At 63.3% G+C, this 57,671-nt stretch carries 45 protein-coding genes (1 of these 45 running past the window's edge); 12 read left to right on the top strand and 33 right to left on the bottom strand.

Annotation, left to right across the window (positions count from 1 at the left end):
* The 3 genes from htpG to GYA94_RS07565 all read right to left on the bottom strand — a co-directional run.
* A protein-coding gene (gene htpG / locus GYA94_RS07575; protein ID WP_029887686.1) for a molecular chaperone HtpG crosses the window boundary here: on the bottom strand, window positions 1-484 show its 5' portion. 1,421 nt of this gene lie to the left of the window's left edge; 484 of the gene's 1,905 nt are visible here — the first part of the coding sequence; its start codon is at window positions 482-484; its stop codon lies off the left edge, out of view.
* Between the two features lie 69 nt (window positions 485-553).
* Entirely contained in the window at window positions 554-1,036 is a 483-nt protein-coding gene (locus GYA94_RS07570) for a PaaI family thioesterase (RefSeq protein ID WP_161892037.1), read from the bottom strand.
* Entirely contained in the window at window positions 1,033-1,509 is a 477-nt protein-coding gene (locus tag GYA94_RS07565) for a PaaI family thioesterase (protein WP_029887684.1), read from the bottom strand. Before GYA94_RS07565 ends, GYA94_RS07570 begins: the two co-directional genes overlap by 4 nt.
* Before the next feature lie 152 nt (window positions 1,510-1,661).
* Here GYA94_RS07565 and GYA94_RS07560 point away from each other — a divergent pair, with 152 nt between their 5' ends.
* Window positions 1,662-1,925 (top strand): hypothetical protein, encoded by a 264-nt coding sequence (locus GYA94_RS07560; RefSeq protein ID WP_009684700.1) that lies wholly within the window; start codon window positions 1,662-1,664, stop codon window positions 1,923-1,925.
* Window positions 1,926-1,989: 64 nt separating this feature from the next.
* Here GYA94_RS07560 and GYA94_RS07555 read toward each other — a convergent pair whose 3' ends face one another.
* The 11 genes from GYA94_RS07555 to sdhC all read right to left on the bottom strand — a co-directional run bounded on the left by GYA94_RS07555 (window position 1,990) and on the right by sdhC (window position 16,093).
* Window positions 1,990-2,739 carry a DUF599 domain-containing protein gene (locus tag GYA94_RS07555; RefSeq protein WP_009684701.1) on the bottom strand — a complete coding sequence of 250 codons (750 nt, stop codon included), beginning with the start codon at window positions 2,737-2,739 and terminating at the stop codon, window positions 1,990-1,992.
* A 217-nt stretch (window positions 2,740-2,956) separates the two neighbouring features.
* The gene (gene brnQ / locus GYA94_RS07550; protein ID WP_054911494.1) at window positions 2,957-4,270 is read right to left on the bottom strand and encodes a branched-chain amino acid transport system II carrier protein; all 1,314 of its coding nucleotides are present in this window, start codon (window positions 4,268-4,270) and stop codon (window positions 2,957-2,959) included.
* Between the two features lie 482 nt (window positions 4,271-4,752).
* On the bottom strand, window positions 4,753-5,637 hold the full coding sequence (gene sucD / locus GYA94_RS07545) for a succinate--CoA ligase subunit alpha (RefSeq protein ID WP_003254203.1): 885 nt from the start codon (window positions 5,635-5,637) through the stop codon (window positions 4,753-4,755).
* Entirely contained in the window at window positions 5,637-6,803 is a 1,167-nt protein-coding gene (sucC, locus tag GYA94_RS07540; protein ID WP_003254205.1) for an ADP-forming succinate--CoA ligase subunit beta, read from the bottom strand. Before sucC ends, sucD begins: the two co-directional genes overlap by 1 nt.
* A 172-nt stretch (window positions 6,804-6,975) precedes the next feature.
* Complete coding sequence (lpdA, locus tag GYA94_RS07535; RefSeq protein WP_009684703.1) at window positions 6,976-8,412, bottom strand: dihydrolipoyl dehydrogenase; 1,437 nt, start codon at window positions 8,410-8,412, stop codon at window positions 6,976-6,978.
* A gap of 96 nt (window positions 8,413-8,508) precedes the next feature.
* The gene (odhB, locus tag GYA94_RS07530) at window positions 8,509-9,732 is read right to left on the bottom strand and encodes a 2-oxoglutarate dehydrogenase complex dihydrolipoyllysine-residue succinyltransferase (RefSeq protein WP_054881175.1); all 1,224 of its coding nucleotides are present in this window, start codon (window positions 9,730-9,732) and stop codon (window positions 8,509-8,511) included.
* Window positions 9,733-9,774: 42 nt separating this feature from the next.
* The gene (locus tag GYA94_RS07525; RefSeq protein ID WP_029886713.1) at window positions 9,775-12,606 is read right to left on the bottom strand and encodes a 2-oxoglutarate dehydrogenase E1 component; all 2,832 of its coding nucleotides are present in this window, start codon (window positions 12,604-12,606) and stop codon (window positions 9,775-9,777) included.
* Between the two features lie 246 nt (window positions 12,607-12,852).
* Window positions 12,853-13,557: a succinate dehydrogenase iron-sulfur subunit gene (locus tag GYA94_RS07520; RefSeq protein WP_009684708.1), complete on the bottom strand. Its 705-nt coding sequence runs from the start codon at window positions 13,555-13,557 to the stop codon at window positions 12,853-12,855.
* 11 nt (window positions 13,558-13,568) lie between these two features.
* The gene (gene sdhA / locus GYA94_RS07515) at window positions 13,569-15,341 is read right to left on the bottom strand and encodes a succinate dehydrogenase flavoprotein subunit (RefSeq protein WP_009684709.1); all 1,773 of its coding nucleotides are present in this window, start codon (window positions 15,339-15,341) and stop codon (window positions 13,569-13,571) included.
* Between the two features lie 3 nt (window positions 15,342-15,344).
* A complete protein-coding gene (gene sdhD / locus GYA94_RS07510) occupies window positions 15,345-15,713 on the bottom strand; it encodes a succinate dehydrogenase, hydrophobic membrane anchor protein (RefSeq protein WP_008091903.1) in 369 nt (122 codons plus the stop codon).
* Window positions 15,707-16,093: a succinate dehydrogenase, cytochrome b556 subunit gene (sdhC, locus tag GYA94_RS07505; RefSeq protein ID WP_008091902.1), complete on the bottom strand. Its 387-nt coding sequence runs from the start codon at window positions 16,091-16,093 to the stop codon at window positions 15,707-15,709. Before sdhC ends, sdhD begins: the two co-directional genes overlap by 7 nt.
* A 352-nt stretch (window positions 16,094-16,445) precedes the next feature.
* On the opposite strand from sdhC, the gene gltA reads away from it, so the two are divergent.
* Window positions 16,446-17,735: a citrate synthase gene (gltA, locus tag GYA94_RS07500; RefSeq protein WP_029886714.1), complete on the top strand. Its 1,290-nt coding sequence runs from the start codon at window positions 16,446-16,448 to the stop codon at window positions 17,733-17,735.
* 124 nt (window positions 17,736-17,859) lie between these two features.
* Here the strand turns inward: gltA and GYA94_RS07495 are convergent, their stop codons facing one another.
* From GYA94_RS07495 to GYA94_RS07435, 13 genes are all read right to left on the bottom strand, one after another.
* A complete protein-coding gene (locus GYA94_RS07495; RefSeq protein WP_161892036.1) occupies window positions 17,860-19,320 on the bottom strand; it encodes an efflux transporter outer membrane subunit in 1,461 nt (486 codons plus the stop codon).
* A gap of 11 nt (window positions 19,321-19,331) precedes the next feature.
* On the bottom strand, window positions 19,332-21,464 hold the full coding sequence (locus GYA94_RS07490; RefSeq protein ID WP_161892035.1) for a glycosyltransferase family 2 protein: 2,133 nt from the start codon (window positions 21,462-21,464) through the stop codon (window positions 19,332-19,334).
* A 1-nt stretch (window position 21,465) separates the two neighbouring features.
* Window positions 21,466-22,707 carry a hypothetical protein gene (locus GYA94_RS07485; protein WP_161892034.1) on the bottom strand — a complete coding sequence of 414 codons (1,242 nt, stop codon included), beginning with the start codon at window positions 22,705-22,707 and terminating at the stop codon, window positions 21,466-21,468.
* On the bottom strand, window positions 22,704-23,897 hold the full coding sequence (locus GYA94_RS07480; protein ID WP_225785725.1) for an HlyD family secretion protein: 1,194 nt from the start codon (window positions 23,895-23,897) through the stop codon (window positions 22,704-22,706). Before GYA94_RS07480 ends, GYA94_RS07485 begins: the two co-directional genes overlap by 4 nt.
* A 329-nt stretch (window positions 23,898-24,226) precedes the next feature.
* A complete protein-coding gene (locus GYA94_RS07475; protein ID WP_009684717.1) occupies window positions 24,227-24,832 on the bottom strand; it encodes an START domain-containing protein in 606 nt (201 codons plus the stop codon).
* 33 nt (window positions 24,833-24,865) lie between these two features.
* Window positions 24,866-25,120, bottom strand: a complete 255-nt coding sequence (locus tag GYA94_RS07470; RefSeq protein WP_009684718.1) for a YkgJ family cysteine cluster protein — start codon at window positions 25,118-25,120, stop codon at window positions 24,866-24,868.
* Window positions 25,121-25,252: 132 nt separating this feature from the next.
* Window positions 25,253-25,708 (bottom strand): hypothetical protein, encoded by a 456-nt coding sequence (locus GYA94_RS07465; RefSeq protein WP_110676135.1) that lies wholly within the window; start codon window positions 25,706-25,708, stop codon window positions 25,253-25,255.
* A 64-nt stretch (window positions 25,709-25,772) separates the two neighbouring features.
* Window positions 25,773-27,215 (bottom strand): aminotransferase-like domain-containing protein, encoded by a 1,443-nt coding sequence (locus GYA94_RS07460; protein WP_009684720.1) that lies wholly within the window; start codon window positions 27,213-27,215, stop codon window positions 25,773-25,775.
* A 196-nt stretch (window positions 27,216-27,411) separates the two neighbouring features.
* Complete coding sequence (locus GYA94_RS07455; RefSeq protein WP_110676137.1) at window positions 27,412-28,224, bottom strand: OmpA family protein; 813 nt, start codon at window positions 28,222-28,224, stop codon at window positions 27,412-27,414.
* Window positions 28,221-28,574 carry a DUF4398 domain-containing protein gene (locus tag GYA94_RS07450; protein ID WP_029886528.1) on the bottom strand — a complete coding sequence of 118 codons (354 nt, stop codon included), beginning with the start codon at window positions 28,572-28,574 and terminating at the stop codon, window positions 28,221-28,223. Before GYA94_RS07450 ends, GYA94_RS07455 begins: the two co-directional genes overlap by 4 nt.
* A 9-nt stretch (window positions 28,575-28,583) precedes the next feature.
* Window positions 28,584-29,405, bottom strand: a complete 822-nt coding sequence (locus GYA94_RS07445) for a substrate-binding periplasmic protein (protein ID WP_110676139.1) — start codon at window positions 29,403-29,405, stop codon at window positions 28,584-28,586.
* A gap of 95 nt (window positions 29,406-29,500) precedes the next feature.
* Entirely contained in the window at window positions 29,501-30,430 is a 930-nt protein-coding gene (locus GYA94_RS07440) for an electron transfer flavoprotein subunit alpha/FixB family protein (RefSeq protein WP_054904872.1), read from the bottom strand.
* Window positions 30,431-31,180, bottom strand: a complete 750-nt coding sequence (locus tag GYA94_RS07435) for an electron transfer flavoprotein subunit beta/FixA family protein (protein ID WP_161892033.1) — start codon at window positions 31,178-31,180, stop codon at window positions 30,431-30,433.
* Between the two features lie 532 nt (window positions 31,181-31,712).
* Between GYA94_RS07435 and GYA94_RS07430 the strand changes: the two genes are divergently transcribed.
* The gene (locus GYA94_RS07430; RefSeq protein ID WP_080709229.1) at window positions 31,713-33,395 is read left to right on the top strand and encodes an electron transfer flavoprotein-ubiquinone oxidoreductase; all 1,683 of its coding nucleotides are present in this window, start codon (window positions 31,713-31,715) and stop codon (window positions 33,393-33,395) included.
* 57 nt (window positions 33,396-33,452) lie between these two features.
* Here the strand turns inward: GYA94_RS07430 and GYA94_RS07425 are convergent, their stop codons facing one another.
* The 3 genes from GYA94_RS07425 to GYA94_RS07415 form a co-directional block, all read right to left on the bottom strand.
* Complete coding sequence (locus GYA94_RS07425; RefSeq protein ID WP_110676143.1) at window positions 33,453-34,778, bottom strand: MFS transporter; 1,326 nt, start codon at window positions 34,776-34,778, stop codon at window positions 33,453-33,455.
* A gap of 72 nt (window positions 34,779-34,850) precedes the next feature.
* On the bottom strand, window positions 34,851-35,330 hold the full coding sequence (locus GYA94_RS07420; protein WP_110676145.1) for a histidine kinase: 480 nt from the start codon (window positions 35,328-35,330) through the stop codon (window positions 34,851-34,853).
* 167 nt (window positions 35,331-35,497) lie between these two features.
* A complete protein-coding gene (locus GYA94_RS07415) occupies window positions 35,498-35,974 on the bottom strand; it encodes a sigma-70 family RNA polymerase sigma factor (protein ID WP_054904869.1) in 477 nt (158 codons plus the stop codon).
* A gap of 228 nt (window positions 35,975-36,202) precedes the next feature.
* Here GYA94_RS07415 and GYA94_RS07410 point away from each other — a divergent pair, with 228 nt between their 5' ends.
* From GYA94_RS07410 to GYA94_RS07400, 3 genes are read left to right on the top strand one after another with little or no spacing between them, the layout of a single operon-like run.
* Window positions 36,203-37,381: an efflux RND transporter periplasmic adaptor subunit gene (locus tag GYA94_RS07410; protein WP_161892032.1), complete on the top strand. Its 1,179-nt coding sequence runs from the start codon at window positions 36,203-36,205 to the stop codon at window positions 37,379-37,381.
* On the top strand, window positions 37,382-39,346 hold the full coding sequence (locus GYA94_RS07405; RefSeq protein ID WP_161892031.1) for a MacB family efflux pump subunit: 1,965 nt from the start codon (window positions 37,382-37,384) through the stop codon (window positions 39,344-39,346).
* Between the two features lie 3 nt (window positions 39,347-39,349).
* Window positions 39,350-40,753 (top strand): efflux transporter outer membrane subunit, encoded by a 1,404-nt coding sequence (locus GYA94_RS07400; protein ID WP_161892030.1) that lies wholly within the window; start codon window positions 39,350-39,352, stop codon window positions 40,751-40,753.
* Between the two features lie 23 nt (window positions 40,754-40,776).
* On the opposite strand, the gene pvdP is transcribed toward GYA94_RS07400, so the two are convergent.
* Window positions 40,777-42,405: a pyoverdine maturation tyrosinase PvdP gene (gene pvdP / locus GYA94_RS07395; RefSeq protein WP_161892029.1), complete on the bottom strand. Its 1,629-nt coding sequence runs from the start codon at window positions 42,403-42,405 to the stop codon at window positions 40,777-40,779.
* Between the two features lie 220 nt (window positions 42,406-42,625).
* Here pvdP and pvdM point away from each other — a divergent pair, with 220 nt between their 5' ends.
* From pvdM to GYA94_RS07365, 6 genes are all read left to right on the top strand, one after another.
* On the top strand, window positions 42,626-43,972 hold the full coding sequence (gene pvdM / locus GYA94_RS07390; protein WP_054904864.1) for a pyoverdine-tailoring dipeptidase-like protein PvdM: 1,347 nt from the start codon (window positions 42,626-42,628) through the stop codon (window positions 43,970-43,972).
* Window positions 43,973-43,987: 15 nt separating this feature from the next.
* Window positions 43,988-45,259, top strand: coding sequence for a pyoverdine-tailoring periplasmic protein PvdN (pvdN, locus tag GYA94_RS07385; RefSeq protein ID WP_054904863.1), 1,272 nt, complete (start codon window positions 43,988-43,990; stop codon window positions 45,257-45,259).
* Between the two features lie 14 nt (window positions 45,260-45,273).
* Window positions 45,274-46,134 carry a dihydropyoverdine dehydrogenase gene (pvdO, locus tag GYA94_RS07380; protein WP_110676157.1) on the top strand — a complete coding sequence of 287 codons (861 nt, stop codon included), beginning with the start codon at window positions 45,274-45,276 and terminating at the stop codon, window positions 46,132-46,134.
* Between the two features lie 116 nt (window positions 46,135-46,250).
* On the top strand, window positions 46,251-47,585 hold the full coding sequence (locus GYA94_RS07375) for a lysine N(6)-hydroxylase/L-ornithine N(5)-oxygenase family protein (RefSeq protein WP_054904861.1): 1,335 nt from the start codon (window positions 46,251-46,253) through the stop codon (window positions 47,583-47,585).
* Between the two features lie 16 nt (window positions 47,586-47,601).
* A complete protein-coding gene (locus GYA94_RS07370) occupies window positions 47,602-49,251 on the top strand; it encodes a cyclic peptide export ABC transporter (RefSeq protein ID WP_110676159.1) in 1,650 nt (549 codons plus the stop codon).
* A 242-nt stretch (window positions 49,252-49,493) separates the two neighbouring features.
* Window positions 49,494-51,920 carry a TonB-dependent siderophore receptor gene (locus GYA94_RS07365; protein WP_110676161.1) on the top strand — a complete coding sequence of 809 codons (2,427 nt, stop codon included), beginning with the start codon at window positions 49,494-49,496 and terminating at the stop codon, window positions 51,918-51,920.
* Between the two features lie 87 nt (window positions 51,921-52,007).
* On the opposite strand, the gene GYA94_RS07360 is transcribed toward GYA94_RS07365, so the two are convergent.
* Both GYA94_RS07360 and GYA94_RS07355 read right to left on the bottom strand, forming a co-directional pair.
* Window positions 52,008-52,961, bottom strand: coding sequence for an alpha/beta hydrolase (locus GYA94_RS07360; RefSeq protein WP_110676163.1), 954 nt, complete (start codon window positions 52,959-52,961; stop codon window positions 52,008-52,010).
* Between the two features lie 55 nt (window positions 52,962-53,016).
* A partial coding sequence (locus GYA94_RS07355) for a non-ribosomal peptide synthetase (RefSeq protein WP_161892028.1) occupies window positions 53,017-57,671 on the bottom strand: 4,655 nt, incomplete at its 5' end.

The following is a 57,671-nucleotide window of genomic DNA, read 5'->3' as shown; positions in this document are numbered from 1 at the left end:
CGCCACGGGACGACCAATGCACGCCTTCGGCAGCCGGCTGGCCGGCGCGACGGCTGTACACGTCAACCTTGTCGGCAACGATGAACGCGGAATAGAAGCCCACGCCGAACTGGCCGATCAGGTGCGAGTCCTTCTTCTGGTCACCGGTGAGGTTCTTCATGAAGTCGGCAGTGCCGGACTTGGCGATGGTGCCCAGGTGGGTGATGACGTCTTCGCGGCTCATGCCGATACCGTTGTCCTCGAGGGTCACGGTACCCGCCTCCTTGTCGAAGCTCAGGCGAATCTTCAGGTCGGCGTCGCCTTCCAGCAACTCTGGCTTGGCCAGCGCCTCGAAGCGCAGCTTGTCGGCGGCGTCGGAGGCGTTGGAGATCAGTTCACGCAGGAAGATCTCCTTGTTCGAATACAAGGAATGGATCATGAGGTGCAGCAGTTGCTTTACCTCGGTCTGGAAGCCAAGCGTTTCTTTTTGAGTCTCCACACTCATGGTCTTCAAAACTCCGATCTGATTGCAATGGCGCCTGGCGGGCGGTACAGCCTGCTTTAACGGCGGATGTCATGCAGATGGGGGCTGCCCGGATGATTTCAAGGGCTTTTGCGGTTCGATCTTGAAATGCGCGCGGGCCGTGGCAATCGGCGACTGGCGGTCGCCCTGCCAGGCGGTAATGGCCACGTTGGTCACCCGTCGCCCCTGGCGCCACAATTGGCACTGGGCGTAGGTATCGCGCAACAGCCCGGCGCGCAGGTAGTCGATGGAGAAATCGATGATCTTCGGAATGCTGGCGCTGTCGCTGTAGATCAGCAGGTACAGCGCTGCCGACAGCTCCATGAAGCCGGCAATCACCCCGCCATGGATAGCGGGCAAGAGGGGGTTGCCGACAGTGTCCGGATTGGCCGGCAGGCGGAACAGCAGGTCATCCCCCTCGCGCTCGCATTCGATGCCGATCAACCCCGCGTAAGGAATCAATGCCAGCAAGGGGCGGTAGTCACCTTGCGCGTGTGCTGCGTTGAGTTGCTGGCGAATGGCAGGCGGAATCATGACCCGCCCTCCTTCAGGCTGCTGCCGAAGCGGATGCCGCCCTTGACCTGCGGGCCCAACCGCATGAACGTACCCACCACCTGGCAGATCGGCCGCTCGGGGTCGTCCTGGTAGGCGCTGCCACGGGTGAAGATCACGTCGCGGGTCACCCGGTAACACTGGGCATGCCCATGGATGTCCTTGCCCGGTACCGACGGGTGCATGTAGTCGATGCGCAGATCCAGGGTCGGGCATACCTCGAAGTGCGGCAGTACGCATAGCGTGGCCATGCCGCAGGTGGTGTCCATCAGCGTTGTCAGCGCTCCACCGTGTACGGCACCGGTTTGCGGGTTGCCGACAATGGCCGGCGACCAGGGCAGGACCAGCGTCATGCCAGTTTCATCAGCCTGTGCCACACGCATCTGCAACAACTGGCAGTGTTTCAATGCCGAAAGAAAACGCTCGGCCATGGACATCAAGGTCGCATCACTCATAGGCTGTTACCACGTCCCTTCCAAACGGCATAGGTGGGTTCAAAAGTCCATGTAGAACGGGGCGTTATATATCTGAAACCTTCGTTGAACTTATTCCAAGTGGCTGCACTCGAAGGAACAAGTCACTTATCACACCAAGGAGAAACACCCCCATGCGTAAACCATTTGCTTTTGCTCTGATGCTGGCTGCTGCCATGGGCCTGGCTGCTTGCGATAAAGCGAGCGAAGACAAAGCCCAAGATGCGCAGGAACATGCCGAGCAAGCCCAGGAAAAGATGGGCGAAGCTCAGGATAAAATGAACGACGCCGCCAAGGAAAACGCCGAAGCTGCCAAAGATCAGGCTGAAGCCGAGCAAAAGGCTGCCGAAGAAGCCGCCCCGGCTACTCCGGCGCCGGCAGAACCTGCCAAGCAGTAATCAGCCCGATAAAAAAACCCGACGTTGTCGGGTTTTTTTTGCGTTGAATTCACGGTTAATCGTTTCAGTTCACTGCTACACCACCCTCTTTCAATGGCTCGCTGCTGACACTATCCGTGGGGGTAAAGACCATCACCTCCAGCACATCGGAATGGAACTCCCGACGGTACAAGATCAATACAACACCCACACTCATGCCCATGAACAACCACGGGCTGATGAACCAGCTCAACATGGCCATGCCGAAGTAATAGGAACGTAAACCAAGGTTGAACTGGTTGGCCGCCAGCGACAACACCCGTGCTGCCCGCGAGGCGAACGCCTTGCGTTCCAGTTCGTTGACCTGCCGTTCGCCAATCATCGGTGCCGAGCCAACCAGTACGGCAGCAAAGTTGTATTGGCGCATGCACCAGCTGAAAGTGAAGAAGGCGTACACGAAGACCATGGCCAGGCACAACAACTTGATCTCCGACATGCCCTGCGAAGTCTGCTGCACCAGCGGCAGGTCGGCCAGCAGCGACAGCGCCCTGTCGGAGGCCCCCAGCACGGTGAGGATACCGGCCAGGATGATCAAGGTGCTGGAGGCGAAGAACGACGCGTTGCGCTCCAGGTTGCCGATCACGCTGGCATCGGCAATACGGTTATCGCGCAGCAACATGCGCCGCATCCAGTCTTCACGGTACAGGTGCAGCACGCTGGCCAGGCACGCGGTGTCGCGCCCTTTCCAGATCGCATACCGGGTATAGCCACCCCAGCACAGGGCGAACCAGGCGACGGCCAGCAGGTTGTTAAGGTTGCTTTGGATGAAATTCATGCAGGATTCCCGAAAAGGCCAGGTGCCTGAAGGATAGGGACCGGGTTTCGACGCTGGCAAGCGGCAAAAGGCACACATTCCTGCTGAAATTCGTACTGCCGGTGTGGGCCAGAAAAAAGCCCCGCATCGTTGCCGATACGGGGCTCTGCAGCTTGCACCTTGGGCGGGCACCCTTCGGCTTGTGGCCGGTGCCGCCCCCAAGGCTTGGCCCGGCGCGTCAGGCCAGCGCTTCGCGCGGCTTGCCCAGCATGCGGTCGCAGGCGACTGCGCCCATCAGGGTCACCACCGATGGCACCAGCCAGGCCATGCCGGCATCGCTCAACGGCAGGTGCGCCATGAAGTCCGGGAGCATATGGGCAAGGCTGCTGCCCTTGATCGCATCGACCATACCGAACACCAGCGACACCAGCATGACCGGCGCCAGGATACGGGTCGGCGAATGCCACAGGTCTTTCACGAAACTCAAGCCGACTACCACGATGCAGGGCGGGTAGATGGCGGTAAGTACCGGGATCGAGAACATGATCAACTTGGTCAGGCCAAGGTTGGAAATCAACAGCGAGAAGCCAGCCAGGATCACCACCAGGGCGCGGTACGACAGCGGCAGGATCTGGCTGAAGTACTCGGCGCATGCGCAGGTCAGGCCCACCGCAGTCACCAGGCAGGCCAGCGCGATCAACACCGCAAGGAAGCCGCTGCCCAACGAACCGAAGGTGTGCTGTACGTAGGCATGCAGAACGGCCGCGCCATTGGTGGCATCCGCCGCGATATCGTGGCTGGTGGCGCCCAGACGGAACAGGCTGATGTAGACCAGGGCCAGGCCGACACCGGCGATCAGGCCGGCGATGATGGCATAACGGGTAATCAGCTTCGGCGACTCGACACCGCGCGAGCGGATGGCGTTGACGATGACGATACCGAACACCAGGGCCCCCAGGGTATCCATGGTCAGGTAGCCATCGGAGAAGCCTTTGGAGAAGGCCGCTGCCGCATAAGCCGGCTGCGCGTCACCCATGCCCCCTGCCGGCAGGGCAAAGGCGGCAATGCCCAGTACGGCCAGGGCGATGATCTTCAACGGCGCCAGGAAGCGGCCCACGGTATCGAGCAACTTGCCGGGGTACATCGACACGGCCAGCACCACAGCGAAATACACCAGGCTGTAGATGAACAGCGCCAGCGGGCTTTCCCCGGTCAGCGGAGCAACACCCACTTCGAACGAAACGGTCGCCGTACGCGGGGTAGCGAACAGTGGGCCGACCGACAGGTAGCAGACAGCCGCCAGCAAGCCGCCGAAGAATTTGCCGATCGGGCTGCTCAGGGCATCCATGCCACCACCGACCTTGGCCAGGGCGACCACGGTGATGACCGGCAGGCCTACGGCCGTGACCAGGAAGCCCAGCGCCGCCATCCACACATGGGGGCCGGACTGCAGGCCGACGATAGGCGGGAAGATGATGTTGCCTGCACCCACAAAAAGCGCAAACGTCATAAAGCCAAGCGCCAGGATATCCTGGCCTTTGAGAACTTTCATTTTAAGGTAGTACCACACTGCTGAAATCGGGATTCGAGAGGGGATTTCCCTTTGGATGAGGGGAAATGCTGCCCGGCTTGATAGGCCAGACCCGTTTAGCGTGTCGTTCCCTTTTGGGGTACGGGCACAGAGTGAGCGCGTAATGTAACCGTTTTGTCAGTCAAACGCACTGGAACAGTGCTGCTTGTCCGATGTGCGTACATGTTTGTCGTCTGTGCGACCGAAGACAGAGGGAATTATCCTCGGTTTAAACGCCGTGTCTGTGTGAAAATTCCTATCAAACCCATCGAAAAATCTACAGTGCCTGTTCTGGCCTCTTCGCGGGCTTGCCCGCTCCCACAGGGCTCACCACAGGTTCTGAATGTGGTGATCCCTGTGGGAGCGGGCAAGCCCGCGAAGAGGCCAGAACAGGAATACAGAACCCCACAAACGACAAAGGCCACCCGAAGGTGGCCTCTGTGCGCGTGGGGGGTGTAGCGGTATTACTTCTTGGCTTCCCAACCGGTCAGCTCGGCCAGGGCCTTGCCGATGTCGGCCAGGGAACGCACGGTTTTCACACCCGCGTCCTGCAGCGCAGCAAACTTCTCGTCTGCAGTGCCTTTGCCGCCAGAAATGATGGCGCCAGCGTGGCCCATGCGCTTGCCCGCAGGTGCGGTAACACCAGCGATGTAGGAAACGACAGGCTTGGTCACGTGGGCCTTGATGTAGGCCGCTGCTTCTTCTTCAGCCGAACCGCCGATCTCGCCGATCATGACGATCGCTTCGGTCTTCGGGTCTTCCTGGAACAGCTTCAGGATATCGATGAAGTTGGAGCCCGGGATCGGGTCACCACCGATACCGACACAGGTCGACTGGCCGAAGCCGGCGTCGGTGGTCTGCTTCACAGCTTCGTAGGTCAGGGTGCCGGAGCGCGACACGATACCGACCTTGCCTGGCAGGTGGATGTGGCCAGGCATGATGCCGATCTTGCACTCGCCCGGGGTGATGACACCTGGGCAGTTAGGGCCGATCAGGGTCACGCCCAGCTCGTCGCACTTGACCTTGGCATCCAGCATGTCCAGGGTTGGAATGCCTTCGGTGATGCAGACGATCAGCTTGATGCCGCCGAAGGCTGCTTCCAGGATCGAGTCCTTGCAGAAAGGAGCCGGTACGTAGATGACCGAAGCATCAGCGCCGGTAGCTTCCACGGCTTCCTTGACGGTGTTGAACACCGGCAGGCCCAGGTGGGTGGTGCCACCCTTGCCTGGGGTTACGCCGCCGACCATCTTGGTGCCGTAGGCGATGGCCTGTTCGGAGTGGAAAGTACCCTGCGAGCCGGTGAAGCCCTGGCAGATGACTTTGGTGTCTTTATTGATCAGGACGCTCATTACTTGCCCTCCGCAGCTTTGACAACTTGTTGAGCAGCGTCGGTCAGGCTGGTTGCCGCAATGATGTTCAAACCGCTTTCTGCCAGTACTTTAGCGCCCAGTTCGGCGTTGTTGCCCTCAAGGCGAACGACGACCGGAACCTTGACGCCGACTTCTTTCACTGCACCGATGATGCCTTCGGCAATCATGTCGCAGCGAACGATGCCGCCGAAGATGTTGACCAGAACGGCCGCGACATTGCTGTCGGACAGAATGATCTTGAACGCTTCGGTAACGCGCTCTTTGGTAGCACCGCCGCCAACGTCGAGGAAGTTGGCCGGCTTGCCGCCGTGCAGGTTGACGATGTCCATGGTACCCATGGCCAGGCCGGCACCGTTGACCATGCAGCCGATGTTGCCTTCGAGGGCAACGTAGTTCAGTTCGAACTTGGCAGCGTGGGCTTCACGGGCGTCGTCCTGCGACGGGTCGTGGAAGGTTTTCAGCTTAGGCTGACGGTACATGGCGTTGGCGTCGATGTTGATCTTGGCATCGAGGCAGTGCAGGTCGCCATCGGCCTTGATCACCAGCGGGTTCACTTCCAGCAGCGCCAGGTCGTGATCCTTGAACAGCTTGGCCAGGCCTACGAAGATCTTGGCGAACTGTTGAACTTGCTTGCCTTCCAGGCCCAGCTGGAATGCCAGCTCGCGACCCTGGAACGGCTGTGCGCCGACCAGTGGGTCGATGGTGGCCTTGAGGATTTTCTCAGGCGTTTCATGAGCGACTTTCTCGATGTCCACGCCACCTTCGGTGGAGGCCATGAACACGATGCGGCGGCTCGAACGATCGACTACAGCGCCCAGGTACAGCTCTTTGGCGATGTCAGTGCAGGATTCGACCAGAATCTTGGAGACGGGTTGACCGTTGGCATCGGTCTGGTAGGTAACCAGATTCTTGCCCAACCACTGTGCAGCGAACGCCTTGGCGTCTTCCTTGCTGCGAACCAGCTTGACGCCGCCCGCTTTACCGCGACCACCCGCGTGAACCTGGGCTTTGACTACCCACTCGTTCCCGCCGATCTTGTCGCAGGCTTCTGCAGCTTGCTCAGGGGTATCGACTGCGAAACCCTTGGAAACTGGCAGGCCGTACTCAGCGAACAGCTGCTTACCCTGATACTCGTGAAGATTCATGCTTTTTACCGTCTTCGTTAGGTACTGCGCTTCGGCGCTGCGCCATTACTGGCGCCGCGCCACCTGTGACCGTTGACCCCGGGTTATCCCATGTGATCCGGTCCGGCGGACGTTCCGCGGTGAGTCATGCACGCAAGACTCACGACGGGCTGCCCGCCGTGGTTTCTTATGATTAACGCTTCTTACGGTTGGCCACGTGAATGGCGCCGCCATTCACAGCCAGCGCTGCTTCATGCAGCGCTTCGGACAGGGTTGGATGGCTGAAGACCATCATGCCCAGGTCCTCGGCACTGGTGCCGAATTCCATTGCGATTGCGCCCTGCTGCACCAGTTCGGCAGCCGATGGGCCAATCACGTGTACACCCAGCACGCGGTCGGTCTTGGCGTCGGCGATGACCTTGACGAAACCACCGGTGTCGTTGGCCGCCATCGCACGGCCGCTGGCCGCGAACGGGAAGGTGCCTACGTTAACCTCAACACCCTCGGCCTTCAAGGATTGTTCGGTCTTGCCGACCCACGCGATTTCCGGGTGGGTGTAGATCACCGAAGGGATCAGGTCGTAGTTCATCTGGGCCTTGTGGCCCTTGATGCGCTCAACCACCATGATGCCCTCTTCCGAGGCCTTGTGCGCCAGCATCAGGCCACGCACCACGTCACCGATGGCATAGACGCCCGGCACGCTGGTCGCGCAGTGGTCGTCGACGTAGATGTAGCCACGCTCGTCGATGGTCACGCCGCTGTCGGAAGCCAGCAGGTCGGTGGTCACCGGACGGCGGCCGACCGCAACGATCAGCTTGTCGAAGGTGATCTTCTGCTCGCCTTCGGCGTTGGTGTAGGTGACTTCGACTTCGTCGCCGTTGACTTTCGAGCCGGTCACGCGCGCGCCCAGCTTGATGTCCAGGCCTTGTTTGGTCAGGGTCTTCTGGGCTTCTTTCGACACGGCAGTGTCGGCAGCCATCAGGAAGGTGTCCAGGGCTTCCAGCACGGTGACTTCAGCGCCCAGGCGAGCCCATACCGAGCCCAGCTCCAGGCCGATGACGCCAGCACCGATCACACCCAGGCGCTTGGGTACGGCCTGGAATTCCAGGGCGCCGGTGGAGTCGACGATGACGTTCTGGTCGACAGGCGCTGGCGGAATGTCGATGGGGCGCGAGCCGGAGGCCAGGATCACGTTCTCGGCTTCGATCACTTCGGTGGTGCCGTCAGCCTTGGTGACTTCGACCTTCTTGCCCGCCAGCAGCTTGCCGTGGCCCTGGATCGAAGTAACACCGTTGGCCTTGAACAGGGTGGCCACGCCACCGGTCAGGTTCTTGACGATGCCAGCCTTGCGGCCAACCATCGCGGCAACGTCCATCTTCACTTCACCGGTGGAGATGCCATGCACGTTGAAGCTTTCTTTGGCTTCCTTGTACTTCCAGGAGCTGTCCAGCAGGGCCTTGGAAGGAATGCAACCGACGTTCAGGCAGGTGCCGCCCAGGGCCAGCTTGCCCTCGGCGTCGGTGTACTTCTCGATACAGGCAGTCTTCAGACCGAGTTGTGCGGCCTTGATGGCAGCGACATAACCGCCAGGACCTGCACCGATTACCACTACGTCGAATTTCTGGGTCATAAAAGATTCCTTTTGAGCTTCAAGCAGCAAGCTGCAAGCTGCGAGACAGACAGGCTTCGACTTGAAGCTTGCCGCTCGCAGCTTACAGCCGCGCGATTAGATGTCCAGCAGCAGGCGAGACGGATCTTCCAGCAGGTTCTTGATGGTGACCAGGAAGGTTACCGCTTCCTTGCCATCGATCAGGCGGTGATCGTAGGACAGCGCCAGGTACATCATCGGGCGAATCACCACTTGGCCATTAACGGCCATCGGGCGCTGGATGATGTTGTGCATGCCGAGGATCGCGGCCTGCGGCGGGTTGACGATCGGGGTCGACATCATCGAACCGAAAGTACCGCCGTTGGTGATGGTGAAGGTGCCACCGGTCATCTCTTCGATCGACAGCTTGCCGTCACGGGCCTTCTTGCCGAAGGTGGCGATGCCGTTTTCGATTTCGGCCAGGCTCATCGATTCGGCGTTACGCAGTACCGGTACCACCAGGCCACGGTCGCTGGACACCGCGACGCCGACGTCGGCATAGCCGTGGTAGACGATGTCGTTGCCGTCGATCGAGGCGTTGACCGCCGGGAAGCGCTTCAGCGCCTCGGTGGCAGCCTTGACGAAGAACGACATGAAGCCCAGGCGCACGCCGTTGTGGGTCTTCTCGAACAGGTCCTTGTACTTCGAACGCAGGGCCATGACTTCGGTCATGTCCACTTCGTTGAAGGTGGTCAGCATGGCCATGCTCGACTGGGCTTCTACCAGGCGCTCGGCGATCTTGGCACGCAGGCGGGTCATCGGGACGCGCTTCTCGGTGCGGTCGCCAGCAGCGGTGACCACCGGGGCAGCAGCAGCGGCAGCAGGCTTGGCAGCCGGCGCAGCGGCAGGTGCCGACTTCTTGTTGGCAACCGCTGCAACCACGTCTTCCTTGGTGACGCGACCACCTTTGCCGGTACCGGCAACGCTGGCCAGGTCGATGCCGTTTTCTTCGGCCAGCTTGCGCGCAGCCGGGGCGGCGACCGGGTCGTCTTCACCAGCATCGGCAGCTGCCGCAGCGGGTGCAGCGGCAGGTGCAGCGGCGGCGGCAGGTGCGGCAGCAGCGCCGCCTTCAACGATCGAACCCAGCACCTCGTCGGACAGGACGGTGTCGCCCTCGCCCTTGACGATGTCGCCCAGCACGCCGTCAGCGGTAGCCAGCACTTCCAGGACGACCTTGTCGGTCTCGATGTCGACGATCAGCTCGTCACGCTTGACGGCTTCGCCCGGCTTCTTGTGCCAGGTGGCAACGGTGCCATCGGCAACCGATTCCGGGAAGGTTGGGGCTTTGATCTCGATAGCCATTATCTGTATTTCCTTAAATTCGGTTTCAGGTGCGCGAAGGCGTTAGACAGTGAAGGCGTCTTGCAGCAGTTTTTCCTGCTGTTCGGCGTGCTTCGAAGCGTAACCACAAGCTGGCGCGGCGGAAGCGTCGCGGCCGGCGTATTCCAGGACCAGCGCCTTGTTGTGGCGGCCCAGGATACGGCGCATGTGGTGCTGGCTGCTGTACCAGGCACCCTGGTTCATCGGCTCTTCCTGACACCACACGGCATGCTTGAGGTTGGTGTACGGCGCCAGGATTTCGACCAGGTCGTCCTCCGGGAACGGATACAGCTGCTCGATACGCACGATGGCGATGTCTTCGCGGCCCTCGGCACGGCGTTTCTCCAGCAGGTCGTAGTAGACCTTGCCGCCGCACAGGACCAGGCGTTCGACCTTGGCCGGATCGAGGTTGTCGATTTCCGGGATCACGGTCTGGAACGAGCCTTCTGCCAGGTCTTCCAGGGTCGAAACGGCCAGCTTGTGACGCAGCAGCGACTTCGGTGTCAGCACGATCAGCGGCTTGCGCAGCGGGCGAATGACCTGACGACGCAGCAGGTGGTAGATCTGCGCCGGCGTGGTTGGCACGCAGACCTGGATGTTGTGCTCGGCACACAGCTGCAGGTAACGCTCCAGGCGCGCGGAGGAGTGCTCCGGGCCCTGCCCTTCATAGCCGTGCGGCAGCAGCATGGTCAGGCCGCACAGGCGACCCCACTTGTGCTCGCCGCTGGTGATGAACTGGTCGATGACCACTTGCGCACCGTTGGCGAAGTCGCCGAACTGGGCTTCCCAGATCACCAGCGCGTTCGGCGTGGTGGTCGAGTAGCCATATTCGAAGGCCAGCACGGCTTCTTCCGACAGGAAGGAGTCGTACAGCTCGAACATCGGCTGGCCCGGGAACAGGTTCTTCAGCGGTACATAGGTGCCGGCATCCTTCTGGTTGTGCAGCACTGCATGGCGGTGCGAGAAGGTGCCACGGCCGATGTCCTGGCCGGTCATGCGGATCGGGTGACCTTCGAACTGCAGGGTGGCGTAGGCCATGGTCTCTGCATAACCCCAGTTGATCGGCAGGCCACCGGCCTGCATCTTCTGGCGGTCTTCGTAGATCTTCGCCACCTGGCGCTGGACGACGAAGCCTTCCGGGATTTCCAGCAGCTTGGCCGACAGGTCCTGCAAGGTCTTGAGGTCGAAGCGGGTGTCGTGACGCGCAGTCCAGGCATGGCCCAGGTAGGGGCGCCAGTCGACGAACAGCTCGCGGTTCGGCTCCTTGACCAGGCTTTTCACCACGTGCAGGCCGTTGTCCAGCGCGTTGCGGTACTCGTCGATCTTCGCCTGGGCACGCTCGGCATCGATACGGCCAGCCTGGATCAGCGACTCGGCGTACAGCTCGCGGGTGGTACGCTGCTTGGTGATCTGCTGGTACATCAGCGGCTGGGTGCCGCTCGGCTCGTCGGCCTCGTTGTGGCCGCGACGGCGGTAGCAGACCAGGTCGATGACCACGTCACGCTTGAACTGCATGCGGTAGTCGATGGCCAGCTGGGTGACAAACAGCACTGCTTCCGGGTCATCGCCGTTCACATGCAGGATCGGCGCCTGGATCATCTTGGCCACGTCGGTGGCGTACTCGGTGGAGCGCGCGTCCAGCGGGTTGCTGATGGTGAAACCAACCTGGTTGTTGATCACGATGTGCACGGTGCCGCCGGTCTTGAAACCGCGGGTCTGCGACATCTGGAAGGTTTCCATGACCACACCCTGGCCGGCGAATGCAGCGTCGCCGTGGATCGAGATCGGCAGCACCTTGTCGCCAACGGTGTCGTTGCGGCGGTCCTGACGGGCGCGCACCGAACCCTCGACCACCGGCGAAACGATTTCCAGGTGGGACGGGTTGAACGCCATGGCCAGGTGCACTTCGCCACCGGAGGTCATCACGTTCGAGGAGAAGCCCTGGTGATATTTCACGTCACCGGAGCCCAGCTCGTTCATCTTCTTGCCTTCGAACTCGTCGAACAGCTCGCGCGGGCTCTTGCCGAAGGTGTTCACCAGCACGTTCAGACGGCCACGGTGGGCCATGCCGATGACCACTTCCTTGGTGCCGTAGGAGCCGGAACGCTGGATCATTTCGTCCAGCATCGGGATCAGGCTCTCGCCACCTTCCAGGCCGAAGCGCTTGGTGCCTGGGTACTTGGTGCCCAGGTATTTTTCCAGGCCTTCACCGGCGGTAACGCGCTCGAGCAGGTGGGCCTGCACGTCAGCGGAGTATTCCGGACGGCCGCGCACGCTTTCCAGGCGCTGCTGGAACCAGCTGCGCTGCTCGGAATCGACGATGTGGGTGAACTCGGCGCCAATGGTGCGACAATATGTCTTCTGGAGTGCATCCAGGATGTCGCGTAGGCTCGCCTCCTCTTTGCCGATGAACAGGTCGCCGGCACGGAAGGTCGTATCAAGATCGGCATTGGTCAAGCCGTAGTGATTGATCGACAGGTCTACGGGCGCAGGGCGCTGCCACAACCCCAACGGGTCGAGCTTGGCAGCCTGATGGCCGCGCATACGATAGGCCTGGATCAGTCGCAGAACTTCAACCTGCTTCTTCTCGTGTTCACTGCTCACGCTCCCGGCAGATACCGGTTGGGCGCGGCGCTGGTTCTTTGCCAGCAGTACGAAATGGTCGCGGATTGTCGAGTGCGATACATCAGTAGCGGTGCTGCCGTCGGCTGGCAACTTCTGGAAGTAAGTGCGCCACTCTTCTGGCACAGCGTTAGGGTCGTGCAGGTAGAGCTCGTAGAGCTCTTCCACATATGCAGCGTTACCACCTGAAAGGTGGGCGCTATCCCACATGCGCTGCATCACGCTTTCTTGCATGCTTGGTCACCCTCGATTAGGGGACTGATCGGCGAGAGCCGAAGCAAACCTGGAAAAGTCCGAAAACAGCGACTGAACCACGCCACCTGGATCCTGCTGATTTTCCGGGTACCAGCCCGGAAAGCCCCTGCTGGTCTCATATCTTCATAGGTAATGAGCGCGGGCTTTTTGGGCCCTTGCTCGGGTTTTACCTCAGTGCGGGCTCACCGCCCGCACCTCGGCTTACTGCAGGTACAACACTGTGTATCAGGTGCCGCTTTGCAGCAGCATGTTACGTACGTGGCCGATTGCCTTGGTCGGGTTGAGACCTTTCGGGCAAACGTTCACGCAGTTCATGATCCCGCGGCAGCGGAATACGCTGAACGGGTCATCCAGGGACGCCAGGCGCTCCTGAGTCTTGGTGTCGCGGCTGTCGGCCAGGAAACGGTAGGCCTGCAGCAGCGCGGCCGGGCCCAGGAACTTGTCCGGGTTCCACCAGAACGACGGGCAGGAAGTCGAGCAGCAAGCGCACAGGATGCACTCGTACAGGCCGTCCAGCTTTTCGCGGTCTTCCGGCGACTGCAGGCGCTCGATGGCCGGGGCCGGCGTGTCGTTCTGCAGGAACGGCTTCACCTTCTCGTACTGCTTGTAGAAGATGCTCATGTCGACCACCAGGTCACGAATGACCGGCAGGCCTGGCAGAGGGCGCAGAACCAGCTTGTTGCCCTTGACCACCGCCGACAGCGGGGTGATGCAGGCCAGGCCGTTCTTGCCGTTCATGTTCATGCCGTCGGAACCGCACACGCCTTCACGGCAGGAACGACGGTACGAGAAACCTTCGTCCTTTTCCTTGATCAGGGCCAGTACGTCCAGCACCATCAAGTCCTTGCCGCCGGTATCGACGTCGAACGACTCCATTTTTGGCGCCGAATCGGTATCCGGGTTGTAACGATAAACTTCGACTTTCAACATAGCAGCCACCCTTAGTAAGTCCGGACTTTTGGTTCGAAGGCTGGAACAGTCTTCGGCGCAAAGTTGACGCCACGCTTGGCAACGCGCTTCTCACCCGGGTAGTACAGGGTGTGGCACAGCCAGTTTTCGTCGTCACGGTCTTCGAAGTCTTCACGGGCGTGAGCGCCACGGGACTCTTTACGGGCTTCGGCCGCGATGGCGGTAGCTTCGGCGACTTCCAGCAGGTTCTGCAGCTCCAGCGCTTCGATACGCGCGGTGTTGAAGGCCTGGGACTTGTCGTTGATCTTGACGTTGGCGATGCGCTCACGCAGGCCGGCCAGTTGCTCGATACCCTTCTGCATGTATTCGCCGGTACGGAACACACCGAAGTAGTTCTGCATGCAGCTCTGCAGCTCGCGCTTCAGGCTGGCTACGTCTTCACCGGAAGTACGCTCGTTGAGCTTGTTCAGGCGGTTCAGGGCAACATCGATATCGGTGTCGCTGGCGTCGAGGTGCTCGATACCGTCGCTCAGTGCCTTCTCCAGGTGCAGGCCGGCAGCACGGCCGAATACCACCAGGTCGAGCAGCGAGTTGCCGCCCAGGCGGTTGGCACCGTGTACCGATACGCACGCAACTTCACCTACGGCGAACAGGCCAGGGATGATGTGATCCTTGCCTTCTTCGTCCATGGTGATGGCCTGGCCATGAATGTTGGTGGCAACACCACCCATCATGTAGTGGCAGGTCGGAACCACCGGCACCGGCGCGACAACCGGGTCGACGTGGGCGAAGGTCTTGGACAGTTCGCAGATACCTGGCAGGCGGCTGTGCAGCACTTCTTCGCCCAGGTGGTCCAGTTTCAGCAGCACGTGGTCCTTGTTCGGGCCCACGCCGTTGCCGGCGATGATTTCCTTGACCATGGAACGGGCGACCACGTCGCGGCCGGCCAGGTCTTTGGCGTTCGGCGCGTAACGCTCCATGAAGCGCTCGCCGTGGGCGTTGATCAGGTAGCCACCCTCACCACGGCAACCTTCGGTGACCAGTACACCGGCGCCGGCGATGCCGGTCGGGTGGAACTGCCACATTTCGATGTCCTGCACCGGAACGCCTGCACGCAGGGCCATGCCGATACCGTCACCGGTGTTGATCAGGGCGTTGGTGGTGGAGGCGTAGATACGACCGGCACCGCCAGTGGCCAACACGGTAGCCTTGGACTTGATGTACATGGTTTCGCCGGTTTCGATGCAGATCGCGATCACACCAACGAAAGCGCCTTCCTTGTTTTTCACCAGGTCAACGGCGTAGTACTCGTTGAGGAAGGTGGTGCCGGCCTTCAGGTTACCCTGGTACAGGGTGTGCAGCAGCGCATGACCGGTACGGTCGGACGCCGCGCAGGTACGGGCGGCCTGGCCACCTTTACCAAAGTCCTTGGACTGGCCACCGAACGGGCGCTGGTAGATACGGCCGGTTTCGGTACGCGAGAACGGCAGGCCCATGTGGTCCAGCTCGAATACGGCAGCCGGGCCTTCCTGACACATGTATTCGATAGCGTCCTGGTCACCGATGTAGTCGGAACCCTTGACGGTATCGTACATGTGCCAGCGCCAGTCGTCGTTCGGGTCGGCCGAAGCGATGGCGCAGGTGATGCCACCCTGGGCGGATACAGTGTGCGAACGGGTCGGGAAGACCTTGGTGACTACGGCAGTCTTGTGGCCGCCTTGAGCCAGTTGCAGCGCAGCGCGCATGCCGGCGCCGCCGCCACCGATGATGATGGCGTCGAAAGAAATGGTTGGAATGCTAGCCATGAATCAGATACCCCAGAGAATCTGCACACCCCAGACGAAGTAAGCGAACATCGCAACGCCGCATACCGCCTGGAACAGGAAACGAATCGCAGTTGCCGACTTGCCGAACGACATAGGCGTCAGGTAGTCGGTAGCAATGGTCCACATGCCGACCCAGGCGTGAGCGCCGAGGGCAACGAGGGCCAGCAAGCTGAAGATTCGCATCGCGTTGTTGGAGAACAGACCATGCCACTGGGTGTAGTCGATGCCTGGGTGGGCGACCACGTAGCCGATCAGGAAGATGAAATAAGCCGCGAGAACGACCGCAGATACGCGCTGCGCCATCCAGTCATAGAGGCCCGAACGCGACAGGTTCGTGACATTGGTTACCATACCCAAACTCCCACCAGAACGATCAGCACCACGGAGATGACGATCACGATTTTCGAGCCCAGCTTGCCGCCTTCCAGCGTCTCGCCGATGCCCATGTCCATGATCAGGTGACGAACACCTGCCACGAGGTGATAAAGCAGGGCAGACAACAGCCCCCAGGTCACGAACTTGGCCAGCGGGCTGGTCAGACACGCCTTCACCTCGCCGAAGCCTTCCTCGGAACCCAGCGATTTGCCCAGTGCATAAAGCATGATGGCAAGGCCGATGAACAGGATGACGCCGGAGATACGGTGCAGGATGGACGTGTACGCAGTGACAGGGAGCTTGATGGTCCTTAGGTCTAGGTTTACAGGTCGTTGGCTTTTCACGGCTTTTTTCACACTGAAGAGCCCCTAGCGAATCAGGGCAAAGTTGTTGGTAAGTGTACTGGTCAGGTACCCACCACCCAGGGAACGGCGACCCCCAGCAGTTCGGGCTTGCAAGCCCCTGGCGGTCGGGTGCCGAGTATAGACAGTTAGGCTGCTTATGACAACGTGACGGGGTAGCCCAAATAGCGCATTGCCTTTAATGAACAAAAGGCGTAAATGGGCGAGAATTTCGGGAAAAATCAGGCTTGAATGCCTGATTCAACAAGCCTTTAGGCAAATTGACATCTGAATTTATCCCTCTATAGTGGTGCGGGCCCTGCGTGGGGGGTCTGTCTGATGATTTCAAGCATTAATAGGAGGCCACATGGCTGACAAAAAAGCGCAGTTGGTCATCGAGGGCGCTGCCCCCGTCGAGCTGCCCATTTTAACCGGCACCGTTGGTCCTGATGTAATCGACGTCCGCGGGTTAGGGGCCACTGGTCACTTCACCTTCGACCCTGGTTTCATGGCGACCGCCTCGTGCGAGTCGAAGATCACCTACATTGACGGCGACAAAGGGATCCTGCTGCACCGCGGCTACCCGATCGAACAGCTCGCCGAGCAATCCGACTACCTCGAAACCTGCTACCTGCTGCTCAACGGCGAACTGCCGAATGCCGAGCAGAAGGCGCAGTTCGTCAGCACCGTGAAAAACCACACCATGGTTCACGAGCAGCTGAAGTCGTTCTTCAACGGTTTCCGCCGCGATGCCCACCCGATGGCGGTCATGTGCGGTGTGGTCGGCGCCCTGTCGGCGTTCTACCACGACTCCCTGGATATCAATAACCCGCAACACCGCGAAATCTCCGCGGTGCGCCTGGTCGCCAAGATGCCGACCCTGGCGGCGATGGTTTACAAGTACTCCATGGGCCAGCCGATGATGTACCCGCGCAACGACCTGTCGTACGCGGAAAACTTCCTGCACATGATGTTCAACACCCCGTGCGAGATCAAACCGATCAGCCCGGTACTGGCCAAGGCAATGGACCGGATCTTCATCCTCCATGCCGACCATGAGCAGAACGCCTCCACCTCCACCGTGCGCCTGGCCGGCTCGTCGGGTGCCAACCCGTTCGCCTGTATCGCCGCGGGCATCGCTGCCCTGTGGGGCCCGGCGCACGGCGGTGCGAACGAAGCCGTACTGACCATGCTCGATGAAATCGGCGATGTCTCGAACATCGACACCTTCATCGCCAAGGCCAAGGACAAGAACGACCCGTTCAAGCTGATGGGCTTCGGTCACCGCGTCTACAAGAACCGTGACCCGCGCGCCACCGTGATGAAACAGACCTGCGATGAAGTACTGCGCGAGCTGGGCATCAAGAACGACCCGCAGCTGGAACTGGCCATGCGCCTGGAAGAGATCGCACTGACCGATCCGTACTTCATCGAGCGCTCGCTGTACCCGAACGTCGACTTCTACTCGGGGATCATCCTCAAGGCGATCGGCATTCCAACCAGCATGTTCACCGTGATCTTCGCCCTGGCACGTACCGTGGGCTGGATCTCGCACTGGAAAGAAATGCTCTCCAGCCCGTACAAGATCGGCCGTCCGCGCCAGCTGTACACCGGCGAGCAGAAGCGCGACATCGTTGCCCTTGGCGACCGCAAGTAAGGCTTGATCGGGTAACGCTTAAGCCCCCCGGCCAGCCCTTGGGCCGCGCGCACGCCTGGTGTCGCGCGACCCAAGGGCTGGCTCATGCCCTCCCCCGGCGATACGCATCAGCCACCCAGGCCAACTAGCGTGCGACTTGCGCAGCACTGCCCACGATTGCCGCCGGCCCCGGTGACCAGCCACCCCCGAGCGCCTTGAACAGGTTCACCTGGTTGATCTCGCGCGCCAGCTCCAGCTCCAGCCAACGCTGCTGCGCACCGAACAGCGAGCGCTGGGCGTCCATGGTCGAGAAGTAGCTGTCCAGACCTGCCTCGAAACGCAGCCGCGACTGCCGGTAGGCTTGCTCATAGTCCTCGACCAGCTGCCGCTGGGCCGCAACCTGCGGCAGCATCTCCTGCCGCGCATTCAACGCATTGGCCGCTTCACGGAAGGCGTTGAGCACGGTCTGCTCGTAAGCAGCCACACGCTGGTCGTATTGGGCCCAAGTGGCATCCACCCCTGCCCTGCGCTGGCCGGCATCGAGCAATGTCAGCGAACCGAGCGCCGCCAGGTTCCAGAACTGAGCCGGGCTTGTCAGCAGCCGCGAAAAGTCCCCACTCAGGCTACCCAGCGCGCCTGTCAACGAAAAGCTGGGGAAATAGGCGGCCCGCGCACTGCCGATTTCTGCATTGGCAGCGCGCAGCTGAGCCTGCGCCGCCCGGATATCGGGCCGCCGCTCAAGCAGGCTTGAAGGCACCCCGGCGGGTACATCGGCTGTCGCCATCTGCGCCCCAAGCTGGCCCTCCGGCAACAGCCCGGCCGGTACCGTTTGCCCTAACAGCACCCGCAACGCATTGAGGTTCTGCGCCACTTGCATCCGGTAGGTACTGACTTGCACGGCAGCAGTGTTGGTGATGGCATCGGCTTGGTGGACATCGATGCGTGCGGTCGAACCCAGGTTGAAACTGGAACGCAGCAATTGCCCGTAATGCTGCTGGGATTCGAATGTGCGCTCTGCCAGCCCAAGCAAGCTCTGATTGGCCTTGAGCGTCAGCCAGGTCCCGGCTACTTCGCCGATCAAGGCCATGCGTGCAGCCTGGTAGTCGGCCAGCGTGGCATGAAAGCGCGCCTCGGCCGCATGGGCCTGGCTTCGCGCCCGGCCGAAGAAGTCCAGCTCATAGGCCGTGAACCCCACGGTGGCCTGGAAGGTGTTGGCCACACTGCCGGCACTGGAGCCGCCCCCGGGGGTTTGCTCCAGCGCCGGCAACTTTGCGCGCCCGGCATAGGTGTCGACGCCCAGGCTGGGGTACAGCGCTGCCGCGGCGCCCTGATAGCCTGCCCTGGCCTGCGCCACGCTGGCTGCGGCTTGCTGCAAGTCACGGTTGTCGACAAGGGCCAACTCGATCAACCGGCGCAAGCGGCTGTCACTGACGAACGCTCGCCAATCCGGGTCGAAAGCGTTTCGCGGATCACAGCAGCCCGCCTCGACGCTATCCGGCCAGCCGGTGTCCATGGGGGACGCCGGTGTCTCGTAGGCAGGCTCGAGCGAACAGCCGGCCAAAGACAGTTGAGCGGCCAACATCACACACTGCAGGGGTCTAGTCATGGGCCCTTCCCTCACCAAACGCTGTTCATCAAGGCACGCAGTTGAGCCAGCACGCCGAGAGGGCCGCTGGAAGCCTGCAGGGCGGCCGGCTGGGCGCTGCGGCGCTTCACAGCCACCCGCGCGCTGGCGATGGGCGCCTGCCGCGGCCGGCGCACCAGCCGCAGGCGCCAGTCGCCTTCGCCCAGCAGCGCCCGGCGCAGCAAGGTGAAGAACGCAGTGGCGGGTTGCGCCGTGCTGGCCACATTGGGATTGGCCTGGCTGAACAGCCTGGTGATCAGCGCGCGCCGCTGCGCCTCATGCACCGCCACGAAGCGCAGCCCCAGCCGTTGGCTGCCATCCCGGCGTACCACCTCTGCCCCCAGCCAGCCCACCTTGTCCACCCATACCTGGCCACGCCTGCCGCACGGCACCTCGCCGGCCATGGCGCCTTCGAACGCCGCCCCGCTGATCGAGATATCGACCAGTTGCCCACCCAGCGTACCGGTGCCCAGGCGCAGCTGGGTGGGCCGAGCAAACGGAAAGCGCTCCTCACCGTGTAGCCGTGGCCGATCAACGCAGGCCACCAGTGTCGCCAGGTTGTACAGCAGCACCAGCACCGTCCAGCTCAGGTTGAACACCATATTGCCGTCCAGTCGGCTGGCAGTGCTGATCGCCGTGATTGCGCCGACCTGCGCCAACACACTCAAGGCCAGGAAAAACCCGAACAGCTTCCAGTGCACCTGGGTCTGGGAACGGTCCAGGCCTTTGGCCGTCACCTTGAAAGGCCGCCCGAACGGGCGAATCGCAGCACTGATCAGGGTCGCGGTCACCGCCAATGCGCAAACGATCTGCGTCACCTCGGTGAAGATCGGCAGTGAACGCCGCCCGGTCACCCAGGTGCTGTAACCCCAATAGGCGATCAGCGCCGGCATGCCGAAGGCCAGAAACGCTGCCGGCGTTGCATAGAAACCGGCAATGCCGAAATACCAATACAGCACCGGCGACACCAGCATCATCAGGATGAAGGGCTTGGAGCACCAATGCAGCAGGCCGTGCAGGTAATGCAGGCGATCGTTCAGGCCATAGCCACGACCGAACAGCGGCCCCTGGCGCAGCAAGGCCACCTGGATCGTCCCCAGGCACCAGCGGCCGCGCTGGTTGATGTACTCGGTCAGGCCCTCGGCAGACAGCCCGATGGACAAACGCTCGTTCAGCCAGCGGGTGATGTAGCCCATCTGCATCAGGCGGTAGGACGTGTAGATGTCCTCACAGACCGACCCCGTGGGAAAACCACCCATGCGCTCGACCAGATCACGCCGCACCACGAACGACGTGCCCACGCAGAACGCTGCATTCCAGGCATCCTTGGCAGGCTGGAACACATCGAAGAATACCCGTTGCTCATCCACCCAGCTGTTTGCCGACCCCAGGTTATGCTGGATAGGGTCCGGGTTGTAGTAGAACTGCGGGGTCTGCACCAACCCGACCTCAGGGTCCTGGAACAGCCCCAAGGTCCGCAGCAGAATCGGCCGCTGCGGGGCGAAGTCTGCATCCAGCACCAGTATGTACGGCGCGTTGGTACTGGCTGCCGACTGGCGCAGGCCGTTGTTCAGGTTGCCCGCCTTGGCGTGCAGGTTGTCATCGCGCCGCGTGTAACGCACCCCCATGCTCGCGCAGTAGTCACGCAGCCAGTCCCGCCGCGTGTCATCCAGCACCCACAGGGTGAAGTTGGGGTAGTCCATGGCCTGCGCGGCAATGATGGTCTTCTCCAGAACCTCGAGCCCTTCGTTGTAGGTGCAGATGAACACATCGACCGCCGGCGCCTCGGCCCCCATCGCGCGCAAGCGCTGCTCGCCAGCGTCCGCGGCGTGGCGGTGATCGCTGCGCCGGCACATCACCACGATCGAAAACAAGGTGTAGGCAATGCCCAACAACTCGAAGAACAGGAAGCCATAAGCCCATACCGTGGCGAACCCCGCGCGGCTGTCAGGCAAGGTGTCGGCGAAGCGCCAGGCCACGTACCTGACCAGCAGTGCCGCGGTCAGCGCGCCGAACAGCAGGCGCGCCAGCCATTGCTCGCGGTGGGCCATGCAACTCAGCAGGACCACGATGGCCAGCGTCCACAGGTTGATTTGCAGCAGTTGTGTCGAGTCCAGTGCTTGCATGTCAGTGGGCCTTGTAATCGCCAGTGAAAGGGTTGACGCCGGTGGCAGCGATCGCCGCCCATGCCGTGGCGCCCAAATGGGGCAGGTGGAAGTACAGGAAATCGTCATGGGTCGAGTCCGGCCCCACGCTCAGCCCCGTGCTGACCTGTGCCTCCGGGGTGGCGTACAGCCAGCCATCGCCAGCCTGTTGCGCCAGCAACAACGGCCACAATGGCTGCGCCAGGGGCGCCTGGCCGCGAAGGCTGGCAACGGCCGCCACCTGCGCCGTGCCTTCGGTCCAGATACCGTCAGGGTCTTGCTTGAAGCCATAGCCCTGAGCGAAACCATGGGCCCGCTCCACGAACGTCAGTGCCTGCAGCCACTGCTGCGGTGCGTCGGCAATGGCAATCAGCGGCCAGATCTGCGCATCCAGGCCCGACTGCTGCGTCTGCGGTGTTCGGCCATCGGGCAAGGTACCGATCAGGAACCGACCTTGGCCGGCATCCCAGTGGGCCTCGACGAAGCCGCGGGCGATGCGCGCCTGCCGGCCAGCTTCGCTATCGTTGTCCAGCCGCGCCAACGAGGCCCAGGCTGCCGCCAGATCGACGTTATGCTCAGTGGACTTCCAGGTTTGCACCTGCGGGGCAGCGGCGAACCCGTAAATGCCCCCGTTGAAGCCTGCCGGTGGCCCCTTGTCGAAGGTGGTGCGCCGGGCCCAGTCGAGCACCTTTCTGCTCGCCTGCAAATAACGCGCTTCACCGCTGTGCCGATAAGCCTCCAGCAACGCCAGCGCTGCCCACGCCTGATTACCGGTCGCACTGCCCACCTGGTACGCATCCTGGCTCCATGCAGCACGCTCATCGCTCCAGTAGCCCGGCAGCCGCACAGGTGCGGCCTGCAGCGGGCCAGCGGCGTAAGCATTGCGCACCCGGCCATCACGGTACTCAGGGTCGTGATCGATGGCATAGGCCAAAGCGTCGGCAATTTGTCGGGCAGCTGGCGCATTGCCGCAGGCAAACAAGGCGATGCTGGCCAACGCGTTGTCGTAGGTGAATGCCACGCCTTGCAGCACGCCTGGCACGGCAGGCTGCCCCGGCTGCTGCGGATAGCTGGCCAGCAGCAACGGCCCTTGGCCTTGAGCCGCCACCGCCTGCCCGATGCCTGCGCAGGTCATGTGCTGCAGGCGGGCCCGAGGCTCCAGGGCCATGGCCTGGCTGCCCAGCACCAGCCCGAGCACCCCCGCAAAAAGCACCCAGCCGTTCATCGCGATACCGTCGCGGTCACCCAGTTGCCAGGGTTGCAGGTCAACAGGCGCTCATCGGCCGGCAAGTTGTTGTCGAACGTACCGACCACATAGACCGAGTTCTGCTCGGCATAAGGAAACGGCACACTGTAATTGCTGCTTTGTACATCGGTCGGGCTTGACAGCAACTGCACGACTTTGGCTTTCAGCGGTTGCGCGACACCGCGGATTGATACTTGCAGTTCGCTATCCCGGTCGATCCGGCTGGCCATTCGCTCCGGGAATACCGCGATAACATAACTTTGACTGCAATTGGTAGCGCGCAATAGCGTTGCACCCGCCCGTACTTGCGTGCCTTGTGGGGCGATCAACTCTTGCACGGTGCCGGATGCATACGCCACCACATTATATGCCGCCATCATCTGCACCCGGTTTTGCTCACTTTCTATCAACTGGTCGAGGTGGGAAAGTTCTTCTTCGAGGGTTACCCGGTTGCGCTCCAGATTATCCAGGCTAAGTTTCAGCGTGGTCATCTGCGACTTGAGGTCGAACATGCGCAATTGCTCGGGGTCCAGGTACACCTGGTCCTTGGCCGCGTTAAGATCACCATCGTTGATGTGCACCCGCGAGCGAATGGTCTCGGCATCGGCCTGCAACGAGGCCAGTTGCGCCCGGGAACTGGCCACGACGGCCTCGCTCACCGCGCCCTGGCGAAACAGCTCAAGGTTACGTGCCAGTGTTTCCCGGGCATCGGCCAGGCGTGCGCCAGCCGCCCCGCTCTCAGCCTTCAGGGCCTTCTGCGCGTAGCGCTTGCGCACCTCATAGGCATCCTGGTACTGCTGGCTGGTGATCTCCAGTGCGTTGTAGTACTTGCGGTCGTGTTCGGCCTGGCTGGCCATGGCCGCCAATTGCTGCTGCAAGGTGAGCCGGCGTGTCTGCAAGCCCAGCAGCGTTTCCTGTTCCGCCCGGGGGTTCTCGATGGTTGCGATATCCTGGCCCGTGGTGAACGTGGTGCCTGGCTGAATATTCAAGGTACGCACCACGCCATCGATGGGCGTGGTCAGCAGAATGACCGGTGCGTTGAGAATGGCCCGGGTTGCCGATGACGACAATAACGGCATGAACAATGTCGAAAACAGCAACCAGCCCATGAAAGCCAATACACCGTACCCGGCGATCCGGGGCAATAACGAAAGTCGATTAGCATGCACGATGATATCTCCCACACACGCGGCGGATGAAAATCAATAGGCAAGTGCTCGCCCTTGCACAGACCGAGGACAAAACGGCCCGCAAGCGCAGAGGTACAAGTGGGTAAGGCGTAGGTCTTGAAGTTATAAAGCAGAAGAAAAACGCAGCACGTTTTTTATAGTTGGCGTGAGCACGAGAGGGGGCAGGAAATGGCTCACTGAGTTTGAATCTAAGCCCAAAAATTTATGCTGTCAAACTTCCAGTAACGCTCAAATAATGGCGTTCTTTTATTGACGCCGGTGCCACCTGTAGCACCATCACCTGAAGGCGCTACAGGCAGTGCGAGGCCTCAGTTTTTCTCAGCCCGTTCACGCAGCTGTTTGAGGGTATTGAACGGCGAATCCACCACGAACTTGTTGGCGACCATCGCCGGCACGCTGCCACCCGGCTCGGTATGCACCTGGTAGGTCACTTCGGTGGTGTCGCCCTTGGGCACCAGCTTCCAGAACCCTTCGACTTTAGCCACCCGCACGAAGCCCTTCTCTTCCGGCAGGTAGGTCGGCTCTTCTTTCAGGTTGCGGGTGACGCTGCCATCAGCCTCCTTGACAGTGGTGATATGCAGCACCGAATCGCGCGGCGTCACCGGCCATGGCGTATTGAACTGGGTGTAGGTCCAGCTCTGGTTACCTTCATGCTTGAGCAGCTTCTGCGATTTGCATTCGTGAATCCATGCACATGCCCCGGCCGCGTCTTCCTGCAGTGCCTCGACCTTGGCCAGCGGCGCCTTGATCACGGTCACCCCGCGATAGGCCTTGTACTTGGAGCCAGCGACTTCGCTGAGGGACACCTTGATGCCCTCCTCGTCCTTGGCCACTTGCCAGTTTTCGGCCCAGGCCGCCGGCGAAAGCAGAACACCCACGCCACACAGCAGTGCAATACGCTTTAACGATCTCATCATGTTTATCCTTGTTGTCGAAGATCCAGCCTTTCACGCCGCCGTCATCTGCTCCCACCAGCCAAGAATCCTGATCGCTTCGTCACGGTCACTGCCACACACCTCGACATCTGCCTTGAACCCGCCACACACTGCTGGCCGCTCAGGCTTGCCGAACAGGTCGCAGAGGTTGGCCGCCGTCAGGTGCAGGCAGCGCTCGCCAGCTGGCTTGCCATTGGGCATGCGCGGCATGGCAGAGGTGATGGACGGGGCAATGCAGCAGGCACCGCAGCCCTCACGGCAGTTCATGGCGATTCACCAAACTCAGGACTCCCTGAAACAAGTAACGGGACGAACGCCCCTGGATAGTACCCGCCCAAACAGGTGTTTGAAATTGCTGGCACGATGAAAAATGACATGACCCGGCAGTCAGTTTGCCCCTTACTGCCGGTACTCGAAATCGATAGCCGCACCTTCCACTTCACGGCGGCTGTCATTGCGCAGTTGCAGCTGCATTTCATTGTTGATCAAGCGGCCATTGAGCTGGAACGGGCTGTCGTCGGCTTCCGGCTTGTCCCGGAACATAGGGGGCAGCAGCGGTTTGCGGCGCTGGATCGGCGAAGGCGAACCTACGTCCGGCTCAAGGTTGTCGACCAGGTCGGTGGGCAGGCTCAGGTCCAGCTTTGCCTTGGGCAAGGGCTTGGCAACTGCCTTGCTTGGCGGTTGCGCTTTCTTGACAGGGGCTTTGCGGGTCACCGGCTTCTGCGCAGGCTTGGCGGCGTTTTTTTTCTGTGCCTGCTGGGCCTGCGCCGGCTGCGCAGCGAAGGCCAGGCCCGCGGCGGCGCAGCACGGGGCCGCAAGGCACAGAATCAGAACAAAACGACGTAATGCATTCATGGCAAATGGACAGACCCGCTGTAAAGGCTCGTATGCTCCCTGTTCCGCGGGCTGCTGGCAACCCTCACAAAAGTGTGAGCGCAGGCTCGCGGCACAGCTGCTGTGCCAGCAAGCCCAAGGTCATGACCGCCCGCTCTGCCTCCTTGTTCCACGGAATACCGCAGTTGAGGCGGATGCAGTGGTTGAACTGTTCCGTGTTACTGAATATCAACCCCGGAGCAATACTGATGCCCTGCTCCAACGCACGCACATGCAGCTCTTGCGTATTCACCCGCCCAGGCAGGCTCACCCAGAGGATGAACCCCCCGGTAGGCCGGGTCATCTGGGTACCTTCGGGGAAGTGCTGCTGCACCGCCAGCTGGTAGGCACTGAGGTTCTTGCGGTACTCCTGGCGGATATAGCGCAGCTGCCGGTCGTAGCCGCCATTCTCCAGGTACGCTGCCACGCCCATCTGGGTCACGCTGCAGGCTGAATGGGTGGTGAAAGTTTGCAGGCGCTGTATCTCGTCTTGGTAACGCCCGGCGATCATCCAGCCAACCCTCACCCCGGGAGACAAGGTTTTGGAGAAGCTCGAACAGTAGATCACCCGGTCCAGCCGATCGAAGGCTTTCAGTGCCTTGCTCTTGCCCTGCTCGAACATCAATTCGCCATAGATGTCGTCCTCGATGATCTGGATATCGAAGTCCGACGCCAGGCGCAGCAGCTGCTTTTGCCGCTCTTCCGGCACCGTACCGCCCAGCGGATTGCTCAGCCGCGCAGTCAACACCAAGGCCTTGATCGACCACTGGTTTGCCGCCAGTTGCAAGGCTTCGAGGCTGATCCCCGTGGACGGGTCGCTGGGGATCTCGATCACTTTCAAACCCAGCAGGTCCGCCAGTTGCAGCAAGCCGTAATAGGTCGGCGACTCGGCGGCGATCAGGTCCCCGGGGCGGGTCAGCACCCGTAACGACATCTGCAGGGCATCGACACAGCCGTGGGTCACGATCACCTCACGCGGGTCGACGATCACACCGGCATCGCGCATGCGAATGGCAATTTGCCGGCGCAGCGGCTCGAACCCTGGGCTGAACATGTAGCTGAAGGCGCGCGGGCTGTGGAAGCGTGTCACCTTGGCGATTTGCTGGTGCAGCGCGCGCACGGGCAGATAATCCACATGCGGCACGGCAGCGCCGAACGGGAACACACCGTCGCGGCGGGCCTCGGTCAATACCTGCTGGATGATGCTGGCACGTGTGACCAGGCCTGGGCGCTCGACCCTGGCGATATCCGGGGTCGGGGCGGTCAGGGCCGGGGTCTGGTGCACATAGTAGCCGGACTGCGGCCGCGCACGGATCAGGCCCTGGTCTTCGAGGTTGGCGTAGGCCTGCAGCACCGTGGCATGGCTGACGTTGAGCTGCGCGCTCATCTTGCGTACGGAGGGTACCCGCTCGCCTGGCTGGTAGACGCCGCGACGAATGTCATCGGCCAGTTGCTGGGCGATACGCTGGTACAGCAGCAGGTTGGTCATGGCGGGATCTCGACGCGCGGACGGGCTCGTTGTTCTTGTGCGACTCACTGACAGTAGAGGATACCGTAACAGTCAAGAAGTGTACCGGGACAGATGGTGGGGCCGCCACTGCATCTTCAGCGCCTGTGAGATCCAGCGCCGCGCGGGCAGCGCGCGATCTGATCGGCGCCGACCGCACCGAGCCGAACACACTCGTTCAACGCGCCGGCGCGAGCCTGCCCTTGTCGTCGGAAAACACAATCTCGACCCGGCGGTTCTGCGCCCTGCCCCGCTCCGAGGCATTGGCCTCGATCGGGTACTGGTCGCCGTAGCCTTCAACCTGCAGGCGCTTTTCGTCGACACCAAGGTCCACCAACATGTCGGCAACGGACTGAGCCCGGTCGTGCGACAGCTTGAGGTTTTCTTCAGGCGTGCCCGTGCTGTCGGTATAGCCCTCGATGCGTACCACGCGGTGTGGGTTGAGCTGCAGGAACTGCACCAGCTTGAGCACGGTTCGGCTGGCGGTGTTTTTCAGGTTGGCACTGCCGGTGTCGAACAGCACGTCACCCAAGGTCATCACCAGGCCGCGGTCGGCTTGCTCCGAGGCCAGCGCGGCAATTTGCGCCTCGACCCATTTGCCTTGCTGCTGAACGCTGGCCAGCTTGGCCTCGCGCAAAGCCAGCTGCAAACGCTGGCGCTCCAGGTCCAGCTTGACCTGGCGCTCCTGGTTCAGCGCCAGCTTGGCATGCTCACCGGCAATTTCGCTGTAGCGCTGGCTGAGGTAAGCGTAATGGCGCACATCGGAGCCGGTGCCGATGTAGCTGGACAAGCGCTCGGCGCGCGCCAGCGACTCGCCTGCGCGAATCACGTCACGCGGCGCGCTGCGCAACACGTCGGAATCGTCCTTGACCTTCTGGAAGGCGGCGCTGGCTTGCTCAAGCGCCGCGCTGCTACGCTGGCTGGCGCAACCCTGCAGGCCTGCCGCCAGGGCCAGCACTGCCAGTACGGCGAAGGGTGCGTGACGGTTCATGGCTGCACCTCCAGCTGCTTGCGCAGGCGCTGCACCCGCGACTGCAACAACTGCAACTGCTCTTCACTTTTCTGGTTCAGCACCTGGGCCTCGGCAAAACGCGCGTCCAGTTCCGCCTGCTCGGCGCGCATGCGCGCATCGCGGTAGTCTTCGGTCAGCATGTTGGTCCTGGCCCGCGCCAGCTTGTCTTCGGCCAGTTTCAGCGATTCGACCTGGTCGGTTGCACCGACGGCCCTGGCCTGCTCCAGCGCCTGTTCGGAAATACGCATCTGCTCGTTAGGGGCCGGGTCATTGGCGCAGCCCGCCAGGCCGAGCACGGCCAGGGCAAGGATCAGTGGTTGGGTTCTCACGCAATCTTCCTAGTGTTTGGGGGCGTCCGCCGGCACCTGCAACTGCGCTTTCCAGCGCTCGACATTGCGTTGCAGTACCGTTTCGGATGCACCGGAGATCGGCAATTCTGTCAGTTTTTTCGCCAATTGCCCACGCAACCAACTGTCATTGCACGCGGAATTGTGCGACAGCGCCAAGTACAAGCCTGGGCGGTCGACCGGCAAACCCCGCGCAATCAGGTCATTGCTCATGCCCAGGCTCTGGGCCATGGCCATACCGGCATAACGGCCAGCCAGCACGTAATCCACCTGGCCGAGCACCAGTTTCTGGAACGCTTGAGTAAGATTCTGCGCAGGCACCAGCTTCAGTTGCGCCTTGGCGAACGCAGTAAAGGCCGGCGTCAGGCGCGCCCGCTCGGACAGACTACCCTGGTAGCGGGCCAGGTCGGCCGGGCCATCGAAGGTCAGTTGCGCATCGTGCCGCGTCCACACCAGGTACTCGTTCAACTGCAACGGGGGGTGGATATAGTCCAGCGCAGTCAGTTGCTCCACCTGCATCGGCGTGTCGATCAGCAGGTCCATGCGGCCGCTGCGAACCTCTTGCAGTGCCTGTTCGCGACGCCCGGCACTGAGCACCTCCACCTTCACCCCCAGCTCGCCAGCCACCTGACGCAGCAGGTCGACGTTGGCACCGATCAGGTGCTGCGGGTCTTTCGGGTCCTGCCACGAATAGGGCGGCGCATCAGGGCTGCCGGTTGCTACCAGGCGTTCGCACTTGCCTGCCGCCATGGCCGGTGGCGCAACCAAGACCGCCATGCATGCCAGCACCCTGCCTGCTTTACGCAGCACCATTGCTCACTCCTTGTATCGCGATTGGCCCGTAACCGGCCATAAAAAAACCCGGCCCCTGTAACGGGGCCGGGTTCTTTATAAGTGAAGCAGGCGGATCAGACCAGCTTTTCCAGCTCTGGCACCGCTTCGAACAGGTCCGCGACCAGCCCGTAGTCAGCCACCTGGAAGATCGGCGCTTCTTCGTCCTTGTTGATCGCAACGATCACCTTGGAGTCCTTCATGCCGGCCAGGTGCTGGATCGCACCGGAAATGCCCACGGCGATGTACAGCTGCGGCGCGACGATCTTGCCGGTCTGGCCGACCTGCATGTCGTTGGGCACGAAGCCGGCGTCGACGGCGGCGCGCGAGGCACCCACAGCAGCACCGAGCTTGTCGGCCAGGCTGTACAGGTGGCTGAAGTTGTCACCGTTACCCATGCCACGGCCGCCGGAAACGACGATTTTGGCGGCGGTCAACTCTGGGCGGTCGGACTTGGCCAACTCTTCGCCAACGAACGCCGAGATACCGGCATCGTGCGCGGCACCGACCGCCTCGATGGCAGCCGAACCGCCTTCGGCGGCCACGGCGTCAAAGCCGGTGGTACGCACGGTGATCACCTTGATGGCCGCGCTCGATTGCACGGTGGCAATGGCGTTACCGGCGTAGATCGGGCGCTTGAAGGTGTCGGCGGACTCGACCGAGATGATCTCGGAGATCTGGTCGACGTCCAGCAGCGCAGCAACCCGCGGCAGGACGTTCTTGCCATTGGTGGTGGCCGGGGCCAGCACGTGGCTGTAACCCTTGGCCAGCTCGACGATCAGCGGCGCCACGTTCTCAGGCAGCACGTGGGCATAAGCTGCGTTATCGGCAACCAGGACCTTGGCCACGCCAGCGATCTTGGCAGCGGATTCGGCAACGCCACCAATGTTCTGGCCAGCGACCAGTACATGCACATCGCCACCGATCTTGGCAGCAGCGGCAACGGTGTTCAGGGTGGCCGGGGCTACGGCACCGTTTTCGTATTCAGCGACAACCAGGATAGTCATTTAGATTACCTTCGCTTCGTTCTTCAGCTTCTCGACCAGTTCGGCCACCGACTTGACCTTGATACCCGCGCTGCGGGCAGCCGGGGCTTCAACTTTCACGGTTTTGTTGGTGGAGGCGAGGGAAACGCCCAGCGCGTCTGGCGCAAGGGTTTCCAGCGGCTTTTTCTTGGCCTTCATGATGTTCGGCAGCGACGCGTAGCGTGGCTCGTTCAGGCGCAGGTCGGTGGTGACGATCGCAGGCAGGTTCAGGGCAACCGTCTGCAGGCCACCGTCGATTTCACGGGTGACATTCAGCTTGTCGCCAGCCACTTCCACCTTGGAGGCGAAGGTGCCCTGGGCGTAGCCGGTCAGCGCAGCCAGCATCTGGCCGGTCTGGTTGTTGTCGCTGTCGATGGCTTGTTTGCCGAGGATGATCAGCTGTGGCTGCTCCTTGTCGACAACGGCCTTGAGCGCCTTGGCCACGGCCAGGGAGTTCAGTTCATCAGCGGCTTCGACCAGGATGGCGCGGTCGGCGCCAAGGGCCAGGGCGGTGCGCAGTTGTTCCTGGGCAGTGGTCGGGCCGACCGAAACGACCACGATCTCGCTGGCAATGCCCTTCTCTTTCAGGCGTACGGCTTCTTCCACGGCGATTTCGCAGAAGGGGTTCATGGACATCTTGACGTTAGCAAGGTCGACGCCGGAGTTGTCCGCTTTGACGCGAACCTTGACGTTGTAGTCGACCACTCGTTTGACAGCTACAAGAACCTTCATGGATTCCTCGTTACTCTCCGGTGAATAGATAGTCGCCTGGGGCAAAGCCCTGCGATGCGCGTGGGTACAAGGGCACCTCTAAAAACGTACCGGGAAGCGGCATCTTCACAGTGACCGAACAGTCTTGTTCGGACCATTGCGACAAATACTCACGGGTCATTTCCTGTCGTGGCGTGTAAACTCCACTACAAACCGGCCTAAGCCCGCAAAACCCTGCTCCACACCTGGTCTTTAGAGGTGTACCTGCGCCCGGCTGCAAGCCTACGGCGAACGTAAAACCGCTCGTATCTTGACCGTAACACCCAATCCGGTCAATACGGCAAATCGGTCACCCTCCAGCCGCACTCCTGTGATTTTACTGGCCTGCGGCAAATTCAAACAAACGTTTGTATTGGACCCGCCAAGTGGTGTAGATATAATGCGCGGCCAAGACAAAACGGTGTAGTCCGTCAGTTGCGCAGCTACAGTTTCGCTCCCGTGACGAGCCACTGCGCGCATGCACCCATAAGACCCAGCAACAGCACGAGCCTTGATGAGTAGGAGAGAACCTGTGGAACGCGAATACATGGAATTCGACGTGGTCATCGTCGGCGCCGGCCCGGCGGGCCTGTCCGCCGCCTGCCGCCTGAAGCAGAAGGCCGCCGAAACCGGTAGCGAAATCAGCGTCTGCGTGGTGGAAAAAGGCTCCGAAGTCGGTGCTCACATCCTCTCCGGTGCGGTGTTCGAGCCCCGCGCGCTGAACGAGCTGTTCCCCGACTGGAAGGCACTGGGCGCGCCACTGAACACCGAAGTGAAGCGCGACGATATCTACGTGCTCAAAGACGCCGGCAGCTCGACCAAAGTGCCCGACCTGTTCGTGCCCAAAACCATGCACAACCAAGGCAACTACATCATTTCGCTGGGCAACCTGTGCCGCTGGCTGGCCCAGCAGGCCGAGAACCTGGGCGTGGAAATCTACCCCGGCTTCGCCGCCCAGGAAGCCTTGTTCGATGAAAACGGCGTGGTCCGCGGCATTGTCACCGGCGACCTGGGTGTCGACCGCGAAGGCAAGCCAAAGGACGGCCTGTATACCCCCGGCATGGAACTGCGCGCCAAGTACACCCTGTTCGCCGAAGGCTGCCGTGGCCATATCGGCAAGCAGCTGATCAAGCGCTTCAACCTCGACAGCGAAGCCGACGTGCAGCACTACGGCATCGGCCTGAAGGAAATCTGGGAAATCGACCCGGCCAAGCACGAGCAAGGCCTGGTGGTGCATACCGCTGGCTGGCCGCTGGATGTGATGGCCAAGGACAACACCGGTGGCTCGTTCCTTTACCACCTGGAAAACAACCAGGTGGTAGTCGGCCTGATCGTCGACCTGTCCTATGCCAACCCGTACCTGTCGCCCTTCGACGAATTCCAGCGCCTGAAGCACCACCCGGTGATGAGCCAATACCTCGAAGGTGGCAAGCGTATCAGCTACGGCGCCCGCGCCATCTGCAAGGGCGGCCTGAACTCCCTGCCGAAGATGGTCTTCAACGGCGGCGCGCTGATCGGGTGCGACCTCGGCACCCTGAACTTCTCGAAGATCAAGGGCAGCCATACCGCGATGAAGTCCGGCATGCTGGCCGCCGAAGCAGTGGCTGACGCCCTGGCTGCCGGGCGTGAAGGTGGCGACCTGCTCGACGGCTACGTCAGCGCGTTCAAGGCCAGCTGGCTGTACGAAGAGCTGTTCGCCAGCCGCAACTTCGGCCCGGCACTGCACAAGTTCGGCCCGCTGCTGGGGGGGGCTTTCAACTATGTCGACCAGAACTGGTTTGGCGGCAAGCTGCCGTTTACCCTGCACGACACCAAGCCGGACTACGCCTGCCTGAAGCTGGCGGCCGACTCGCAGAAAATCGACTACCCGAAACCGGACGGCAAGCTCAGCTTCGACAAGCTCAGCTCGGTATTCCTCTCCAGCACCAACCATGAAGAGGAACAACCCTGCCACCTGAAGCTGACCGACCCGAGCATCCCGATCGCCAGCAACCTGCCGCTGTACGACGAGCCCGCCCAGCGTTACTGCCCGGCCGGCGTGTACGAAGTGGTCACCCAGGAAGACGGCAACAAGCGCTTCCAGATCAACGCGCAGAACTGCGTGCACTGCAAGACCTGCGACATCAAGGACCCGGCCCAGAACATCACCTGGGTCACCCCTGAAGGCGCTGGCGGGCCGAACTACCCGAACATGTAAGCCCACCCTTGCAGCAAGAAAAAGCCCCCTGGCCTCGCGGCCCGGGGGCTTTTTCGTTCATTTGTCGACGCACATGATCGGCATGGGCTCCGCCGCGAACGCGGAAGGTTCGCGGCGGCCAAAGCAGCGGGCAGTCAGCAGCCCCACCGCGCCCATGACCAGACAGAAGCCAACGCACACCCATGGGCTCCACGGCATCAAGGCTATCAACGCCAGGGGCGTAGTGCTGGCCCACAAGGCGTAGGCCACGTTGTAGGTGAAGGAAATACCCGATACCCGGATCTGTGCCGGAAACAGCCCGACCATGACCGACGGCACCACACCCACCACCCCACAGCAGAGCCCGGCCAACGCGTAAGCCAGCCACGTCATGCCCCACTGCCCCACCAGGCTCGCATACAACGCAGCGATGCCCAGCGGCAGCAGCGCGCTGTAGATCATCAACGCCCGCCAGGCGCCCAGGCGGTCGACCAGCAGGCCGGCAAGCACACAACCGATGTTGAGAAAGACGATGCCTACGCTGCTCAGCGCGAACGTGTGCGCGGCGGACATGCCGAAGCGCTGCTGCATGACCGTCGGCGTAATCACCACCAGCACCACCACCGCCGAGGTCAGCACGCAGGTCAGCAGCGCAGCCGGAATCAACGCCCCACGATGCGCGCCCAGCACCTGGCGCAACGGGAATTTCACCGGCTGCTCCTTGCGCTCGCGCAGGGCCAGAAATACCGGCGTTTCACTCAGCCAACGGCGCAACCACACCCCGATCACGCCAAACACGCCCCCGAGCAAGAACGGGTAACGCCAGGCGTAGTCGAGAATTTCCTCGGCGCTGAAAGCCTGAGCCAACAGCGTCGCGGTCAGTGCTCCCAGCAAATAGCCAAAGGTCAACCCGGCCTGCAGGAAACCCAGGGCATACCCCCGCCGCCCCGGCGGTGCGTGTTCGGCAACGAATGTCCAGGCACTGGGTACCTCGCCGCCCACCGCAGCCCCCTGCAATATGCGCAACGCCAGCAAGATCAGCGGCGCGGCGTAACCAATCTCGGCATAGGTCGGCATTACCCCGATCAGCAGGCACGGCAGCGCCATCATCAAAATGCTCAGGCTGAACACCCGCTTGCGGCCCAGGTGGTCGGCGAAGTGAGCCATGACGATGCCACCCAGCGGCCGCGCCAGGTAACCGGTGACGAAAATCCCGAAGCTTTGCAGCAGGCGCAACCACTCCGGCATTTCCGGCGGGAAGAACAGCTGGCTGAGGGTCAGCGCGAAGAACACGAAAATGATGAAATCGTAGATTTCCAGCGCGCCGCCCAGCGCCGCCAGGCCCAGGGTCCGGTGGTCGCCGCGGCTGAACCGGGGCGGGCGAGCGGTATCGATGGCAGTCATGGCAGGGTCCGCAGATCGGCAAAGGGCAAGAGCATAACAAATGCCTGCCCGGTTGCCCTGCGCTATGCGCCGTCAGCGGTTGAACACCGTGTGCGCAAAATTGGCCCGCAGCCGTGGCCTGGCTCTGTTGCCGGCCAGGGTATCCGGCAGCGGCAACTGGCCGACCAGCACCGGGGTGTCGATGATCGCCATGAATGTTTCCAGTGCCTCGATATCGGGGGCCTGGGGCAGGCTCAAGCTTACCGCCTGGCGCTCGGCCGCGGGCACTGCGGGCACTTTCAACTGGCTGGAGTGGTAAAGCAGCGCGTGCTGGATCTGCGTGCTGACGCGACAGAACCGCGCCAGGTCGACCCCAGCGTGGCTGGCCAGCTCGATATTGCCCAGCAACAGGTTGAAGGGCTGCAAGGCGCACTGCACCAGGCGCTGCAGCTCTTCAAAGCTCTCCACCGGGGCAATCCGGTAATAGCCCAGGCCGTTGAGCAACCGCTCCAACTGCAAGCGCTGGCACGGGTGGGCGTCGGCGATGAGGATGCGCAGGGTCTTGTTTGCCATGGTCGGACCTGGGCAGTAGGTAATGGGAGCGTTCCACGACCATACTGCGCCGCTAACGGCTATTGCCAGGGCCCTGCCTGGCAGTGGTCTTCTTTGAGAGAAGTCGGGAAAACCGCATAAATCAAGTGACTGGCTGACAGAATTTGCATTTTCCTTGAGCCCGGCAATCAGCACTCCCACTCGCGCATGCGCACCCGGCAATGCTTCATGGCGTTGACGATGTGCTTTTCCACCAGGCTGCGCGAGATGCCCAGGTGCTCGGCGATTTGCTGATGAGACAAGCCTTCGAGCTTGCGCAGCAGGAAGCACTCGCGGCAGACCTTGCTCAACTCATCCAGCGCACGTTGCATCAGCGCCAGGCGCTGGTCGTGCTGCATGTCGTGCGCCGGCGCCGGGGTATGCCAGCGCTCGTCGCTATCGAGCACCTCCAGCGGCTCCGCCTGGCGCACCCGGTGGCGGCGGTGGCGGTCGACCACCAGGTTGAGCGCGGTACGATAAAGGAAGGCACGCGGGTGCTCGATGCGCTCGGCGTGGGTGCGTTCCAGCACCCGCAGATAAGCATCGTGCGCCACGTCCTCGGCGGCCTGACGATTGCCCAGGCGCGCGGAAAGGAAACCCACCAGTTCGCGATAGTAATGTTCCACGACGTTACCTGAGACCGCCCTGCCAGTTTTTGCCGGAACCCCTCCAGACACCAACGCGGGACCGAGTGATATCAAGTTGCGATCTTACAAATTATAATTATTCTCAGCAACAAAGGATCCTGCCCGAGACAAAGGCTAAATCCGCCCGGCTGACCTTCGTCTATCTGGGACCTCAGTGCGCGCCGCAATCGGGCTGCGCGTGGCCATCACTCCTGGCTGGAAGCCTGCATGACACGTTCAACCAACACCCGCCGTCGCGCCCTGCTCGTAGGCCTGGGCCTGCTGGGCCTGGGCAGCCTGGTGGCCTGGAAAGCCCTGCCCTTCGGGGCTCAGCCAGTCAGCACGGTCGCGGTCACCCGTGCCGATATCGAAAGCAGCGTCACAGCACTGGGTACCCTGCAACCACGGCGTTATGTGGATGTTGGCGCACAGGCGTCCGGGCAGATCCACAAGCTGCACGTCGAGGTCGGCGACACTGTGCGCAAAGGCCAGCTGCTGGTCGAAATCGACCCCTCCACCCAGCAGGCCCGGCTGGATGCCGGGCGCTATTCGATCGACAACCTCAAGGCTCAGCTGGCAGAGCAGCGCGCGCAGTACCAACTGGCCCAGCAACAGCTCAAGCGCCAGCGCGACCTGGCCGCCGCCGGCGCCACCCGTGACGAAGACGTGCAAACGGCTGACGCCCAGCTGAAGGTCACCCAGGCCCGCATCGACATGTTTCAGGCGCAAATCCGCCAGGCCCAGGCCAACCTGCGCAGCGATGAAGCCGAGCTGGGCTACACCCGAATCTACGCACCGATGGACGGCACGGTGGTGGCAGTCGATGCCCGCGAAGGGCAAACCCTCAATGCCCAGCAACAAACCCCGTTGATCCTGCGCATAGCCAAGCTCTCGCCAATGACCGTGTGGGCGCAGGTGTCCGAAGCCGACATCGGCAAGGTCAAGCCCGGCATGACCGCCTACTTCACCACCCTGGCCGGCGGCAAGCGCCGCTGGACCAGCACCGTGCGGCAGATCCTGCCGATCCCGCCCAAGCCGCTGGACCAGGCCAGCCAGGGCGGTGGCAGCCCCGCCAGTGCCATCGCCGGCACCACCGGCGCCCAAGTGGTGCAATACACCGTGCTGCTCGATGTGGAAAACCCCGATGGCGCCCTGATGGCCGAGATGACCACCCAGGTGTTCTTCGTCGCCGGCCAGGCCAGCCAAGTGCTCACGGCGCCACTGGCAGCCCTGGATGGTGCCGGCGACGAAGGCGTGCGCCTGGCCCAGGTGGTCACCCGCGACGGCAAGATCGAACAGCGCAAGGTGCGCACCGGCCTGAGCGATCGCTTGCGCGTGCAGATACTCGACGGCCTTGCCGAAGGCGAGCAACTGGTCATCGGCGCCCCAGCCGCCAGCGGAGGTTGAATGACAGCGCCCTTGATCGAACTCACTGACATCCGCAAGCACTACGGCGGCATCGACTCGCCGAAGGTGGAAGTGCTACGCGGCATCAGCCTGAGCATCCACTCCGGCGAGTTCGTCGCCATCGTCGGTGCCTCCGGCTCGGGCAAGTCGACCCTGATGAACATACTTGGCTGCCTCGATCGCCCTACCACCGGCAGCTTCCGCTTCGCCGGCAAGGATGTTGCCGAGCTGGACAGTGACGAACTGGCCTGGCTGCGGCGCGAAGCCTTCGGCTTCGTATTCCAGGGCTACCACCTGATCCCCTCCGGCTCGGCCCAGGAAAACGTCGAGATGCCGGCCATTTATGCCGGTACCCCGGCCGCCGAGCGCCATGCCCGCGCTTCGGCCCTGCTCGAACGCCTCGGCCTGGCCAGCCGCACGGGCAACCGCCCGCACCAGTTGTCTGGCGGCCAGCAGCAGCGGGTGTCGATCGCCCGCGCCTTGATGAACGGCGGCCACATCATCCTCGCCGACGAACCCACCGGCGCCCTGGACAGCCACAGCGGCGCCGAAGTCATGGCCCTGCTAGACGAACTGGCCAGCCAGGGCCATGTGATCATCCTCATCACCCACGACCGTGAAGTGGCGGCCCGGGCGCGACGGGTGATCGAAATTCGCGACGGCCTGGTGATCAGCGACTCGGCGGCCGACCGGCCCCTCGACGCGGCGCACCCAGGCCTGCAGGCCGACGACCTGCGCCAGCGCCTGGACCGCGGCGCCACCTTGCGCGGGGCCTGGAAGGGCGAGTTGCTCGAGGCCCTGCAAGCGGCCTGGCGGGTCATGTGGATCAACCGCTTCCGCACCGCCCTGACCCTGCTCGGCATCGTCATCGGCGTGGCCTCGGTGGTAGTGATGCTGGCTGTCGGCGAAGGCAGCAAGCGCCAGGTCATGGCCCAGATGGCTGCGTTCGGCTCGAACATCCTCTACCTCAGTGGCCGCCACGCCACGCTGCGCGAACCGGCCGGCATCGTCACGCTGGACGATGTCGCCGCCATCGCCCAGTTACCCCAGGTCCAGCGCATCATGCCGGTGATCGGCGACCAGTTGACCGTGCGCCACGGCAACAACAACCAGCAGTTCTATGTCGGCGGCAATAACACCCAGTTCTCCGAGATCCTCAACTGGCCAGTGGTCGAAGGCAACTTCTTCACCGAAGCTGACGAACGGGCTGCCGCCGCCGTCGCGGTGATCGGCCAGAAGGTCCGGGACAAGCTCATGGAGCCTGGCAGCGATCCGCTGGGCCAGTACCTGCTGATCGGCAACGTGCCCTTCCAGGTGGTCGGCCTGCTCGCCGGCAAAGGTGCCAGCTCCGGCGACCAGGACAGCGACGAGCGCATCGTGGTGCCCTACTCCGCCGCGTCCGTACGCCTGTTCGGCAAGCAAGACCCGGAATACGTGATCATCGCCGCAGCCGATTCGAGCCGGGTGAGCGAAACCGAGCGGGCAATCGCCCACCTGATGCGCCAGCGCCACCAGGACAAGCAGGACTTCGAACTGACCAACGACGCCGCGCTGATCCAGGCCGAGGCGCGCACGCAGAACAGCCTGTCGCTGATGCTCGGTGCCATCGCCGCCATTTCCCTGCTGGTCGGCGGTATCGGCGTGATGAACATCATGCTCATGACCGTGCGCGAACGTACCCGCGAGATTGGTATCCGCATGGCCACCGGCGCCCGCCAGCGCGATATCCTGCGTCAGTTCCTCAGCGAGGCGGTGATGCTATCGATGGTCGGCGGGGTGACGGGTATCGTGCTGGCACTGTGCATCGGTGGCGGCCTGATGCTCGCCGACATCGCCGTGGCATTCGCCCTGCCCGCCATTCTCGGCGCCTTCACCTGCGCCGTCATCACCGGCGTGGTGTTCGGTTTCATGCCGGCCCGCAAGGCTGCGCGCCTTGATCCGGTCAAAGCCCTTACCAGCGTATAGCCCATGACATTGCCAAGCCGCATCAGCCTGTTGACCCTCAGCCTGGCCCTGGCCGCCTGCAGCACACCGCCCGCCCCCGAGGCCGGCATTACCGAGCCGCCAACCTGGCAATCCCGAGCCGACGCCTCCAGCCAGGCCCTGCCGGATGCTCACTGGTGGCAAGCCTTCTCCAGCGGCGAACTGGACCGCCTGGTCGAACGCGCCCGGCACAACAGCCACGACCTGGCCGCCGCCGCGGCACGGGTGCGCCAGGCCCAGGCGCTGGCTGTGATCGCCGGCGCTGCGCGGCTGCCGGAGCTGACGCTCGGAGTGGACGGCAGCCGCCAGCGCCTGTTGCGCGGCGACGGCAACGACCAACTCGACGCCAGCAGCAGCGAGCGCACCAGCACCTCATTCGGCACGCGCTTGAGCGCCAGCTACGAGGTCGATTTCTGGGGTGGCATCCGCGCCGCCCGCGACAGCGCTCTGCATGGCCTGGACGCCAGCCGCTTCGATCGCCAGACGGTGGAGCTGACGCTGACCAGCGCCGTCGCCGATAGCTACCTGCAGGGCCTGGCGCTGCAGGAGCAGCTGCGCATCGCCCGGCTGAACCTCAAAAACGCCCGGGACGTGCTTGGCCTGGTCGAGGCACGCCAGCGTTCTGGCTCGACCACGCGACTGGAGCTGGCGCAGCAACGCAGCCTGGTGGCGGCCCAGGAGCGCCAGGTACCCCTGCTGGAGCAGCAATGGCAGAACAACCGGATAACCCTTGCCACCTTGCTCGGTGATCCGGTGCAGGCATTACCGAACACCAACGAATCGATCGCTACCCTGCGCTGGCCGGCGATCGGCAGCGGGGTGCCCAGCGACCTGCTCGGCCGACGCCCCGACATTGCCGCCGCCGAGGCCCGGCTGGCCGCCGCCAGCGCCAACGTACAAGTGGCCAGGGCCGCCATGCTGCCCAAGCTGACCCTGGGAGCAGACCTGGGTAGCGGGGCACGGACCTTCGCCGATATCCTCGACAGCCCCTTCTATACCCTCACTGCCGGCATTGCCACACCCATCTTCAACAACGGCCGCCTGCGCGCCGAGCGCGAACTGGCCAGTGCCGAACAGGAAGAGCTGCTGCACGATTACCGCGCCGCAATCCTGGCAGGTTTCGCCGACGTGGAAAAAGCGCTCAATGCGATCCATGGCGTAGACCGCCAGCGGCAATGGCAGGACCAGGAGGTACAGGAAGCACGCACCGCCTTCGCCCTGGCACAGCAGCGCTACAGCGCCGGCGCCGAAACGCTGCTGACGGTGCTGGAAACCCAGCGCACGCTGTATGTTGCCCAGGACCAGCAGGCGCAACTGTACCTGGCTCGACTGCAGGGCAGCGTGGCGTTGTACAAGGCTCTGGGAGGTGGCTGGCAGGTCGAGCGCTGATGCATTCCCTGTGGGGCGCGGTGTCAGCGCTTCGCCAGTTTCAGGTTGCGTGCGTACCAGGGCCGCTGCGGCACCTTCGGCCGCAAGCTGGCAAACAGGTCGTCATCGGCGAAGATGATACGCAGCGCCAGCTTCATGGTCTCTGGGTCCATCTCCACACTGCGCCCCGGCCGCAGCCCCGGCACAGTCGAACAGCCATGGGTATCGGGCCCCAGCCATGGGTCGGATACCTCTACCCAGCGCCCAGGCGCGAACCACGGCACACCGTTGACCTCGGCGCGCCGCACCTGGCCGGGATGCACACGCTCGTGGGCGCGGAACCAGTCTTCTATGCGGTCATCGATCCAGCCATGGAAGTGCCAGAACACCGGGTTTACATGGGATGAAAACGGGTCGCCAAGGAAGTCGTTTTCCGCCTCGAACCAGCGTGCGGCAAAGTCCTCCGGCTGGCGCGCGAACGGCACCGGCAAGCCGCTGGACGGGTCGCGCGGCACCGAGGCCCAGCGCATGTGCAACCAATCGTGCAGGCCCAGTTCCATCTCCGAACCGAACTGCGCAAGGGTGAGCGTACTCAGGTAATGCGGGTCGGTGTACCTCGACTCCCAGACCTGGAAGTTACCGTGGAAAGTATCCGGCGTCTTGATATCGCGCACCCACTGGGTATACGCCGCATCGTCCGCAGCCAGCCAGGTGGGTGGCAAGGCCGTACCGTCATGGTTGTCGAAATAGTTGGCAAAGCCGACCCGGTCGCGTTCGAGCTCTGGCTGCGGCAGCGGGAACCGCGCCCACGACGGCAGGTCCTGAATGACCCGGGCAGCACGCAGCATGTGCCGGTGCATGAAGAAAAAGTCCTCGCCCGAGCCATTGCGATCCTTGTGCCGGCCACGGGCGTCACGCTCACGGTCGCGCGGCCCGGGCTGCCAGCCCAAGCCGCGCAGGGCCGCCTGCTTGTCCTTGTCGAGGTTGTGCCACTTGTCACGCGAGGCATGCCACAATTGGTGGAACAGGCGGTGCTCCGGCGCAATCAGCCAGGCCAGCAAGGCCGGGGACAGAGGCGTGCGCTCGCGAGCCTCGGGGAAACTGCGCTTGAGCGCAACAAAAGTGTTGTCCTGCACGGGTAGGGTCAACGAACGCCCCAGCGCAGCGATGCGCCCGTTCAGGGTGGCCTGCCCGGCATTGCCGAACTCACCCCAGACTTCGTCGAGTACCACCGTGCATTGGTAGTCAGCATGCCCTTCCCCCGGCGCGGTAGAAAACAGCCGCCAACGCAAGGTCCTGTTCGCATCGGTCAGCAGGTCACCGACTACCCGATAACGCGGCGCCTCGGCACCCCGCAGGCGCTCGGGCGTGTCCAGGTAACCACGCAGGCCGCGGCCACTTGGGGCGACATCGAGAAACATTTCCAGTTCACCCTCAGGCAGGCCGGGCAGCCCGGCATCTTTCCCTTGCAGTGTAAAACGCCAGATCCCGCGCAAGGTGTCGCCCAATTGCTGCAGCGCCGCATCGGCCAGTTCCACCACCGCCTCACCGGGGGTTTCCGGAAACTGCTCGTCGAACCGCTGGCGCTGCACATGCTGCGCATACATCGCGCCGGGCACCGCCACGCCTGCCAATGCCACACCGGCGATGAACCCGCGTCGAGAAATCGTCATTGCAACTACCTGAGCATTCATTGCGGCCGTGGAGCACGGCCCGTCCAAGGCTAAAACGTTGCATCTTCGGCGAAATTTAATGCCAGGCCTGGCTCGGCCTGGTTCGAAGCCGGCGATAAATTTGCCCGGCGGTCGCTCGTTCACCTGATACCCAAGCCCTGCCCAAGCAGCACGTTGTGCGTCGGCAGGCCGCCCCGATCAACCGTGCAACGAGATGGCAATGACCAAGACCCGTTCCCGCAAGGCCCTTTACATTGGCCTACCCCTGGCCCTGGTGGCCGCCCTGGGGGGTGTCGCCGGCTATTTCTTCTGGCAACAGCAGCACGCCGGCTATCCGCTGAAAATCGTGCAACAGGCCAACGACCTGCACGAGCACATGCTGTCGTTCGACAGCCATGTCACCGTGCCCCTCGAACTGGGCAGCGCCGGCCAGGAAATCGACAAGGACGGCCCGGGCCAGTTCGACCTGGTCAAGGCCAACCGGGGCCGCCTGTCCGGTGCGGCGCTGACCATCTTCGGCTGGCCGGAAATCTGGAACGGCCCAAACGCCCCGCACCGCCCTACCCCCGGTTTCGTCGATGCCGCCCGGCAGGAACAGGAAGCCCGCTACAAGATCATCAGCGGGATGGTCCGTGACTTCCCCAACCAGGTCGGCATCGCCTACACCCCCGACGACTTCCGCCGGCTCAATGGCGAAGGCAAGTTCGCCATCTTCATCAGCATGCTCAACGCCTACCCACTGGGCCACGACCTGTCGCAGCTGGACTTGTGGGCTGCGCGCGGCGTGCGCATGTTCGGCTTCAGCTACACGGGCAACAACGACTGGGCCGACTCCTCGCGCCCACTGCCGTTCTTCAACGACACCGCCGACGCCCTCGGTGGCCTGTCGCCGCTGGGTGAGCAGGCGGTCAAGCGCCTCAACGATCTGGGCGTGATCATCGACGTATCGCAGATGTCCACCCTGGCGCTTGAAGATGTCGCCCGCCTTAGCCGCGCGCCCATGGTGGCCTCGCACTCCGCGCCCCGGGCGCTGGTAGACATCCCGCGCAACCTCTCCGACAAGGAGATGCAGTTGATCAAGGACAGCGGCGGTGTCATCCAGGTGGTCGGCTTCGGCCAGTACCTCAAGCCCCTGAGCAAGCCGGTGATTGAAAAACTCGACGCCCTGCGCGCGCGCTTCGACCTGCAACCCCTGCAGGGCCTGGCCAACGCGCTGATGCCGGGCGATGCGGTGATCGCCATCTGGCCCGAAGCGCGTTTCGGCGAATACGCCAGCGCGCTGTACAGCACGCTGGAAGAAGAGCCCAAGGCTACCCTCGCGCAGTACGTCGACGCCATCGACTATACGGTGAAGAAAGTCGGCATCGACCATGTCGGCATCAGCTCTGACTTCAACGATGGCGGCGGCCTGGACGGCTGGAATGACGTCAGCGAAATCCGCAACGTCACCGCCGAACTGCTGACCCGAGGCTACAGCGAAACGGACATCGCGAAGCTCTGGGCAGGCAACTTCCTGCGCGTCTGGGAACAGGTGCAGAAAGCTGCCCGCCCCGTCGCCAATCGCTGAACAAGGCCGACACCCATGAGTAACCGCCGCACTTTCCTCAAACAGGCCGGGCTGCTGGCCGCAAGCCTGCCACTGTTACCCCAGGCCCTGGCCCAGCCCGCCAAGCCGTTGGCCGGCCCCGACAAGTGGCGCAACCTGCGCGAGCTGTTTCCACTCGACCCGCAGATTGCGCATTTCGCCAACTTCCTGGTCACCGCCCATCCGCGCCCGGTACAGGAAGCCATCGACCGCCACCGCGCCGACCTGGATCGCAACCCAGCTGCGCTGATGGATTGGGAAAGCCAGTACGAATGGCAGCGCGAAGATGAAGTACGCGAGTGGGCCGCGCGCTACCTGGAGGTCGGCCCGCGCCAGATCGCCCTGACCGGCAGCACCACCGAAGGCCTGGCGATGATCTATGGCGGCCTCAAAGTCGGCGCCGGGCAGGAGGTGCTGATTACCGAGCACGAACACTATTGCGCGCAGAAGGCGCTGGAGTTCCGCAACCAGCGCCAGGGCACCGCGGTGCGCCAGATCCGACTGTTCGACGACCCATGGACGGTCTCCACCGACCAGGTACTGAGCACCCTCGACAAGGCCATCAAGCCCAACACCCGGGTGCTGGGCATGACCTGGGTGCACTCTGGCAGCGGCGTCAAGCTGCCGGTGGGCGAGATCGGTGAACTGGTGCGCCGGCACAACCGCGAGCGCAGCGAAGCCGAGCGCATCCTGTACGTGGTCGACGGCGTGCATGGCTTCGGCGTGGAGAACGCCCGCTTCGCCGACTTCAACTGCGACTACTTCATCGCCGGTACGCACAAGTGGATGTTCGGCCCGCGCGGCACCGGGATCATCTGCGCTGCCTCCACCGGCATGCAGCACCTGGTGCCCAGCGTCGCCACCTTCTCCCGCGATGAGGACTTCGCCACCATCATGACCCCGGGCGGCTACCACGCCTTCGAGCACCGCTGGGCCACAAGCGAGGCCTTCAAGCTGCACCTGCAACTGGGCAAGGCCGAGGTGCAGCAGCGCATACACCAGCTCAACAGCCTGCTCAAACAGCGCCTGCTCGAGCACCGCCAGATCCAGCTGGTGACCCCGCGCAGCGAACAGTTCTCCGCCGGTTTCACCTTCTTGCGCATCAAGGATCGTGACGCCGACGCCGTGGCCGCGCACCTCACCACCAACAAGGTGATGTGCGACGCCGTAGACCGCGACGTCGGCCCGGTGATCCGCCTGGCCCCAAGCCTGCTCAACGACGAGCAGCAGATAGACCGGGTCATGTCCCTCATTACCCAGCAACTTTGAACAAGGCATCTTCCATGAGCGCACCCCTGCACCGCCTCACCCTGGCCGCCGTGCTGGCCGCCTGCAGCCTGCCGGCCCTGGCCGCGCAGCCGTCGGACAAGCCCGGCACAGTGTTCCGCGACTGCGACAAGGCCTGCCCGGAAATGGTCGTGCTGCCCGCCGGTACCTTTACCATGGGCACCCCGCCCGACGAGATGGGCCGCCAGGACGACGAAGGTCCGCAGCACCCGGTCACCTTCGCCAAGCCGTTCGCCATCAGCCGCTTCCAGATCACTGCCGCTGAATGGGCCGCCTACCAGAAGGCCACCGGCATCGTCATCGCCGACGGCGACGATCGCCCCGGGCGGCGCTGCACCAATAGCAAGCCCAGCTACCAGCAAGGCCCTCGCCAGCCGGCCGTGTGCATGAGCTACCAAGACATCGAGCACTATGTGGCCTGGCTGTCGAAGAAAACCGGCAAGCACTACGCCATGGTCAGCGAAGCGCAGCGCGAATACGCCGCACGCGGCGGCAGTACCGGCATGTTCCCGTTCGAGCCGGACGCCAATCTCGAGATCAGCAAGAACGCCAACGTCTACGGCCCCAAGGACGGCTTCAGCTACAGCTCACCGGTGGGCAGTTTCCCGGCCAATGCCTTCGGTGTGTACGACATGCATGGCAACGTCTACGAGTGGGTCGCCGACTGTTACCACGACAGCTATGTCGGCGCGCCGGCCGACGGCAGCGCCTGGAAGGAAGCCGGCTGCCGGCAGATCTCGATCCGCGGCAACGACTGGGGCGAGGCACCGATCTTCTCGCGCTCGGGCAACCGCAACACCACCGTGCGCGACGACCGTGGCGACTGGATCGGATTCCGCGTGGCCCGCGAGCTGTAAAGCGCCAGGCGGCGGTAAATTCTCCGCCAGCAGGCTCGTTCCTATCGGTGTACTTGCGCAGGACACGGGGCGCCCTTCAGCGGCGCCCCCACTCGACCATCCAAGGAACCGCAACCATGAGCCAGACCTCTTCCCCCGAAAAAATCCACGACCTGATCGGCGTCGGCTTCGGCCCTTCCAACCTGGCCCTGGCCATCGCGCTGGAAGAGCTCGCCGAGACCAACGGCCATGCTCTCGACGCCCTGTTCATCGACAAGCAGACCGACTACCGCTGGCACGGCAACACCCTGGCCACCCAGAGTGAGTTGCAGATCTCCTTCCTCAAGGACCTGGTTTCGCTGCGCAACCCTACCAGCCCCTACAGCTTCGTGAACTACCTGCACCAGAAGCAGCGCCTGGCCGATTTCATCAACCTGGGCACCTTTTACCCCTGCCGCCTGGAGTACAACGACTACCTGCGCTGGGCCGCCGAGCACTTTGCCACCCAGGCGGTGTACGGCGAGGAAGTGTTGCGCATCGAACCTGAGCTGCGCGAGGGCAAGGTCGACCACCTGCGCATCGTCTCCCGCGACCCGCAGGGCCGTGAAACCCAACGCCGTGCCCGCTCGGTGGTGGTCGGCAGCGGCGGCACGCCGAAGATCCCCGACGCCTTCCGCGCCTTCAGGAACGACCCGCGGGTATTCCACCACTCCCAGTACCTGAGCGCACTGCAGCAGCTGCCTTGCAACGAAGGCAAGCCGATGCGCATCGCCGTGGTCGGCTCCGGGCAGAGCGCCGCCGAGGCCTTCATCGATCTCAATGACAGCTATCCATCGGTCAAGGTCGACATGATCCTGCGCGCCTCGGCCCTCAAGCCGGCCGACGACAGCCCGTTCGTCAACGAGATCTTCGCCCCCGAGTACACCGACCTGGTGTTCAACCAGCCCCACGCCGAGCGCGAGAAGCTGGTCAGCGAATACCACAACACCAACTACTCGGTAGTCGACGTTGACCTGCTCGAGCGCATCTACGGCATCCTTTACCGCCAGAAGGTCGCGCACCTGCACCGCCACGCCGTATTGTGCCGCCGCACCATCGAAGATGTGGTGGAAACCGCCGCAGGCATCGAACTGACCTTGCGCGACCTGGCCACCGATGTGCGCCAGACCCACCGCTACGACGCGGTGATCCTCGCCACCGGCTACGAACGCCGCTCGCACCGCGAATTACTGGCACCCCTGCAGCAGCACCTGAAGGACTTCGAGGTAGACCGCGACTACCGCGCGCTGGCCCACTCCGAGTTCGGCGCCAACGTCTACCTGCAAGGGTTCTGCGAAGCCTCCCACGGCCTCAGCGACACGCTGCTGTCGGTATTGCCGGCACGTGCGGCGGAGATCGGCCAGTCGCTCTACCAGCATCTGGGCAAGCAGGCCAGCAACGCGCCAGCCAGCCTGCGCCAGACCTGCGCCTGAGGACGGGAACCAGCCGATGAGCACTTCCAACCGCGGGGCCCTGCGTGAATTGCTGGCCCTGCTCAAGCCATTCTGGCCGATCGTCACACTGTCCATCTTCCTCGGCATGATCGGGGGCCTGAGCGTGACCACGCTGTTGGCCACCATCAACGGCGCGCTGCACGCCGAGGGCGACCTGGGGCACAGCCTGATCCTGGGCTTTGCCGGGTTGTGCCTGCTGGCACTGGTGAGCACGATCCTGTCGGATATCGGTACCAACTACGTTGGCCAGCACATCATCGCCCGCCTGCGCAAGACCCTGGGGGAGAAGGTGCTCGCCGCGCCGATCGAGCAGATCGAGCGCTTTCGCAGCCACCGTCTGATTCCGGTACTGACCCATGATGTCGACACCATCAGCGACTTCGCCTTCGCCTTCGCGCCGCTGGCGATTTCGCTGACGGTGACCTTGGGCTGCCTGGGCTACCTGGCCATGCTGTCGTGGCCGATGTTCCTGCTGATGCTGGCGGCCATCGCCGTGGGCACGAGCGCCCAGTACCTCGCGCAATCGGTAGGCGTGCGTGGCTTCATGGCCGCCCGCGACGCCGAGGACGACCTGCAACGCCAGTACAACGCCGTGGCCGGCGGCGCCAAGGAACTGCGCATCCACCGCCCACGTCGCCACCGCATGTTCGTGCATGGCATCCAGGCCACCGCGGATTTCATCTGCAAGACCCAGATCCGCGCAATCAACACCTTCGTGATCGCCAAGACCTTCGGCTCCATGCTGTTCTTCGTGGTCATTGGCATCGCACTGCTGATGCACGGTGCCGGCCCAGGGCAGGACAAAGCGGTCATCAGTGGCTTCGTCCTGGTGCTGCTGTACATGAAAGGTCCGCTGGAGCACCTGATCGGTACGCTGCCCATCGTCGGCCGCGCCGGCATCGCCTTCCAGCGCATCGCCGAGCTTTCCCGGCAGTTTTCCTCACCCGAGCCGCACCTGCTGCTGACCGACGCACCGGCTGCCAAGGCCAAGGTGCGCAGCCTGGAACTGGTCGAGGTGAGCTACGCCTTCCCTGCGGTGGGCGATGCCGCGCCCTTCCGGCTGGGGCCGGTCAACCTGCGGATCGAACAGGGCGAAATCGTCTTCATTGTCGGCGAGAACGGCTGTGGCAAGACCACGCTGATCAAGCTGTTGCTGGGACTCTACGCACCACAACAGGGGCATATCGCGCTGGATGACAAGATCATCGATGCCAGCGACAGGGACCAGTATCGCCAGCTGTTCACCACGATCTTCGCCGACTACTACCTGTTCGACGATGTGATCCAGGGTGAACAGAGCATTCCCGAAGATGCCAACCAGTATCTGGAACGCCTGGAAATCTCACACAAGGTGAGCATCCAGGACGGCAAGTTCACCACCACCGACCTGTCCACCGGGCAACGCAAGCGCCTGGCGCTGATCAATGCCTGGCTGGAGCATCGCCCGGTGCTGGTGTTCGACGAGTGGGCGGCCGACCAAGACCCGACCTTCCGCCGGATCTTCTACACCGAGCTGCTGCCCGACCTCAAGCGCCTGGGCAAGACCATCATCGTGATCTCCCACGATGATCGCTACTTCGATATCGCCGACCAGCTGGTACGCATGGAGGCCGGTCGCGTGGTCACCCAGCACGTCGCGGCCTGACCCTTGCGACGCACGTGGCGCACGGCCTGGCCAGTCCGGAGCACGGCGCCGCGATCCGCCCGCAAGGAAGGCGGAACAGCCGACGCCATGGCATTCCCCCTGCGGGGTTTTCATCAGATAAATCGCCAAGCACAGATTGCTGATTCTTTTTTCCGGTTTCCAATCCGTGATGCGTCTAATTATCAGTTACTGACCATTCCAAAAGAAAAACTGCCCACATCCCTCAGGAGTTCCTTTCACCCATGCACCGCCCGAACCTGTCCCCGACCCTTCTGGCACGCGCCGTACGTCCATCGCAGTCGAACCGTATGGTACTGCCGGGTGCCCTGCTGGCCCTGATGCTGCTGGGGAGCAGCGCAGCCCACGCCGAGCAGGTCTCCGTCAACATCGCCGCCCAGCCGCTGTCCAGCGCCCTGCAGCAACTGGGTCAGCAGACGCAGATGCAGATCCTCTACAGCCCGGAATTGGTGCAAGGTCTGAAGTCCAGCCCGGTATCCGGCTCGCTGTCGACCGACGAGGTGCTGCAGCGCATGCTCCAGGGCAGCGGCCTGTCCTACCGCGTGGACGGCCACACCATCCTGCTGGTACCGCCACCCAGTGCCGGCGAGGCCGCACTGGAGCTGAGCCCAACCGCGATTTCGGGCATGGCGCCAGGTTCGGTCACCGAAGGCTCCGGCCTGTACACCACCTACATGTCCAGTAGTTCGACGCGCCTGAACCTGACCCAGAAGGAAACGCCGCAATCGGTCACCGTGGTCACCCGCCAGCGCCTGGACGACCAGAAGCTGACCAACCTGACCGAAGTGCTCGAGGCCACCCCGGGCATCACCGTGCTGCGCACCGGCATCGGCGCCGAGAACGACACCTACTGGTCGCGCGGCTTCCAGATCAACAACTTCGAGATCGACGGTGTTCCCACCTCCCCGCGCCTGGACAACACCACCCAGAGCACGGCGATGTACGACCGTGTCGAAATCGTGCGTGGCGCCACCGGCCTGATCAGCGGCACCGGCACCCCGTCGGCGACCATCAACATGATCCGCAAGCGCCCGACCGCGACCTTCCAGGGCAGCGTGACCGCCGAAGCTGGCAGCTGGGACCGTTACGGCACCGGATTCGACGTTTCCGGCCCACTGACCGACAGCGGCAACGTCCGCGGGCGTCTGGTGGTCGACTACAAGACCCAGAACTCCTTCGTCGACCGCCTCGAGCAGGATACGCAGCTGATCTACGGTATCTCCGAGTTCGACCTCAGCGATGCAACCATGCTGACCGTCGGTTTCAGTTACCTCAATACCCAGGTCGACGACCCGCTGCGCACCGGCTTCCAGGTCCGCTACGCCGACGGCAGCAAGACCGACTTCAGCCGCTCGAAGAACAGTTCGCCAACCTGGTCGTACAACGACCGCAAACAGACCAATGTCTTCACCTCCCTCGAGCATCAGTTCGACAACGGCTGGAGCGGCAAGGTCGAGCTCAGCCACAGCGTCATGGACTTCGACGAGCTGATCAACTACATGAACGGCGAGATCAGCCCGGTGGACGGCTCGGGCGCCTACATGTACCCCAACCGCTGGTCGGGCAAGCCTCGCCAGAACAACCTCGACGCCTACCTGACCGGCCCGTTCACCCTGTTCGGTCGCGAGCATGAACTGATCACCGGGGTCACCCTGTCCCGCTACACCGAAAACACCCCGGATCACGGTGGCTGGTTCGGTCCCTGGACCGGCTATGACGGCACCATCGACAATATCTGGGACTGGAAAGGCCAGGGCCCGCGCCCGGACACCACCACCATCGGCAAAACCTACATCCAGGAAAACCAGTACGCCGCCTACATGACCGGTCGCTTCCACGTGACCGACGACCTGGCCGTGATTCTCGGCGGTCGCGTCACCGACTGGCGACGCACCAGCGACTACCAGAACTGGAGTGATCCGACGCTCGACAACAAGAGTGACGAGAACCGCCACGGCGTGTTCCTGCCCTATGCCGGCGTGGTCTACGACCTCAACGACACCTGGTCGGTCTACGGCAGCTACACCAAGATCTTCAACCCGCAGCCCTATGGCGTGCACGATGAGAATTACAAGGCCCTCGACCCACAGGAAGGCACCGGTTACGAGCTGGGCGTGAAAGGCAGCTTCAACGAGGAAAAACTCAACGCCAGCCTGGCGCTGTTCCGCATCGACCAGGACAACCTGGCCGTCTATGAGCGTGCGCCGGACATCTACCGCGCCGAGCAGGGCACCACCACCAAGGGCGTGGAGCTGGAGCTCAACGGCGAGCTGGCCGAGGGGTGGCAGGCGTTCGCCGGCTACGCCTACAGCGTCAGCACCGACTCCGACGACAACCGCATCGTCACCAACACCCCCCGTCACAGCGCCAAGACCTTCACTACCTATCGCCTGCCCGGCATTCTGGACAACAAGCTGACCATCGGCGGTGGCGTGAACTGGCAGAGCAAGACCGGCCAGGACCTGCACACCTTCACCCAGGGCAGCTATGCCGTGACCAACCTCATGGCGCGCTACGACATCACCCGGAACCTGAGCGCAACGCTCAACCTCAACAACGTCTTCGACCGCAAGTACTTCTCCTACGTCGACAGCTGGGGCGTGTACGGCGCGCCCCGCAACTTCATGACCAGCGTGCAGTACAAGTTCTGACCGCAACCACGACCCAGGGCGCAAGGCCCTGGGTCGTATGCAACGCAAAAGGGCCGCATGGCGGCCCTCCCTATCCAGTGCAAACCATCAGTTCAAGGCGTCACGCAGTACCTGCGCCAACCTCTCATACACCGTGTCGATCTCAGCCGTGACCAAGCGCATGCGCAGAAAGTCGTGCACCAACCCCTCGAACACCTCGCAGCTGACCGCTACCCCCTGCTCGCGCAGGTGACGTGCATAGGCCTGGCCTTCATCCAGCAATGGATCGAAACCTGCCAGGCCGATGTAGGCCGGCGCCACGCCCTGCAAGCCGGTGGCCAGCAGCGGCGAGAAACGCCAGTTCGAGCGGTCCTCGGCCTGGCGCGCATAATGGTCGTAGAACCACTCCAGGGTGGCGCTCTCCAGCAGGTAGCCCTCGGCGAACAGCGTACGCGACTCCCAGCGCTTCGAGGCATCGGCCACTGGATAGCAAAGCAATTGCAGCCGCGGCTGTACAGGCCCACCCAGGTGTGCGGCGTCGATCGCCAGCACGCTGGCCAGGGTCGCGCCGACACTGTCGCCGCCCACGGCGACCCGGCTGGCATCCAGCCCCCACTCGCGCCCGTTGCGTGCCAGCCACGCCAAGGCATCGGCGCAGTCGTTGAGCGCCACCGGAAAGCGTTGCTCGGGCGCGCGTCGGTAATCGACGGTCAGCACCGCGCAGGGGGTGCGCGCGCAGAACTCGCGACAGACGCCATCGTGCGAGGCGATGCTGCCCACCACGAATCCACCACCGTGCAGGTACAGCAGCACCGGCAGTGGTTGCTCGGCAGGCGCGCAGGGCCGGTAAAGACGCAGCGCCAGGGTGGCGCCATCGCGAGCCTGGCAATGCAGGTCCTCGCTATGGACCTGCGGCGCTTCCCAACGCATGCGCACGGAGGCTTGCTCGAAGGCGTCGCGCGCCTGGGCGGGGGTCGAGCGGTGGAAGGCCATGGACTGGCCATCGCCAGGGCTGGCGTCGACCAGGTCGAGGAATTCGGCAATTTCAGGGTTCAGTGGCATGACTCGGTTCCTGGGCCGGACGCACCCGCATCCGGCCTGTCAGAAGAAGGAAAATTCAGTTGGCCTGGACCTGCAGGCAGTGCTCGATCAACAGCGTCAACTCGGCCTGGAACTGGTCCATGAAGGCCGTGATGGTGCCCTGGCGGAAGCGTCGGTTGCTGTAGATGCAGCGGAACGACAGCTTGCCGTCGAACACCTGGCCCACCACTTCGAGCCAGTTGGCCAGGCTCGCCTGCTGCGAGAAGCTGTCGCCGACGCTCTCCGGCGCGGGCAGGAACAGCGCCTGCTCGGCATCGAAGCTCTGGTCGAGCTGCCCCAGGTAGTTGAAGGTGACCTGCGCCTGCGGCAGCTCGGCCAGGCGCGCGCGCACCCACGGTTCGTCCATGTGGCGCAGCACCCCGTAGCCGATGCCCTTGTCCGGCACCTGGGCCAACTGCTCGCGAACCGCCACGATCGACGCCCCGGGGTCGGCCACCGGGCTCAGGCGTACCGGATACATGCTGGTGAACCAGCCCAGGGTACGGCTCAGGTCCAGTTGCTCGAAAAGATCCTCGCGGCCATGGCCTTCCAGCAGCACCAGCGCCGACGCACTGTCGTCCCATTGGCACAGGGCCCGGCTCAGCGCAGTCAGCAGCAGGTCGTTGATCTGCGTCTGGTAGGCTGCGGGCGCCTCCTTGAGCAACTGTGCGGTCCGTTGCGCATCCAGGCTGAACGCGGCCTCTTCGCGGTGGCACATGAGGTTGCCGCCACGTGGGTTGTCACAGCGCAGCGGCCCGTCCTGGCGGTCGAGCTGCGCCACCCAGTAGTCGAGCTCACGTTCGCGCAGGGTCACCGCATGGCCGGCCAGGCCAGCGGCCCATTCACCGAAGCTGCTGGTGCGCTGCGGCAACCGCGGCTCCCGGTCGGCGAGCAAGGCCTGGTAGGCCTCCTGCAAGTCCTGCAGCAGCACACGCCAGGACACACCGTCGATCACCAGGTGGTGGATCACCAGCAGCAGGCGTACCTGGCCATTACCCAGGGTCGCCAGCAAGCCGCGCATCAGTGGCCCCTGGGCCAGGTCCAGGCTGCGTTGCAGTTCATTGGCCAGGTCCTCCAGCGCTTCTTCGTCGGCCACCTCGCGCACCCACAGCAGCGGGTCATCGCCAAGGCGCTGCAGGCACTCCTGCAACGGCTGGTAACGCTGGATCCAGCGCCCCTGCTCGTGGCTGAAACGCAGGCGCAAGGCATCGTGCTGGCCGAGCATGCAGGTCAGCGTGCGCTCCAGCGCCTGCGCATCCAGTGGCTGGTTGGCACGCAGGATCAAGGCCTGGTTGAAGTGTTCCGGCGCATGGGTTTGCGCGGTGAAGAACCACTCCTGGATCGGGATCAGCGGGAAGGCGCCCTCCACCACCACGGCCTGCTGCTCGCCGCTGACCCGCGACACGCCCTGCTGGTCGAACAGGTTGGCGATGGTCTGGCAACGCATCAGCTCGCGCAGCTTGAGCTCCAGTTTCAGTTGCGCATGGTTGCGCACCCGCGAAATCACCTGCAGGCTGAGAATCGAATCGCCGCCCAGCTCGAAGAAGTTATCGGTGATCCCCACCTGCTCCACCTGCAGCACCTCGGCCCAGATCTGCGCCATCCATTGTTCCTCCTCGCAGCGCGGGGGCACATGGCTGGCCAGGTCGAAGGTGGGCTCCGGCAGGGCCTTGCGGTCGAGCTTGCCATTGGGCGAGACCGGCAGGCGCTCCAGGCAGATCACCTGCAACGGCACCATGTAGGCCGGCAGCGTTTCGGCCAGGGCGGCCTTGAGCTGATCGCCGCGAACCTCGGCGCTGGCCGCCACGTAGCCGATCAACTGCTTGCCGGAAACACCGTCGCGAGCGATCACCACGGCATCGCCGACACCCGGTTGCTGGCGCAGGCTGGCTTCGATCTCGCCCAGCTCGATGCGGAAACCCCGCACCTTCACCTGGTGATCCAGACGCCCGACGTAGTCCAGTATTCCGCTTTGACGCAGGCGCACCAGGTCACCGGAACGGTAGAAACGTGCCCCGGGCTCACCGAACGGGTCGGGCACGAACCGCTCGGCAGTGATCGATGGCCGCTGGTGATAGCCGCGAGCCACGCCATGGCCACCGATGAACAGCTGCCCGGCAAAACCGACCGGCAATGGGTTGAGGTCATCGTCCAGCACCCGTAGCGAGCGCTGCCCCACGACTCGGCCAATGGGTGCGTAGGCCGCGCCGCAGGGCTCTTCGGCCGAGGCCTTCCAGAGCATCGGCGTGACCACCGTTTCAGTCGGCCCATAGCCATTGGTGATGTAGCGTGGCCGCAGCACCTCGCGCACCTCGGCCAAGGTCTGCTCCGGCACGGCGTCGCCGCCCAGGCAGTAGATACGCACCGGGGGCGGCTCGACACCGCTGCGCTGCACATATTCGGCCACCTGCTTCAGGTAGGCGGGCGGGAAGCAGGCGATGTCGACCCGGCCCCGGCTCAGCGCCTCGCAAGTCTGCTGGGGCGTCCACAGTTCGTTGTCGCGCAAGATCAGCGTACCGCCCACCGCCAGCGTGGTTAGCCAGCGCTCGTGGGCACCGTCGAAGGCGAACGACATGAAGTGCAGCTCTCGGGTGCCGGCCTGCATCTCGTAGAGTTCGGCGATGGCCTGGCAATGCATGCTCAAAGGTCCGTGGCTGACCGCCACGCCCTTGGGCACACCGGTCGAGCCAGAGGTGTAGATCAAGTAGGCCAGGCTGTGCTCGCCCGGCACCGGGAACACGCTGGCCGGCGTACCGGCTTCGCACGCCAGGGTCGCCGGGTCGAGCGGTTCCAGGCCCACGGGCAGGGGCAGGCGCTGCCCCAGGTCGGCACGACCGATCAGCTGGCGCATGCCGGAGTCCTGGATCATGAAGGCCAGGCGTTCGGCCGGGTAGTCCAGGTCCAGCGGCACATAAGCCGCACCGCTCTTGAACACCGCCAACAGGGCCACCAGCATGTCCACCGAGCGTTCCAGGGCTACGCCCACCAGTACCTCCGGGCCGGCACCACGGGCGAGCAGTTGCCGCGTCAGCACGTCGGAACGGGCCTCCAGCGCCGCGTAGCTGAGGCTCTGGCCGGCACACTCGGCGGCGATGGCCTCGGGCCGCGCAGCCGCCTGGCGAGCGATCAGCTGGGCCAGCATCACCGGCTCGCCGGTCTGCGCCGGCACCGCGCCCCAGGCGTCAAGCGCCTGAGACTGCGCCGGGCTGAGCCGTTGCAGGTTGCCGATGCATTCGGTAGGGCTGTCGATCATCGACTGCAGCAGGGTCTCCATCAGTGCGCGAATGCCCTGTACGACCTCGGCCGTGAAGTGGCTACGCAGGAACAGGTACTCGATGGCCAGGGTCTCGCCGAGGGTTACCGCCAGGTCCATGGGGAAGTTGGTGACGTCGTGGCTGCTCGAGGCGCCGAAGCGCAGGCCGCCCTGGGCCTGCTCCAGGCGTTGGTCGATGGGGTAGTTCTCGAACACGATGATACTGTCGAACAGGGCCTGGCCACCCTGCCCCGACCAACGCTGGATGTCAGCCAGCGGCGCATGGGCGTGCTCGCGCAGGTCCAGGTTGTCGGCCTGCAGCTGCTGCAGCCACTGATCCAGGCGTTGTGTCGGCTCGAGGGTCTGGATCACCGGCAAGGTGTTGATGAACAGGCCAAGCATGTGCTGCGCGTTGGCCAGGCTCTCGGGGCGACCGGCCACCGTAGCGCCGAAGGCCACGCTGCGCTGGCCGGTGTAACGCTGCAGCAGCAACAGCCAGGCGCCCTGGATCAGGGTGTTGGCGGTAATGCCCTGGGCCCGGCAGTGCTGCTGCAAGGCGGCGGTGCGCTGGGCGTCCCAACGGGTGTACAGCGCCTCGTGCCCCGGCAGGTCGGCAGTGTGCCGCGGGTGAATCGACTGGCTCAGTTGGGTCGGCGCCTCGAGCAGGCGCAGACGGCCCTGCCAGTAGTCCTGCAGGCGCCCCTGATCCTGCGCCTGCAACCAGGCGATGAAGTCACGGTAGCGGCCGCTGTCGCCGGTCACTTCACCGCTGGCGTAGTGCTGCAGCACCTCGCCGAACAACTGCGAGCTGCTCCAGCCGTCCATGAGGATATGGTGGCTGGTCCACACCAACTGGTGCTCGGCGTCGCCCGTGCGCACCAGCAACAGGCGCTGCAGCGGCACCTGGCCGAGGTCGAAGCCACGCTGCGCGCGGGCGACCGCCTCAAGGTCGGCGGCGGTAAAGGTTCGTGCCCGCCAGTCGAGCACGGTCATCGCCACGTCGACGTGACGGTGCACCACCTGCAACGGCGCGCTCTGGCCGCCTTCCCAGTGGAAGGACGTACGCAGGATCTCGTGACGGCCGATCACATGCTGCCAGGCGGCGCGGAAGCGCTCTTGCTCGAGCCCCGCGACCGGCAGGCTGAGCTGGTTGACGTACAGGTCGTCGCCTGCGTCGGACAGGCTGTGGAACAGCATGCCCTGCTGCATCGGCGACAGTGGGTAGATGTCTTCGATTTCGGCCACCGCCACCGGCAGTGCGTCGAGTTGCCCTTGGCTCAGGCCCGCCAGCGGGAAGTCCGACGGCGTCAGCCCTTGCGGTGCCTGGCAGTGCTCGACCAGCGCCGCCAGCTCCGCCTCGTAGGCCCGCGCCAGCCGCTCGATGGTCGCGCGGGCGAACATCTGCCCGCTGAAGCTGAACGCCAGGCTCAGCTCGCCGC

This window comes from Pseudomonas juntendi (assembly GCF_009932375.1).
Lineage (GTDB): Bacteria > Pseudomonadota > Gammaproteobacteria > Pseudomonadales > Pseudomonadaceae > Aquipseudomonas > Aquipseudomonas juntendi.
Note: the sequence above shows the minus strand (reverse complement) of the source record. Positions and strands in the feature narration are given on the sequence as shown.

Excerpts from the sequence above, each read along its gene's own strand:
- GYA94_RS07570 (WP_161892037.1), bottom strand. The coding sequence starts at position 1,036 with ATGATTCCGCCTGCCATTCGCCAGCAACTCAACGCAGCACACGCGCAA.
- GYA94_RS07565 (WP_029887684.1), bottom strand. The coding sequence starts at position 1,509 with ATGAGTGATGCGACCTTGATGTCCATGGCCGAGCGTTTTCTTTCGGCA.
- GYA94_RS07560 (WP_009684700.1), top strand. The coding sequence starts at position 1,662 with ATGCGTAAACCATTTGCTTTTGCTCTGATGCTGGCTGCTGCCATGGGC.
- GYA94_RS07555 (WP_009684701.1), bottom strand. The coding sequence starts at position 2,739 with ATGAATTTCATCCAAAGCAACCTTAACAACCTGCTGGCCGTCGCCTGG.
- brnQ (WP_054911494.1), bottom strand. The coding sequence starts at position 4,270 with ATGAAAGTTCTCAAAGGCCAGGATATCCTGGCGCTTGGCTTTATGACG.
- sucD (WP_003254203.1), bottom strand. The coding sequence starts at position 5,637 with ATGAGCGTCCTGATCAATAAAGACACCAAAGTCATCTGCCAGGGCTTC.
- sucC (WP_003254205.1), bottom strand. The coding sequence starts at position 6,803 with ATGAATCTTCACGAGTATCAGGGTAAGCAGCTGTTCGCTGAGTACGGC.
- lpdA (WP_009684703.1), bottom strand. The coding sequence starts at position 8,412 with ATGACCCAGAAATTCGACGTAGTGGTAATCGGTGCAGGTCCTGGCGGT.
- odhB (WP_054881175.1), bottom strand. The coding sequence starts at position 9,732 with ATGGCTATCGAGATCAAAGCCCCAACCTTCCCGGAATCGGTTGCCGAT.
- GYA94_RS07525 (WP_029886713.1), bottom strand. The coding sequence starts at position 12,606 with ATGCAAGAAAGCGTGATGCAGCGCATGTGGGATAGCGCCCACCTTTCA.
- GYA94_RS07520 (WP_009684708.1), bottom strand. The coding sequence starts at position 13,557 with ATGTTGAAAGTCGAAGTTTATCGTTACAACCCGGATACCGATTCGGCG.
- sdhA (WP_009684709.1), bottom strand. The coding sequence starts at position 15,341 with ATGGCTAGCATTCCAACCATTTCTTTCGACGCCATCATCATCGGTGGC.
- sdhD (WP_008091903.1), bottom strand. The coding sequence starts at position 15,713 with ATGGTAACCAATGTCACGAACCTGTCGCGTTCGGGCCTCTATGACTGG.
- gltA (WP_029886714.1), top strand. The coding sequence starts at position 16,446 with ATGGCTGACAAAAAAGCGCAGTTGGTCATCGAGGGCGCTGCCCCCGTC.
- GYA94_RS07495 (WP_161892036.1), bottom strand. The coding sequence starts at position 19,320 with ATGACTAGACCCCTGCAGTGTGTGATGTTGGCCGCTCAACTGTCTTTG.
- GYA94_RS07490 (WP_161892035.1), bottom strand. The coding sequence starts at position 21,464 with ATGCAAGCACTGGACTCGACACAACTGCTGCAAATCAACCTGTGGACG.
- GYA94_RS07485 (WP_161892034.1), bottom strand. The coding sequence starts at position 22,707 with ATGAACGGCTGGGTGCTTTTTGCGGGGGTGCTCGGGCTGGTGCTGGGC.
- GYA94_RS07475 (WP_009684717.1), bottom strand. The coding sequence starts at position 24,832 with ATGAGATCGTTAAAGCGTATTGCACTGCTGTGTGGCGTGGGTGTTCTG.
- GYA94_RS07470 (WP_009684718.1), bottom strand. The coding sequence starts at position 25,120 with ATGAACTGCCGTGAGGGCTGCGGTGCCTGCTGCATTGCCCCGTCCATC.
- GYA94_RS07465 (WP_110676135.1), bottom strand. The coding sequence starts at position 25,708 with ATGAATGCATTACGTCGTTTTGTTCTGATTCTGTGCCTTGCGGCCCCG.
- GYA94_RS07460 (WP_009684720.1), bottom strand. The coding sequence starts at position 27,215 with ATGACCAACCTGCTGCTGTACCAGCGTATCGCCCAGCAACTGGCCGAT.
- GYA94_RS07455 (WP_110676137.1), bottom strand. The coding sequence starts at position 28,224 with ATGAACCGTCACGCACCCTTCGCCGTACTGGCAGTGCTGGCCCTGGCG.
- GYA94_RS07445 (WP_110676139.1), bottom strand. The coding sequence starts at position 29,405 with ATGGTGCTGCGTAAAGCAGGCAGGGTGCTGGCATGCATGGCGGTCTTG.
- GYA94_RS07440 (WP_054904872.1), bottom strand. The coding sequence starts at position 30,430 with ATGACTATCCTGGTTGTCGCTGAATACGAAAACGGTGCCGTAGCCCCG.
- GYA94_RS07435 (WP_161892033.1), bottom strand. The coding sequence starts at position 31,180 with ATGAAGGTTCTTGTAGCTGTCAAACGAGTGGTCGACTACAACGTCAAG.
- GYA94_RS07430 (WP_080709229.1), top strand. The coding sequence starts at position 31,713 with ATGAGTAGGAGAGAACCTGTGGAACGCGAATACATGGAATTCGACGTG.
- GYA94_RS07425 (WP_110676143.1), bottom strand. The coding sequence starts at position 34,778 with ATGACTGCCATCGATACCGCTCGCCCGCCCCGGTTCAGCCGCGGCGAC.
- GYA94_RS07420 (WP_110676145.1), bottom strand. The coding sequence starts at position 35,330 with ATGGCAAACAAGACCCTGCGCATCCTCATCGCCGACGCCCACCCGTGC.
- GYA94_RS07410 (WP_161892032.1), top strand. The coding sequence starts at position 36,203 with ATGACACGTTCAACCAACACCCGCCGTCGCGCCCTGCTCGTAGGCCTG.
- GYA94_RS07405 (WP_161892031.1), top strand. The coding sequence starts at position 37,382 with ATGACAGCGCCCTTGATCGAACTCACTGACATCCGCAAGCACTACGGC.
- GYA94_RS07400 (WP_161892030.1), top strand. The coding sequence starts at position 39,350 with ATGACATTGCCAAGCCGCATCAGCCTGTTGACCCTCAGCCTGGCCCTG.
- pvdP (WP_161892029.1), bottom strand. The coding sequence starts at position 42,405 with ATGACGATTTCTCGACGCGGGTTCATCGCCGGTGTGGCATTGGCAGGC.
- pvdM (WP_054904864.1), top strand. The coding sequence starts at position 42,626 with ATGACCAAGACCCGTTCCCGCAAGGCCCTTTACATTGGCCTACCCCTG.
- pvdN (WP_054904863.1), top strand. The coding sequence starts at position 43,988 with ATGAGTAACCGCCGCACTTTCCTCAAACAGGCCGGGCTGCTGGCCGCA.
- pvdO (WP_110676157.1), top strand. The coding sequence starts at position 45,274 with ATGAGCGCACCCCTGCACCGCCTCACCCTGGCCGCCGTGCTGGCCGCC.
- GYA94_RS07375 (WP_054904861.1), top strand. The coding sequence starts at position 46,251 with ATGAGCCAGACCTCTTCCCCCGAAAAAATCCACGACCTGATCGGCGTC.
- GYA94_RS07370 (WP_110676159.1), top strand. The coding sequence starts at position 47,602 with ATGAGCACTTCCAACCGCGGGGCCCTGCGTGAATTGCTGGCCCTGCTC.
- GYA94_RS07365 (WP_110676161.1), top strand. The coding sequence starts at position 49,494 with ATGCACCGCCCGAACCTGTCCCCGACCCTTCTGGCACGCGCCGTACGT.
- GYA94_RS07360 (WP_110676163.1), bottom strand. The coding sequence starts at position 52,961 with ATGCCACTGAACCCTGAAATTGCCGAATTCCTCGACCTGGTCGACGCC.